35 protein-coding genes and 2 pseudogenes are annotated in these 42,069 nt (G+C 75.1%); 20 read left to right on the top strand and 17 right to left on the bottom strand.

The window, feature by feature from the left end:
• Positions 1-62 (top strand): annotated as a pseudogene (locus ACFWEG_RS12960) (3'-5' exonuclease); the annotation flags it as partial.
• A 17-nt stretch (positions 63-79) separates the two neighbouring features.
• Here the strand turns inward: ACFWEG_RS12960 and ACFWEG_RS12965 are convergent.
• Together ACFWEG_RS12965 and ACFWEG_RS12970 are read right to left on the bottom strand one after the other, a co-directional pair.
• Positions 80-907: an ABC transporter permease gene (locus ACFWEG_RS12965; protein ID WP_387213300.1), complete on the bottom strand. Its 828-nt coding sequence runs from the start codon at positions 905-907 to the stop codon at positions 80-82.
• A gap of 50 nt (positions 908-957) precedes the next feature.
• Complete coding sequence (locus ACFWEG_RS12970; RefSeq protein ID WP_387213202.1) at positions 958-2,025, bottom strand: ATP-binding cassette domain-containing protein; 1,068 nt, start codon at positions 2,023-2,025, stop codon at positions 958-960.
• A 93-nt stretch (positions 2,026-2,118) separates the two neighbouring features.
• On the opposite strand from ACFWEG_RS12970, the gene ACFWEG_RS12975 reads away from it, so the two are divergent.
• Entirely contained in the window at positions 2,119-2,874 is a 756-nt protein-coding gene (locus ACFWEG_RS12975) for a TetR/AcrR family transcriptional regulator (RefSeq protein ID WP_387213205.1), read from the top strand.
• 424 nt (positions 2,875-3,298) lie between these two features.
• Here the strand turns inward: ACFWEG_RS12975 and ACFWEG_RS12980 are convergent, their stop codons facing one another.
• The 6 genes from ACFWEG_RS12980 to ACFWEG_RS13005 form a co-directional block, all read right to left on the bottom strand.
• Positions 3,299-4,522, bottom strand: a complete 1,224-nt coding sequence (locus ACFWEG_RS12980) for a cytochrome P450 (RefSeq protein ID WP_387213208.1) — start codon at positions 4,520-4,522, stop codon at positions 3,299-3,301.
• A 169-nt stretch (positions 4,523-4,691) separates the two neighbouring features.
• Positions 4,692-5,933 carry a cytochrome P450 gene (locus ACFWEG_RS12985; RefSeq protein ID WP_387213211.1) on the bottom strand — a complete coding sequence of 414 codons (1,242 nt, stop codon included), beginning with the start codon at positions 5,931-5,933 and terminating at the stop codon, positions 4,692-4,694.
• Complete coding sequence (locus ACFWEG_RS12990) at positions 5,930-6,574, bottom strand: ATP/GTP-binding protein (RefSeq protein WP_387213214.1); 645 nt, start codon at positions 6,572-6,574, stop codon at positions 5,930-5,932. The genes ACFWEG_RS12985 and ACFWEG_RS12990 overlap by 4 nt, the downstream gene beginning before the upstream one ends.
• Positions 6,555-6,923: a DUF742 domain-containing protein gene (locus tag ACFWEG_RS12995; RefSeq protein WP_387213217.1), complete on the bottom strand. Its 369-nt coding sequence runs from the start codon at positions 6,921-6,923 to the stop codon at positions 6,555-6,557. Before ACFWEG_RS12995 ends, ACFWEG_RS12990 begins: the two co-directional genes overlap by 20 nt.
• Entirely contained in the window at positions 6,920-7,318 is a 399-nt protein-coding gene (locus ACFWEG_RS13000; protein WP_387213220.1) for a roadblock/LC7 domain-containing protein, read from the bottom strand. The genes ACFWEG_RS12995 and ACFWEG_RS13000 overlap by 4 nt, the downstream gene beginning before the upstream one ends.
• Positions 7,315-8,823, bottom strand: coding sequence for a sensor histidine kinase (locus tag ACFWEG_RS13005; RefSeq protein ID WP_387213223.1), 1,509 nt, complete (start codon positions 8,821-8,823; stop codon positions 7,315-7,317). The genes ACFWEG_RS13000 and ACFWEG_RS13005 overlap by 4 nt, the downstream gene beginning before the upstream one ends.
• Positions 8,824-9,101: 278 nt before the next feature.
• Here ACFWEG_RS13005 and ACFWEG_RS13010 point away from each other — a divergent pair, with 278 nt between their 5' ends.
• Together ACFWEG_RS13010 and ACFWEG_RS13015 are read left to right on the top strand one after the other, a co-directional pair.
• Entirely contained in the window at positions 9,102-12,092 is a 2,991-nt protein-coding gene (locus tag ACFWEG_RS13010; protein WP_387213226.1) for an FAD-binding and (Fe-S)-binding domain-containing protein, read from the top strand.
• A gap of 74 nt (positions 12,093-12,166) precedes the next feature.
• Positions 12,167-13,213, top strand: a complete 1,047-nt coding sequence (locus ACFWEG_RS13015; protein WP_387213229.1) for a DMT family transporter — start codon at positions 12,167-12,169, stop codon at positions 13,211-13,213.
• 1 nt (position 13,214) lies between these two features.
• Here the strand turns inward: ACFWEG_RS13015 and ACFWEG_RS13020 are convergent, their stop codons facing one another.
• Positions 13,215-13,730: a hypothetical protein gene (locus tag ACFWEG_RS13020; RefSeq protein WP_387213232.1), complete on the bottom strand. Its 516-nt coding sequence runs from the start codon at positions 13,728-13,730 to the stop codon at positions 13,215-13,217.
• A 122-nt stretch (positions 13,731-13,852) separates the two neighbouring features.
• On the opposite strand from ACFWEG_RS13020, the gene ACFWEG_RS13025 reads away from it, so the two are divergent.
• Together ACFWEG_RS13025 and ACFWEG_RS13030 are read left to right on the top strand one after the other, a co-directional pair.
• Positions 13,853-14,461, top strand: a complete 609-nt coding sequence (locus ACFWEG_RS13025; RefSeq protein ID WP_387213235.1) for a hypothetical protein — start codon at positions 13,853-13,855, stop codon at positions 14,459-14,461.
• On the top strand, positions 14,458-15,411 hold the full coding sequence (locus tag ACFWEG_RS13030) for a nucleotidyl transferase AbiEii/AbiGii toxin family protein (protein ID WP_387213238.1): 954 nt from the start codon (positions 14,458-14,460) through the stop codon (positions 15,409-15,411). The genes ACFWEG_RS13025 and ACFWEG_RS13030 overlap by 4 nt, the downstream gene beginning before the upstream one ends.
• A 226-nt stretch (positions 15,412-15,637) precedes the next feature.
• Here ACFWEG_RS13030 and ACFWEG_RS13035 read toward each other — a convergent pair whose 3' ends face one another.
• Positions 15,638-16,183, bottom strand: coding sequence for an AAA family ATPase (locus ACFWEG_RS13035; RefSeq protein ID WP_387213241.1), 546 nt, complete (start codon positions 16,181-16,183; stop codon positions 15,638-15,640).
• Between the two features lie 504 nt (positions 16,184-16,687).
• On the opposite strand from ACFWEG_RS13035, the gene ACFWEG_RS13040 reads away from it, so the two are divergent.
• The 8 genes from ACFWEG_RS13040 (at position 16,688) to ACFWEG_RS13075 (ending at position 26,420) form a co-directional block, all read left to right on the top strand.
• Positions 16,688-17,083, top strand: a complete 396-nt coding sequence (locus ACFWEG_RS13040; protein WP_387213243.1) for a hypothetical protein — start codon at positions 16,688-16,690, stop codon at positions 17,081-17,083.
• A 236-nt stretch (positions 17,084-17,319) separates the two neighbouring features.
• Positions 17,320-18,117, top strand: coding sequence for a TIGR03084 family metal-binding protein (locus ACFWEG_RS13045; protein ID WP_387213246.1), 798 nt, complete (start codon positions 17,320-17,322; stop codon positions 18,115-18,117).
• Positions 18,114-19,796, top strand: coding sequence for an acyclic terpene utilization AtuA family protein (locus ACFWEG_RS13050; protein WP_387213249.1), 1,683 nt, complete (start codon positions 18,114-18,116; stop codon positions 19,794-19,796). Before ACFWEG_RS13045 ends, ACFWEG_RS13050 begins: the two co-directional genes overlap by 4 nt.
• A gap of 266 nt (positions 19,797-20,062) precedes the next feature.
• Entirely contained in the window at positions 20,063-21,673 is a 1,611-nt protein-coding gene (locus ACFWEG_RS13055) for an acyl-CoA carboxylase subunit beta (RefSeq protein WP_387213252.1), read from the top strand.
• Between the two features lie 6 nt (positions 21,674-21,679).
• A complete protein-coding gene (locus ACFWEG_RS13060) occupies positions 21,680-23,776 on the top strand; it encodes an acetyl/propionyl/methylcrotonyl-CoA carboxylase subunit alpha (protein WP_387213255.1) in 2,097 nt (698 codons plus the stop codon).
• Entirely contained in the window at positions 23,773-24,915 is a 1,143-nt protein-coding gene (locus tag ACFWEG_RS13065) for an acyl-CoA dehydrogenase family protein (RefSeq protein WP_387213258.1), read from the top strand. The genes ACFWEG_RS13060 and ACFWEG_RS13065 overlap by 4 nt, the downstream gene beginning before the upstream one ends.
• Positions 24,916-24,948: 33 nt before the next feature.
• Positions 24,949-25,692 (top strand): enoyl-CoA hydratase family protein, encoded by a 744-nt coding sequence (locus ACFWEG_RS13070; protein ID WP_387213262.1) that lies wholly within the window; start codon positions 24,949-24,951, stop codon positions 25,690-25,692.
• Positions 25,693-25,790: 98 nt separating this feature from the next.
• Entirely contained in the window at positions 25,791-26,420 is a 630-nt protein-coding gene (locus ACFWEG_RS13075) for a TetR/AcrR family transcriptional regulator (protein ID WP_387213264.1), read from the top strand.
• Between the two features lie 126 nt (positions 26,421-26,546).
• On the opposite strand, the gene ACFWEG_RS13080 is transcribed toward ACFWEG_RS13075, so the two are convergent.
• Entirely contained in the window at positions 26,547-27,650 is a 1,104-nt protein-coding gene (locus ACFWEG_RS13080; RefSeq protein ID WP_387213267.1) for a citrate synthase 2, read from the bottom strand.
• A 300-nt stretch (positions 27,651-27,950) separates the two neighbouring features.
• On the opposite strand from ACFWEG_RS13080, the gene pdxH reads away from it, so the two are divergent.
• Together pdxH and ACFWEG_RS13090 are read left to right on the top strand one after the other, a co-directional pair.
• Positions 27,951-28,622, top strand: a complete 672-nt coding sequence (pdxH, locus tag ACFWEG_RS13085; protein ID WP_387213303.1) for a pyridoxamine 5'-phosphate oxidase — start codon at positions 27,951-27,953, stop codon at positions 28,620-28,622.
• Between the two features lie 43 nt (positions 28,623-28,665).
• Positions 28,666-29,586 (top strand): phosphotransferase family protein, encoded by a 921-nt coding sequence (locus ACFWEG_RS13090; RefSeq protein WP_387213270.1) that lies wholly within the window; start codon positions 28,666-28,668, stop codon positions 29,584-29,586.
• A gap of 538 nt (positions 29,587-30,124) precedes the next feature.
• Here the strand turns inward: ACFWEG_RS13090 and ACFWEG_RS13095 are convergent.
• Positions 30,125-30,961 carry an endonuclease/exonuclease/phosphatase family protein gene (locus ACFWEG_RS13095; RefSeq protein ID WP_387213273.1) on the bottom strand — a complete coding sequence of 279 codons (837 nt, stop codon included), beginning with the start codon at positions 30,959-30,961 and terminating at the stop codon, positions 30,125-30,127.
• A gap of 133 nt (positions 30,962-31,094) precedes the next feature.
• Between ACFWEG_RS13095 and ACFWEG_RS13100 the strand changes: the two genes are divergently transcribed.
• Positions 31,095-32,402 (top strand): PAS domain-containing protein, encoded by a 1,308-nt coding sequence (locus ACFWEG_RS13100; protein ID WP_387213276.1) that lies wholly within the window; start codon positions 31,095-31,097, stop codon positions 32,400-32,402.
• A 48-nt stretch (positions 32,403-32,450) separates the two neighbouring features.
• Here ACFWEG_RS13100 and ACFWEG_RS13105 read toward each other — a convergent pair whose 3' ends face one another.
• Both ACFWEG_RS13105 and ACFWEG_RS13110 read right to left on the bottom strand, forming a co-directional pair.
• Entirely contained in the window at positions 32,451-33,314 is an 864-nt protein-coding gene (locus ACFWEG_RS13105; RefSeq protein WP_387213279.1) for an alpha/beta fold hydrolase, read from the bottom strand.
• Positions 33,315-33,868: 554 nt separating this feature from the next.
• A complete protein-coding gene (locus tag ACFWEG_RS13110; RefSeq protein ID WP_387213282.1) occupies positions 33,869-34,561 on the bottom strand; it encodes a metal-dependent transcriptional regulator in 693 nt (230 codons plus the stop codon).
• A gap of 201 nt (positions 34,562-34,762) precedes the next feature.
• Between ACFWEG_RS13110 and ACFWEG_RS13115 the strand changes: the two genes are divergently transcribed.
• Entirely contained in the window at positions 34,763-35,518 is a 756-nt protein-coding gene (locus tag ACFWEG_RS13115) for an SIS domain-containing protein (protein ID WP_387213285.1), read from the top strand.
• A 73-nt stretch (positions 35,519-35,591) separates the two neighbouring features.
• Here the strand turns inward: ACFWEG_RS13115 and ACFWEG_RS13120 are convergent, their stop codons facing one another.
• The 3 genes from ACFWEG_RS13120 to ACFWEG_RS13130 all read right to left on the bottom strand — a co-directional run bounded on the left by ACFWEG_RS13120 (position 35,592) and on the right by ACFWEG_RS13130 (position 38,983).
• Entirely contained in the window at positions 35,592-37,235 is a 1,644-nt protein-coding gene (locus ACFWEG_RS13120) for a transporter (protein WP_387213288.1), read from the bottom strand.
• Positions 37,232-38,017: an ABC transporter ATP-binding protein gene (locus tag ACFWEG_RS13125; protein WP_387213291.1), complete on the bottom strand. Its 786-nt coding sequence runs from the start codon at positions 38,015-38,017 to the stop codon at positions 37,232-37,234. Before ACFWEG_RS13125 ends, ACFWEG_RS13120 begins: the two co-directional genes overlap by 4 nt.
• Positions 38,018-38,305: 288 nt before the next feature.
• Positions 38,306-38,983, bottom strand: coding sequence for a bifunctional DNA primase/polymerase (locus ACFWEG_RS13130; RefSeq protein ID WP_387213294.1), 678 nt, complete (start codon positions 38,981-38,983; stop codon positions 38,306-38,308).
• 706 nt (positions 38,984-39,689) lie between these two features.
• Here ACFWEG_RS13130 and ACFWEG_RS13135 point away from each other — a divergent pair.
• Both ACFWEG_RS13135 and ACFWEG_RS13140 read left to right on the top strand, forming a co-directional pair.
• Positions 39,690-41,078, top strand: coding sequence for a transcriptional regulator (locus ACFWEG_RS13135; RefSeq protein WP_387213297.1), 1,389 nt, complete (start codon positions 39,690-39,692; stop codon positions 41,076-41,078).
• Between the two features lie 235 nt (positions 41,079-41,313).
• Positions 41,314-42,069: pseudogene (locus ACFWEG_RS13140) on the top strand (hypothetical protein); the annotation flags it as partial.

The raw sequence follows: 42,069 nt of genomic DNA on the forward strand, positions 1-42,069 counted from the left end.
GCCCCGGCGCGCTGCTCGCCGAGGAGCGCCGGCTGTTCTACGTGGCCGCCACCCGGGCCCGTGCCGCGTCCACCGGTCGTCACCGGCTGAGCTTCTGGAACCGGCGGACCGCCAGCGGCAGGAAGACGGCCGTGAGGACGACGGGCCAGACGAACGCCATGAGCAGGGCGTGGGACTCGATCCAGCCGGTGCCGCCGGGGACCGGGCTGCCGAAGAGTTCGCGGGCCGCGGTGCCGGTGGAGGAGATCGGGTTCCACGCGGCGATCGCGCCCAGCCAGTCCGGCATCAGGGACGGCGCGACGAAGATGCTGGAGATCATCGTCAGCGGGAAGGCGACGGCGAAGAGGTTCCCGGCCGCCTCCTGGTTCGGGACGAGCAGCCCGAGCCAGGTGCCGAGCCAGATCAGCGCGAACCGGAGCCACAGGAGCAGGCCGAACGCGGCTGCCCCGTCAAGGACGCCGCCGCTGGGCCGCCAGCCCATCGCGAGCGCGGTCAGCGCGAGGATCGTCAGCTCGGCGACGGCGACCACGAGGTCGGTGACGCCGCGCCCGGCGACCACCGCCGAGGGGGCCATGGGCATCGAGCGGAAGCGGTCGGTGACGCCCTTGGTGCTGTCGATGACGACCATCATCGCGGTGTTGATGAACCCGAAGGCCATCGTCATCACGAACATGCCCGGCATCAGGAACTGCTGGTAGTCCCCGCCGCCCGGCACCTTCATCGCGCTGCCGAAGACGTACCCGTAGAGCAGCACGGAGAGGATCGGGAAGCCGAGCTGCCACAGGATGTTGACGGGCTGGCGCCGGTAGTGGGTCAGGCCGCGCCGGACGACGTTCCAGGTGTCGACGACCGCCCAGTACAGCCGGCCGCGATCGTCCTCGATGCCCAGGTCGACGGCGCTGGTCATCGCGCTCGTGCCCGCCGCGCCCGTCTTTGCCGTGCTCACGCCGATCGTGCTCATGCCGCGACCTCCTGTTCGCTCTTCGCCTTCCCGGCGGTCTTCCCGGACGGTTCCTCCCCGGCCGCGCGCTGGCCGGTCAGCTGCATGAATACGTCGTCCAGGCTCGGGCGGCGCAGGCCGATGTCCTCGACGCGGACGCCCTGGTCCTGGAGGGTGCGGGCGACACCGGTCAGGACGGCGACCCGGTCGACGACCGGGGCGTGCACCCGGCGTTCCTCCTCGTCGACGGTCGGCTCGGCGTCCGCCAGCCGGCCGACGGTCTTCACCGCCTCGGCGAGGTCGGCCGGGTCGGTGACGACGACCTCGATGCGGTCGCCGCCGACGGTGTCCTTCAGTCCGTCGGGGGAGTCGTCGGCGATGGCGCGGCCCTGGTCGATGACGGTGATCCGGGAGGCGAGCTGGTCGGCCTCCTCCAGGTACTGGGTGGTGAGCAGGACGGTCGTCCCGCCGCTGACCAGGGCGCGGACCGCCTCCCAGACCTCGCCGCGGCCGCGCGGGTCGAGGCCGGTGGTCGGCTCGTCGAGGAAGAGGACCTGCGGGGCGAGGATCATCGACGCGGCGAGGTCCAGGCGGCGCCGCATGCCGCCGCTGTAGCCGCCGACGCCCTGGTCGGCCGCGTCCACCAGGTCGAAGCGCTCCAGGAGTTCGGCCGCGCGCAGGGCGGCGCGGCGGCCGCCGAGGTGGAAGAGGCGGCCGAACATCTCCAGGTTCTGGCGGCCGGTCAGGACCTCGTCCACCGCGGCGTACTGGCCGGTCAGGCCGATGCGGGTGCGGACGAGGCGGGGCTGCTCGCGGACGTCGGCGCCGGCGACGGTCGCGGTGCCGCCGTCGAGCCTGAGCAGGGTGGCCAGGGCGCGGACGGCCGTCGTCTTGCCCGCGCCGTTCGGGCCGAGCAGGCCGTGGACCGTGCCGCGGCGGACGGTGAGGTCGAAGCCGTCGAGGGCGCGTTTCTCGCCGTAGCGCTTGTGCAGTCCCCTTGCGTGGACGGCGTACGTGTCCGGGTGGTCGTTCGCGTGGTGGTCCGTGTGCTGGTTCGTGTGCTCCCCCTGCGGGATGTCGTGCATGGTCCATCGCCTCCCCGACGAAAACCGAGTACGGTGTACTGAGAAGAGAGTACACCGTACTCAGTTCGGGGCCAAGCCCTTAAGGTGGGAGACATGGCGAGCACGGAGACGAGTGGGACCGGCGACATCGAACGCAGCCTGGAGTTGCTGTGGGGTACGGGCGAGCGGCCCACGCGGGGACCGAAGCCGGGGCTCTCGCTGGAGCGGATCGTCGGCGCGGCGGTCGGGATAGCCGATGCGGAGGGGCTCGACGCGGTGTCCATGCGGCGGCTCTCGCAGGAGCTGGGCGCGGGGACGATGACGCTGTACCGGTACGTCCCCGGCAAGGCCGAGCTGCTCGACCTCATGCTGGACCGGGTGCAGGGGCCGACGTCCACGGAGTACCCCGCCCATGACTGGCGCGCCTCGGTCTCGGCGATCGCCCACGACACGCTCGCGGGGTTGCGGCGGCACCCGTGGCTGCTGCACGTGAACCAGGCGCGGCCGGTGCTCGGGCCCAATGTGCTGGCCAACATGGAGAAGATGGTCGGAGCGCTGCGGGGGACGGGGCTGACGGATCAGGAGGTGGTCTCCGTGATCGTCGCCGTCGACGGCTACGTGAGCGGGGTGGCGCGGACGCAGGTGAACGCGCTGGAGGCGGCGCAGAGGTCGGGGACGACGGAGGAGGAGTTCTGGCGGGCGCAGGAGCCGGTGCTCGTGCGGATCATGTCGACGGGGGAGTTTCCGCTGATGGCGTCGCTCGACGACAACGCGTTCGACTTCACGTACGACCACTTCGGGTTCGGGCTGGCTCGGCTGATCGACGGGCTCGATGCGTTCATCTCGCGGCGCGGGGTGGGGGAGGCCTGAGGCCGGGGGCTCCGCCCCCGACCCCCCTCCGCGGCTCCGCCGCGGGTGCACGGCCTCCGGCCGCGCGGCCTCAAGCGCCGGCCGGGCTGAGATTTTTCGCCGGCTCGCGCCGGCATCGGCCCCCCGGCCCCGCAGGGATGTTTCGCGGCTCCGCCGCGGGTACCGGGCTCCGGCCGCGCGGCCTCAAGCGCCGGCCGGGCTGAGAGTTTTGCCGGCTCGCGGCAGCATCGACCCCCCCGGCCCCGCAGGGCTGTTTCGCAGCTCCGCCGCGGGTACCGGGCTCCGCCCGGCGGCCTCAAGCGCCGGCCGGGCTGAGATTTTTCGCCGGCTCGCGCCGAGTTCGTGCCGGCTCGCGCCGAGTTCGTGCCGGCACGTACCAGGCTCCGCCCGGCAGCCTCAAGTGGCGGCCGGGCTGATACCTACGTCAGCTCAGCCGCACCGGCAGTTCGAACAGGTCGTTCTGGGTCACCACCGGCTTGTTCTTGAGTTCGGTCGCGGGGACGGCGAGGGTGAGGGCGGGGAAGCGGGAGTAGAGGGCGGGGAGGGCGACGGTGGCTTCGAGGCGGGAGAGGGCCGCGCCGGGGCAGACGTGGGGGCCGTGGCCGAAGGCGATGTGGCGGATGGGGGAGGGGCGGGTGATGTCGAAGGCGCCGGCGGAGTCGCCGTGCTGGCGGGGGTCGCGGCCGATCGCGTTGTAGGAGACGATCAGGGCTTCGCCCTTGGCGATGACCTTGTCCCCGACGGGCACGTCCTCCGTGGCGAAGCGGATGAGGACGTGGGAGGTGGGGGTGGAGTAGCGGAGGGTCTCCTCGACGACGGCCTCCCAGGACGCGTCGCCCGCCTGGACGAGGGCGAGCTGGTCGGGGTGGTTGGAGAGGTTGACGACCGCGTTGACGATGAGCGAGATGGTGGTCTCGTGCCCGGCCGCGATCATCAGCTGCAGGGTGTTGACGATCTCCTCGTCGGTGAGGTGGTCCCCGCCGTCCGAGGCGCGGATGAGCGCGCTGGTGAGGTCGTCGCCCGGTTCGGCCCGCTTCGCCTCGACCGTCTTCGCCATCAGCCCGCCCAGCTCGATGAGCGTCGCGAGGACCTCCTGCGGCGGGGTCTGCGTCGAGAAGAACTTCTCGAAGAGGACCTTCAGCCGGGGCAGGTGCGCCTCGTCGATCCCCATCAGCTCGCTGACGACGTACATCGGCAGCGGGTACGCGAACTCCGCCTTGAGGTCGACGACCTCGCCCTCCGGCGTGTCCGCCAGCTTCGTCAGCAGCTCGTCCGTCAGCGCGGCGATCCGCGTCCGCATCTGCTCCACCCGCTTGGGCGTCAGCGCCTGCGCGACCAGGGTGCGCAGCCGGCGGTGGTCCGGCCCGTCCACCGTCAGCATCGAACGGCCCGGGTTCGCCAGGCCGATCAGCGCCCAGTCCGGCGCGATCTCCCCGCGCTGCCAGGCGCCCCACTGCTCGATGTCCTTCACAAGCCGCGGATTCGTCAGCAGCGCACGCGCCTCCGCGTGGTGGGTCACCGACCACACCGTCACGCCGCCCGGCAGCTCCACCTCGACGAGCGGACCGGCGTCGAGCAGCGCGTTGGTCTCGCCTTCGAGGTCGTTGACGAACGGGTCGAGGGCGAACGGGCAGGTGGGTGCGGTCATGGGAGCGCTCCAGAGTGAGAGGGACGGCAATCGGCGTGGGGGGCGGAAGACTTCAGCGGCGAGCGGGCACGGGAATCGGCCCGGCCGGCGGGCAGCGGCCCGATGGATTCAGCCCGGCCGGCCTTCGAGGCCGTCGACCGGAGGCCGGTACCGCGCCGGCAGGCGCGAATCAGCGGGCTGCGCCCACCGCCGGCGTCGGGGTGAACCGGACCGGCAGGTCGGTGAGCCCCCGCAGCCAGGGGGAGGGACGGCGGGTCAGCGCGGACGCGGGCACGTCGAGGTCCAGGTCCGGCAGCCGGTCCAGCAGCACCTCGATCCCGGTCCGGGCGATGACTTCGGCGACCTCCTGCGCCGGGAAGGGGCAGCGGTGCTCCCCGTGCCCGAAGGAGAAGAACGCGTTGTTGCCGCCGGTGAGCGCCGACCCGTCCACCCGGATCTGCGGGTCCGCGTTCGCCGCGGCGAGACCGAGCAGCAGCAGGTCGCCGGCCCTGATGTGCCGCCCCCCGAGGTGCGCGTCGCGGCTGGCCCACCGGCCGGCGACGTTCTGCGTGGGCGTGTCCTCCCACAGCACCTCGTTCATCGCCTCGCCGACGCTGTGCCGCCCGCCGGACAGCGACGCGGCGAACCGGTCGTCGGTGAGCATCAGGCGCAGGCTGTTGCCGATCCAGTCCGCGGTCGGCTGGTGGCCCGCGGCCATCATCACCATCATGTCCTGGGCGAGCTCCTCGTCGGAGAAGTCCCCCCGCGCCCCCGCGATCATCCAGGAGGCGACGTCCTGCTCCGGCTGCGCGTGCCGCGCGGCGAGCAGGCCGAACACCGAGACGGCGAGGTGCTGTTGGCCGGCGAGCGCGCGTTCGCCGCCGTCGATCATGTCGTTGAGCGCGGTGACGAGCCCCGGCCCCTCCTCGTCGCTGAAGCCGTAGAGCTTGACCAGCACCCGTACGGGCAGCAGGGAGGCGTACGCGGCGATGATGTCGGTGCGCCCGACGCCGCTGAACGCGTCGATCAGCTGGTCGGCGTACTGCTCGGCGAAGGAACGGAGTTGGAAGGGGTCGACCGACTCCAGCGCCTCCGCGATGACGCCCGCCCGCCGCCGGTGGCGCTCACCGACGGTGTAGAGGATGGACGGCTGCCTGCGCCCGACCATCGGCAGGAGCGGCCAGTCGTCGGGTATCCGGTCCCACTGGTTCCACAGCTCGGAGTCGCGGCTGAACAGCTCCGGGTCGCTGGTGACCTGGTGCAGCTCGCGGTAGCCGAGGACGAGCCACGCCGGCACGTCGCCGGGCAGCACCACCGGGGCGATCGGACCGTGCTCGCGGCGCAGGTCGCGGTAGAGCCCGCCGGGGTCGGTCTGGAAGCGTGGACCGCCGAGCGGGACCGCCCCGGCGGCGTGCGGGCAGGTGGAGGTCACGCCGTCTCCTGGAGGGGTGAGGGGGACGAGTGCAGGGTGCGCAGGTGCTCGACGAGCGCGATGAGCACGTCCCGGCTGCTGGTCCGCTCGCGGGCGTCGCAGAAGACGAGCGGGACGCCCTCGGGCAGGTCGAGCGCGTCGCGCAGCGCCTCGGGGGTGTGCGAGGTGGCGTCGCCGAAGTCGTTGACGGCGACGACGAACGGCGTCCCGTGGTGCTCCAGGCGGTCGATCGCGTACCAGGAGTCGGCGAGCCGGCGGGTGTCGACGAGGACGACCGCGCCGAGCGTGCCGGCGAACAGCCGGTCCCAGAGGAACCAGAACCGCTCCTGCCCGGGCGCGCCGAAGAGGTACAGCACGCTGCGGTCGTCGATGGAGATCCGGCCGAAGTCGAAGGCGACCGTGGTGGCGGTCTTGCCGTCGACGCCGGTGGTGTCGTCGACGCCCTGGCCGGCACTCGTCATCGTCTCCTCGGTGTTCAGCGGGCGGATCTCGCTGACCGAGCGGACCAGGGTGGTCTTGCCGACGCCGAAACCGCCCACGACGACGATCTTGAGACCGTTGTCTGCGGTCCGCGCCAGCGGGGTGGCGCCCTGGTCCGGGAGGGACGGGCGCGGGGCCGGGTCAGAGATTGCGGAGTCCAACGAGCACCTGTTCCAGGACGGCGGGGTCGGGGATGTTGCGGGCTGTGCGGGGGTGGCGGGCGGAGATGCGGCCGGTGCCGATCAGGTCGGCGAGCAGGATGCGGGTGATCGACACCGGCAGCCGCAGCTCGGCGGCGATCTCGACGACGGCGGTGGGCGTGGCGCACATCCGCAGGATCGTGGCGTGCTCCGACTGCATGCCGGGGGTCGGCCCGGACTCGGTGACGATCAGCGTGACCAGGTCGAACGTGGTCGATCCGGCGCGGGCGCGGCCCCCGGTGAGGGTGTAGAGGCGGTCGGGGGAGTCGTCCCGGCCGGGACGGCCGCCCGGCGGCCCCGCGGCGGTCATCCGCGGGGCTCCGCCCGCAGATGTTCGCCCAACTGCTCGACGAGCTCGCTCATGTTGTGCCCGATCAGGCCGGCGTCGGCGGTCTCGGTGGCGACGACGGCCAGGTGCGCGCCCTCGCCGGCCTCGACGATGAAGAGCACGCCGCCGTAGAACTCGGTCATCGCCGAGCGGATGCCGCCGGTGCCGTCGCCGAACTCGATGGACGCGCCGTAGGACAGGCTCTGGATGCCGGCGGCGATGGCGGAGAGCTGGTCGGCCTGGTCCACGGTCAGCTCGGGCGTGCGGCACAGCTTGAGGCCGTCGCGGGAGAGCACGAGCGCGTGGCGGGCGCCGGGAGTGCGCTCGATGAGGCGCTCCAGGAGCCAGTTGAGCTTCTCGTCGGTGGTGGACGTCATCGGGCGGGGCCTTCCGGGTGCGGGGCGGGGGGAGCTGCACCGGCGGGGGAGCCGGCGACGGGGGAGGAGGTACGGGGGCCCGCCTCGGTGGACGCGCGGACCGCCTCGCGGAACGTCCGGAACCGCGCGGCCCGCGACTCCGGGGTCGCCGCGGGGGCGGCGGACGCGGTCGACAGGGGGGCGGGGGACATCGCGGCGGTCCGCGCGTGCGCGGCGGCGAGCGTCTGGCCGCGGCGGCGGCGGGGCAGGGCGTCGGCGGCGGGCGCGGGGTCGGCGGGGGAGGGCTCGTCCGCGGGGGCGGGGTGCGGGGCGGGGGCGTCCGCGGCGGGAGCGGTGCGCGGGGCGGGGGCGTCCGCGGGGGCGTCCGGGGCCGCCGTCGCGACGGCCGGTCGAGCCGGTTCCGGCGCGGGGGACGCGGCCGGCCCGGCGGACCGCACCGGCTCCGCAGCCGCGGCCGACGTCGGACCCGTCCCCGTCGCCTCTGCCACCGGCTCCGGCTGCTGCGGCTCGATCCGGACCCGGCTGATCAGCTCGTGCGGGATGAGGACGACGGTGCCGGTGCCGCCGCGCGCGGACGGGCGGAAGGACACCTTCAGGCCGTGCTTGCGCGACAGGCGGCCCACGACCGCGAGGCCGAGCCGGGTGCCGGACAGCGCGGCCAGGTCCGAGTCCTGCGACGCGACCGCCGCCTCGGCGCGGCGCAGCTGCACCTCGCTCATCACGAGCCCGCTGTCCTCGACGGTGACGACGACGCCGGCCGGGACCTCCTCCACGTACACGTGGACCTCGGCGGACGGCGGCGAGAAGTTCGCCGCGTTGTCGAGGATCTCCGCCAGCGCGTGCATGACGCCCTCGGCGGCGTGCCCGGCGACCGCCACGTCCGTCGCGGCGTGGACGCGTACGCGCTGGTAGCCGGCGATGCGGCCCATCGCGCCGCGCAGCACCGACTCCATGACGATCGGCCGCGCCCAGCGGCGCCCGGAGCGCGCCCCGGACAGGACGGCGACGGAGTCGGCGAGGCGGCCCGCCTGGGCGGTGCGGTGGTCGAGGTGCAGCAGGTCGACGAGGACGTCCTCGTCGGTGTGCCGGTGCTCCATCTCGCGCAGGTCGGCGAGCATCCCGGTGGCCAGCGCCTGCATACGGCCGGCCGCGTTCGCGCACGCGGCCATCGCGGCGGCCCGCCCGGCCTCGGTGCGGCGCAGCTCGGCGCTGAGCCGGGTGGTGTCGGCGGCGTGCCGCGCCAGCTCCACGGAGTGGCGTTCCGCCAGCGCGTCCCGGTCGTCGATGAGTTGCAGCGCCCGCTCCCGGTTGAGCCGGGCCGCGGTGAGCGCGTGCACGGCCGTCGCGACGGCGGCGGTCAGGAGCACGGCGGCCGAGCCGGCGCCCCAGGCGGCGGCCGTCCGGAAGTCGTCGGGCGCGGCGGCGACGGCCCAGAGGGTGAGCAGCGCGCCGGTCGCGGCCGATATCAGCAGGGCCAGGACGGTCGGCCGGTGGGACGCAGTCATCAGCGTGGTTCCTCGGGGTCCTCGACAGGTGGGGCAGCTGTGCGGGGAACGGCAGTTGGGATTCCTGTGCGATTCGGGGCCACTATAGGAGAACTCCTGATCGGTTTGGTTGCCGCGCCGTGACGTTCGTTGCTCGATTTGCGGGGCGAGAGGTGCAACGGCCGCGTCCCCGGCGGACCCGGACCTTCCGTCGATGACGCCGCGTCAGCCCTCCCTGACGCTCCGTCGGCGCCGGTGCGCGCGTGCGGGTGCCGCCGCGGCGGGTGCATGCTGGAGGCGTGGGCGATCACCGGGACATCGCGGGACTCGAACGCGCGCTGCGGGCCTCCGTCGGCGGCGACGTCGACTTCACGGCGGCCGCGCGGGCGCTGACGACCATGGACGCGTCCAACTACCGGCGGGTCCCGGTCGGCGTGGTCGCCCCGCGCGACGCCGACGACGTGGCCGCCGCGCTCGCCGTCTGCCGCGCCCACGCGGTGCCGGTCGTGCCGCGCGGGGGCGGTACGTCGATCGCCGGGCAGGCGACCGGCGTGGGGGTGGTGCTCGACCTGACCCGTTCCATGGGCGGCGTCGTCGCGGTCGACCCCGACGCGCGGACCGCCGTCGTCGGGCCCGGGCTCGTCCTGGACCGGCTGCAGGAGGCCGTGCGGCCGTACGGGCTCGCGTTCGGCCCCGATCCGTCGACCCACGGCCGCTGCACGCTCGGCGGGATGATCGGCAACAACTCCTGCGGCGCGCACTCGGTGCGGTGGGGGACGACGGCCGACAACGTCGAGCGGCTGAAGGTGACGACCTACCGGGGCGGGCGGCACACGCTCGGGCGGGGCTGGGACGGCGCCCCGGACGGCCTGTGGGACCTGGCGGCAGCGGAGTCGGCGCTGCTGCGGACCGGTTACCCGCAGCGGATGCCCCGCCGGATCTCCGGCTACGCGCTCGACGCGCTGCTCCCCGAGGCGGGGGTGGACCTGGCGCGCGCCTTCTGCGGCAGCGAGGGCACGCTCGGGGTGGTCACCGAGGCGACCGTCCGCCTGGTCGAGCCGCCGCGCGTCCGCGCGCTCGCCGTGCTCGGGTACCCCGACGAGAGCGCCGCGGCCGAGGCCGCGCCCGGCCTGCTCGCGTACGCCCCGCTGACCGTCGAGGGGATGGCCGCCGACCTCGTCCCCGACCCCGCCGGGCTGCCGCGCGGCGGGGCGTGGCTGTTCGTCGAGACCGGCGGGGCGACGGCGGCGGAGGCGTCGGCGCGCGCGGCGGAGGTCGTCCGGGCGTCGGACGCGCTCGACGCGTCCGTCGTCACCGATCCGGCCGGGATGCGGCTGCTGTGGCGGATCCGCGAGGACGCGGCGGGGACGGCGACGCGGACGCCCGACGGCGGCGAGGCGTGGCCCGGCTGGGAGGACTGCGCGGTGCCGCCGGCCCGCCTCGGCGCCTACCTGCGCGACTTCCGCGCGCTGCTCGCCGGGCACGGCCTGCGGGGGACGCCGTACGGGCACTTCGGGGACGGCTGCGTTCACGTTCGCATCGACTTCGATCTGCTGACGCATCGTGGGACCGCCCGCTTCCGTGCCTTCTCCGAGGCCCTCGCCGACCTGGTCACCGCGTACGGCGGCTCGCTCTCCGGGGAGCACGGCGACGGGGTCGCGCGCGCCGAACTCCTGCCGCGGATGTACGGGCGGGAACTCGTCGGCCTGTTCGGGCGTTTCAAGGACGTCTGGGACCCGGACGGCGGCATGAATCCCGGCATGCTGGCCCGCCCGGACCGCCTGGACGAGCACCTGCGCTTCGCCGTCCTGCCGACGGGGCCCTCGCGGTGGAACGGGGGCGACCCGGGCCGCCCCGTGGACGTGGAGTTCGCCTACCCGCACGACGGGCCCGGCGGCGGGGACTTCACGGCGGCGGTCCGGCGGTGCGTCGGGGTGGCCAAGTGCCGTACGGCGGCCGGCGGGGCGGGCGGGATGTGCCCCTCGTTCCGGGCGACGGGAGAGGAGCGGCACTCCACCCGCGGGCGCGCCCGGCTGCTGCACGAGATGCTCGCCGGCGAGGTCGTCCGCGACGGCTGGCGCGCGGCGGAGGTGCGGGACGCGCTCGACCTGTGCCTCTCCTGCAAGGCGTGCCGCACCGAGTGCCCGGTCGGGGTGGACATGGCCACGTACAAGGCGGAGTTCCTCCACCAGCACTACCGGGGGCGGCTGCGGCCGGCCGCGCACTACGCGCTGGGCTGGTTGCCGCGGTGGCTGCGGCTCGCAGCGCCGTTCGCCCGGCCGCTGAACGCGGCCGCCCGGGTGCGGGTGCTCGCCGCGGTCGCGAAGCGCGCGGCGGGGATCGCACCGGAACGGGAGCTGCCGGCGCTCGCCACGCGGACGTTCCGGCGGTGGGCGCGGAGGCGGGCGCGGGAGCGCGGGGGTGCGATCGGGGCGGCCGCCGCCGGAGGGCCGACCGCCGTCGCGGGCGGGGCGGCGCCCGGCCACGCCGGGGGAGACGCGGCGGTCCGGGCCGCCGCTCGGGCGGCCGGTTCCGGCAGCCGGCCCGGCGGCGGCCCCGTCGCCGTGCTGTGGCCGGACACGTTCACCGACCACCTGTCGCCGTCGGTCGGGCGGGCCGCCGTGCGGGTCTTCGAGGCGGCGGGGGTCGAGCTGCGGCTGCCCGAGCGGCGGGTCTGCTGCGGGCTGACGTACGTCTCGACCGGGCAGCTCGACCGCGCGCGGGCGGTGATGCGGCGCTCGCTCGACGCCCTGGCGCCACATTTCGACGCGGGGCGCCCCGTCGTCGTCCTCGAACCGTCCTGCGCGGCGACGCTCCGCACCGACCTGCCCGAGCTGCTGCCCGGCGACCCGCGCGCGGCCGCGCTGGCCGGGCGGGTGCGGACGTTCGCGCAGGCGCTGGAGGAGTGCGCGCCCGACTGGTCGCCGCCGCGTCTCGACCGGCCGGTCGTCGGGCAGACCCACTGCCACCAGCAGGCCGTCCTCGGCGAGGAGGCCGAGCGGCGGCTGCGGGCGCGGGCCGGTCTGACCGGTGAGCTGAGCGGCGGGTGCTGCGGCCTCGCCGGGAACTTCGGATTCGAGCGCGGCCACCAGGAGGTGTCCGCGGCGTGCGCGTCGGAGCGTCTGCTGCCCGCCGTCCGGGACGCGCCCCCGGGCGCGGCGGTCCTCGCCGACGGCTACTCCTGCCGCACGCAGCTCGACCAGCTGGCCGGGGTGCGCGGCCGGCACCTGGCGGAGCTGCTCGCGGACGGGCTCCCGGCGGGTGCGCTTACGGTGGAGGGGACCGTTTAGCGGGCCGAACGGGTGCCGTTCAGTGCAGCTAAATGAACTTGTAGTCCATCGCATTGAACTGAGAGAGTAGCCGGGTGACTGAGCCGACGACCCCCGCCGTGTCCGCCGCCGCGCATCCCTCCGGGGCGGGCCCGGCGCCGGCGGACGGATCCCGTGCCGGCGGCGCGCGCGGCACGTCGGCCGGCTCGACCGCCTCCGGTGCCGCCGCCGACCGTTCCGGGGCGTCCGCCCCGAAGGGCGGCGGCCCCGCCCGGGGGCTCGCGCGGATGGGGCCCGTCGCGATGGTGGTCGCGGGCGGTCTCTCTGTGCAGTTCGGCTCCGGGTTCGCCGTGAAGATCATGCCGGAGGCGGGCGCGCTCGGCGTCGTCACGCTGCGGCTCGTGATCGCCGCGAGCATCCTCATGCTCGTCTGCCGCCCGAAGCTGCGCGGGCACACCCGGCAGGACTGGGGCACGGTCCTCGCCTTCGGCCTCGCCCTCGGCGGCATGAACACGCTGTTCTACCAGGCCGCGGCCCGGATCGACCTCGGGGCCGCGGTGACCCTGGAGGTGCTCGGACCGCTCGCCCTGTCCGTCCTCACCTCGCGCCGCCTGGTGAACGTCGTCTGGGCCGGGCTCGCGCTCGCCGGCGTCGCCCTGCTGGGCGCGGGCGGCTTCGACCACCTCGACCCGCTCGGCGCGGCGTACGCGCTGGCCGCGGGCGGCTGCTGGGCCGCGTACATCGTCTTCAGCGCCCGCACCGGCCGGCGCTTCCCGCAGGCCGACGGGCTCGCCCTCGCGATGGCCGTCGCGGCCCTGCTCGTCCTGCCGCTCGGCGTGTGGGAGTCCGGCGCGAAGCTGGTCGTCCCCTCCACGCTCGCCGTCGCGGCCGGCGTCGCCGTGCTCTCCTCCGTCCTGCCCTACACCCTCGAACTCATCGCGCTGCGGCGGCTGCCCAACGCCACCTTCGCGATCCTGATGAGCCTCGAACCCGCCATCGCCGCGCTCTCCGGCTTCCTCGTCCTCAGCCAGCGCCTCACCTTGACCGAGGGCCTCGCCATCGTCCTCGTCATCGCGGCCAGCATGGGCGCGGTCCGCTCGACCGCCCGCGCGAGCGCCCCGAAGGCGGCCCCCGAGGCGTGAGTCAGCGCGCGACCGCCTCCAGGTGGTAGGTCGTGTCGACGCAGAAGCCGCTCGTGCTGCGGCCCCTGATCTCCAGGACGTACGACCCCGGCGACAGCGGCGCCACCGTGCCCCAGCGGCCGGTGGCGAAGCGGGAGGTCAGCAGCGGGTAGCGGAACGTCCCGACGTAGTCCTCCAGCGGCAGCGCGACCCCGTTGAGGTGCGCGCTCGCCTGCGCGATCCGCATCGACTGCGGCGTCGGGGCGTACTCCCGGGTGTGCTGCGTGTTCAGGACGGGGAAGAACAGCGGCCGCCCCGCCGGTATCGTGCACCGGCGCTCCACCCGGCCCCCGTACGTCCCCGCCAGGAACCACACGTCCGCCGGCTGCCGCCACCCCGCGTGCTCCCCGGTCTCGTCCCGCACCGGGCTCCGCTCCTCCGGCGCGGACAGCGCCCACTTCCACCACCGCCCCGCCATCTCCCCACCGGCCCGCGCATCCAGCACCCACCCGGCCCCACCGTGCATCGTCCCGTCCACGACCCACCCCTGTCCCGTCGCTCCGTAGCGCTCGGACCCTACGCGATGCGGCCCCCCACCAAGCAGGCGCGGCCCCCGAAACCCCGTTGCGGGTCGCCCGGAGGCCCCTGCATCCTTGCGCGGTGTACGAGAGCCATCTGACCGCCCCCTGCGCCCCCGCCGAGCTGGGACGCCTCGAACGGTGGGCCGCGCGCCACGGGGTGAAGTTCACGCACATCGAACTGGCCCGGGGTCGCACGCCCTCCCAGCCGATGCTGACCTCGGCCGGATCACGTCCGACGTACGACGCCGAGCGCGGACACGTCACCGCGCTGGCCGCGCTGCTCGCCGCGGACGGGTTCGCCGTGGCGCGGACCAAGGTGGAGTGCGTGCCGTGGGCGCCCGAGGTGCCGCGCGACGACGCCGAGGCGGTCGCGGACGTGCGCGGGCGCCACTTCGAGCACCACGTGAAGCTCCTCCTCGACCCGTCCCACGACACCTCCGCCCTGCTCGCGGCGGCCGTGCGGCACGGCGCCCACGTCCCCCGCAACGCCCGGCGCAGGCGGCCGGACGGCCAGGAGGAGCGCTTCGTCACCCAGCGCTGCCACGGCGTGGGCGACGACCGGGCGGCCGGCGCGCTGCAGCGCCTGCTCGCGGAGCTCGCTGCGTACGAGGTGCTGGACGTCGAGCGGGAGTACGTCCTGCTCGACAGCGGACCGGAACTCGACCACGGATGGCTGGAGGCGGCATGACCGGTGTGGACGGAGAGCGGGGCCCCACCGAGGACGGCTACCCGCGCACGATGCTGCGGCTGCCCCACCCCGCGGCCGTCCAGTACGCGATGTTCGACCCCGCGCTCAAGCAGTTCCCGAACGCGTACCGCGCCGGGGACCCGGCCTTCCCCGACGGCGAGGCCACCCGCGCCTGGCAGTCGGCCCGGGCGGAGGCGCTCGCCGCGGTCCTGGACGGCGTGGCGGACTCCTCCTGGGCACAGTCGCTGGTGCTGCGCGGCAGCGCGCTGATGGCGCTGGGGTTCGGGGCGGACGCGCGGGAACCCGGCGACCTGGACTTCGTGGTCGTCCCCACGGACTGGGAACTGGCCGACGCGCGCACGGACGCCCTGTTCGCCGGGGTCGCGGCCGCCGCCGAGGCGCGATCCGCCGTGCGCGACGACGGCCCGCGGATCGACGCGGCCGGCGCCGTCGTCGAGGACATCTGGACGTACGAGCGGGTGCCCGGCCGGCGCATGATGCTGCCCTGGACCGCACCGCACACGTCCGGCGGCTGGGTGCAACTGGACCTCGTCTTCGGCGAGACCCTCTCCGAGCCGCCGGGGGCGGTCTGCCTCCCCTCGGGCGGCCGGCTCCTCGCGGCGAGCCCCGCGTTGTCGCTGGCCTGGAAGATCCTGTGGCTGCTCGTCGACGCCCACGCCCAGGGCAAGGACCTCTACGACGCGGTTCTGCTCGCCGAACGCCACCCATTGCCGTACGCCCTGCTCCTCGACGTTCTCACCCTCAGCGAGGACTGGACGCCACTCCATGAGGACGAGACGCTCGCCGAGCGCCTGCACACGGAACTCCAGTACGTGGAGTGGCACCATTTCGAGGACGAGTACCCCCGCTTCCACGGCCGCCTTCCCGAGTTCATCCACCGCCTCCTCACCGCGCTCGCCCCCACGTTCGCCGAGGAGCCCCGGGGCTGACCGGCCGGCCCCACGTACTCGCGCCACTGCTCGACGGTGCGGGGCAGGCCGACGGCTCGGCTCATCGGAGTGAGGCCGGGCACGTCAGGGCGGGCCCCGGTGTCGGCCCGGTAGCCCGCACTCTCGGCGTGCTCTTGCACCGCTCCGCCGTCGGAGGCCGGGTCAAGGAGGAGCGCGACGCGGTCCTCGTCGCGGCATCACCCCATGCGCCACTGACAACGGGCCGTCAGCGGACCCGGGCCCGCCGGCGGCCCTCGTGGACGATGCGGTCGGCGGTCTGCCCGGGGGTCAGGGCGGAGGTGTCGAACCACCAGCCGACGTCGCCGTACTGGCTCCTCATGGACGCGTCGAGCATGTCGTAGCCGTCGAAGTCGAACCGTTCGGAGGGGGCGCGGACGGTGTTGCGGTACCGGCAGGTCGCGATGCCGGGGTCGAGGACGACCAACTGCACGTGATGAGACCGGAGTTCGGCGAGGAAGAAGTCCAGGTCGGCGCGCGAGGGGAGCACCGCGTCGACGAGCACCGTGAAGCCCGCGTCCCCGAAGTTGTTCGCCAGCGCGCACAGGTTGCGGTGCAGCAGCCTCACCTGCCGCGCGGCCTCGTCCCGCGGCTCCCCCAGCGCCCACACGAACCCGCTGACGATCATCCCGTTGACATCGTCACCCCCCAGCCGCGCGGCCCTCTCGAACCGCTCCCCGACCAGCCGCGTCACCGTCGACTTCCCGGCCCCCGGCATCCCCGTCACGAGCACGCACTCCGGCTCCCGCCTCATGCGCCCGAGCGTCCCAGCGGCTGCCGGGCGCGGCAACCGTGTTTCGCGCGCGGTCCCGGCGCGGCCGCCCCCGGGCTCGCTCCGTGAGATCCGCGGCGTCGCCCCCCGAGACTTCCGCTGGGAGCAGGACCGCGCCCGGTACCGGGTCCGCTTCTGGGACGTGCAGGCGGTCGCGGCCCACGCGTACGAGGTCCTGGGCGACAACGCCGTTGACGAAGTCCTGCCGTGGGCACCGGAGTTCGCGGCGAAGCGCGGCTGGTCCCGCACGGTCTACGCCGCGGTCACCGACGCGCGCGACCTGGGCGCCGCCGCAGGTCCCGTCGTCGCCGCGGGCAGGCTCGACGGCGGGGCCACCGGCCCCTGTGGACCGGTGGTCTCCTCGTCGCCGCCGCCGTCCGCATCGCCCTTGTCGCGAGGAAGAACGCCATCGCCCGTTCGTCGGGCGGGAGTTCGGGCAGTCGCACAGGCGACGGGTAACGAACGCACGTGAACCGAGGAGTGGTGATGGCGAAGACCGCGACGACCAAGACGACGCGTCCGAAGGCTGCCGCGGCGGCCGGGAAGGCGACGGGGGGCGGGAAGACGAAGGCCGGGAAGAAGGCCGCGGCGAGCGCGCTGTCGCAGGCGCCGGCGAAGGGGAGGAAGACGTCGTCGAAGGTGACGAGCCCGAAGGCGTCGTCGGCCGCGGGCAAGGCCGTGAAGAGCAAGAAGTCGACCGCGGCGGAGAAGTCCGCGGCGGGCAGCGCGCTGTCGCAGAAGGAGAAGAAGTCGACGGCGAAGCCGACGAAGAAGGCGCTCACGGAGGCGGCGAAGGTGCTGTCCGATCCGAAGGCGACGAAGAGCAAGAAGTCGGCTGCGGCGAGCACGCTCGCCCAGGCGGCGGCGGTCGCGCTCAAGTAGCCCCGGCGCGGTGGGGACAGAGGGCGGACCGGGCGCAGAACGGTCCGCCCTCGTGCGTGCCCGCCGCGGCGCCGCGGCGGGCGCGTGGGGAACGCGGGTGGCGGGGTCGGGCCGCAGCGCGAACGGTCCGGCCCCGCCGCACGCCCGCCGCAGATTTCCATGCAAGCACGCTTGCTTGTTTTTCGCGGCCCTGGCATGCTCCCCCGCACCAGCCGGTGTCCGGAGGGAGTGCGAAGGTGTCCGAAGCACGGCCCGTGATCGATGACCTGGTGGACGAGGGGCGCGAACTCGACGCCCTGGTCGCCGCGTTGGACGACAAGGAGTGGTCCACTCCGACCCCCGCGCCCGGCTGGACCGTCGCCCACCAGATCGCCCACCTCGCCTGGACCGACCGGACCGCGGTCGTCGCGCTGACCGATCCGGACGCGTTCGCCGTCGAGGTCGAGAAGGCGGCGGCCGCACCGGCGACGTTCGTCGACGAACAGGCCTCCAAGGGGGCGCAGTTGGCCCCGACGGAACTGCTGAACCGGTGGCGGTGCGGCAGGGTGCGCCTCGCGGCGGAGCTGCGCCTGCTGCCGGCCGGCCGGCGCTTCCCCTGGTACGGCCCGCCGATGAGCGGCCCCAGCATGGCGACCGCCCGGCTGATGGAGACCTGGGCCCACGGCCAGGACGTCGCCGACGCGCTCGGCGTGCGCCGCGCGCCCACGGCGAGGCTGCGGCACGTGGCCTGGATCGGCGTCCGCGCGCGAAACTACGCGTACTTCGTGCGCGGGCTCCAGCCGCCGCCCGGACCGTTCCGGGTCGAGCTGGAGGCGCCCGACGGCGGGGAGTTGTGGACGTACGGGCCGGACGACGCCGCCCAGCGGGTCACCGGCCCGGCGCTCGACTTCTGCCTGCTCGTCACCCAGCGCGTACACCGCGACGACGTCCCGGCCGTCCGCGCGGAGGGCCCCGACGCCGAGCCCTGGCTCGAGATCGCGCAGGCCTTCGCGGGCCCGGCGGGAGCGGGCCGGCCGCGGGGGGCGCGGCCGTGACCGCCCCGATCCGCATCGGCAACGCCTCCGGCTTCTACGGCGACCGCTTCGACGCGATGCGCGAGATGCTCTCCGACGGCCCGCTCGACGTCCTCACGGGCGACTACCTCGCCGAGCTGACGATGCTCATCCTCGGCCGCGACCGGCTCAAGGACCAGCGCACCGGGTACGCGAAGACCTTCCTGCGGCAGCTGGAGGAGTGCCTGGGGCTCGCGCGGGAGCGCGGGGTGCGGATCGTGGCGAACGCGGGCGGGCTCAACCCGGCCGGACTCGCTGACGCCGTACGGGAGTTGGCCGGACGGCTGGGCGTGGCGGTCCGCGTCGCGCACGTCGAGGGCGACGCGCTGCCGCCGCCCGAGGGCGCGCTCACCGCGAACGCCTACCTCGGCGGCGGAGGCATCGCCGCCTGCCTGCGGGCGGGTGCGGAGATCGTCGTGACGGGCCGGGTCGCCGACTCCGCGCTGGTCAGCGGGGTCGCCGCCGCGCACTTCGGGTGGGCCGCGGGGGACTGGGGCCGGCTCGCGGGGGCGGTCGTCGCCGGCCACGTCCTGGAGTGCGGGACGCAGGCGACCGGCGGCAACTACTCGTTCTTCCGCGGGCGGGACGTCCGGCGGCCCGGCTTCCCGATCGCCGAGGTGCACGAGGACGGGTCGTCCGTCGTCACCAAGCACCCGGGCACGGGCGGGTTCGTCGACGTCGGGACCGTCACCGCGCAACTCCTGTACGAGACCGGCCCGTTGCGGTACCCGGGCCCCGACGTCACCGCGCGGCTGGACACCGTACGGCTCGCGCGGGACGGGCCGGACCGGGTGCGGATCACGGGCGTGGAAGGGGAGCCGCCGCCGCCGACGCTCAAGGCGGGGGTCACGCGGCTCGGCGGGTGGCGGAACGAGGTCGTGTTCGTGCTCACGGGGCTCGACGTGGCCCAGAAGGCGGAGTTGGTGCGGGGGCAGGTGGAGGACGCGCTCGGGAAGTCCCGCCCCGAGGTGGTCAGGTGGGAGCTGCTCGAAGCGCGGGGCGTCGACTCCGACACCCAGGAGGCCGCGAGTGCGTTCCTGCGGCTCGTCGTGCGGGACCCGTCGCCCGACGCCGTCGGGCGGGCGGTCAGCGGGGCCGCGATCGAGCTCGCGCTCGGCAGCTACCCCGGCTTCCACGTCACCGCGCCGCCGGGGAAGGGGGCGCCGTACGGGGTCTTCACGTCGGAACCCGTCGCGCGGAGTGCGGTGGCGGAGACGGCGGTGCTGTGGGACGGGCAGCGGGTGGAGGTTCCGCAGCCGCCGGACGTACGGGAGTTGTCCGTCGTACCCGCGGGTCCGCTGCCCTCGCCGTTGCCGGCGGGCGGTCGGGTGCGGCGTGCGCCGTTGGGAGCGGTGGCGGGGGCGCGGAGCGGTGACAAGGGGGGTGACGTGAATGTCGGGTTGTGGGTGTCCACGGACCAGGCGTTCGCGTGGCTGGCCCACGAGCTGACCGTCGAGCGGTTCTGTTCGCTCCTGCCGGAGACGGTCGGGCTGCGGGTCACGCGGCACGTGCTGCCCGGTCTGCGGGCGGTCAACTTCGTCGTCGAGGGGTTCCTCGGCGAGGGTGTCGCCTCGCAGCACCGCTTCGATCCCCAGGGGAAGGGGGTCGGTGAATGGCTTCGCGGCCGGGAGCTGGACATCCCGGAGGTCCTCCTCGAATGAGCCCGGGGCCCACCGCTGGGGGTTCCACCCCCAGACCCCCGGCGGGGGCTTCGCCCCGGGAGTCGCCCCCCGACCACCCCTTCCCCAAGTCCCTGGGCGGGCGCCGTTGCGCCTGCCGGCGCGTACCGGGCTCCGCCCGGTGGCCTCAAACTTCCCCAAGCTCTCGGCTTCGCTCGAGCAGGGGAGACCCCATCGCCGGGCTGGGTTTCTTGTGCTACCCGGGCCCCCTTGCCCGCCCGCGCTGACGCTTCGACGGAAAGGCCCTCATGCCAACCCCCCTGTCGCCCACCGCCCAAGGTGCCCGCACCGCCATGCTCACCAAGCTCGACACCCTCCGCACCGCCCACGAGGAAGCCCTCGCCGGGGGCGGCGAGAAGTACACGACCCGCCACCACTCCCGCGGGAAACTGCTGCCGCGCGAACGCATCGAGCTGCTGCTCGACCCCGACACCCCGTTCCTGGAGCTCTCGCCGCTCGCAGCCTGGGGCACGGACGGCAACTACCGGACGGGTGCGTCGCTGGTGACGGGGATCGGGACGATCGAGGGCGTCGAGTGCCTGGTGACGGCGAACGACCCGACGGTGCGGGGCGGGGCGTCGAACCCGTGGACGTTGAAGAAGGCGCTGCGGGCGAACGAGATCGCACGGCAGAACCGGCTCCCGGTGGTGAGCCTGGTGGAGTCGGGTGGCGCGGACCTCCCCGCGCAGAAGGAGATCTTCATCCCGGGCGGCGCGCTGTTCCGGGACCTGACGCGGCTGTCCGCGGCGGGGATCCCGACGGTCGCGGTGGTGTTCGGGAACTCGACGGCCGGCGGGGCGTACGTGCCGGGGATGTCGGACCACACGGTGATGGTGAAGGACCGCGCGAAGGTGTTCCTGGGCGGCCCGCCGCTGGTGAAGATGGCGACGGGGGAGGAGAGCGACGACGAGAGCCTCGGCGGCGCGGACATGCACGCCCGCACCTCCGGCCTCGCGGACCACTACGCGGTGGACGAGCACGACGCGCTGCGCCAGGCGCGCCGGATCGTCGCGCGCCTCAACCACCGCAAGGCTTACCCGGATCCGCCCGCGCACACCGTCCGACCACCCGCCGAGGACGAGGACGGGCTCCTCGACATCGTCCCGGAGGACCTGCGGACCCCGTTCGACCCGCGCGAGGTGATCGCGCGGATCGTGGACGGCCCGGCGGGCCCGGAGGAGCCGGCCTTCGACGAGTTCAAGCCGCTGTACGGGCCGAGCCTGTGCACGGGGTGGGCGCGGCTGCACGGCTACCCGGTCGGCATCCTCGCCAACGCTCAGGGGGTGTTGTTCAGCGCGGAGTCGCAGAAGGCCGCGCAGTTCATCCAGTTGGCGAACCAGCGGGACATCCCGCTGGTCTTCCTGCACAACACCACCGGCTACATGGTCGGCAGGGAGTACGAGCAGGGCGGCATCATCAAGCACGGCGCGATGATGATCAACGCGGTGTCGAACTCGACCGTCCCGCACCTGTCCGTGCTGATCGGCGCGTCGTACGGGGCCGGGCACTACGGGATGTGCGGGCGGGCGTACGAGCCGCGGTTCCTGTTCGCGTGGCCGAGCGCGAAGTCCGCGGTCATGGGGCCGCAGCAGCTCGCCGGGGTCCTGTCCATCGTCGCCCGCGCGGCGGCGGAGGCGAAGGGGCAGCCGTACGACGAGGAGGGCGACGCGGCGCTGCGGGCGATCGTGGAGCAGCAGATCGACGCGGAGTCGCTGCCGATGTTCCTCTCCGGGCGGCTCTACGACGACGGCGTCATCGACCCCCGCGACACCCGCACCGTCCTCGGCATGTGCCTGTCCGCGATCCACACCGCCCCCATCGAAGGCGCCCGCGGCGGCTTCGGCGTCTTCCGGATGTGAGCCCCTGTGATCACCACGCTGCTCGTCGCCAACCGCGGCGAGATCGCCGTCCGCATCTTCCGCACCTGCCGTGAGCTGGGCGTCTCCACCGTCGCGGTGTACTCCGACCCCGACGCGGACGCGCTCCACGTCCGGACGGCCGACACCGCGGTCCGCCTGCCGGGCGCGGCCCCCGCCGACACCTACCTCCGCGCCGACCTCGTCGTGAAGGCGGCCCTCGCCGCGGGCGCGGACGCCGTCCACCCCGGCTACGGCTTCCTCTCCGAGAACGCGGCCTTCGCGCGGGCGGTGACGGACGCCGGGCTCACCTGGGTCGGCCCGCCGGCGGAGGCGATCGAGGCGATGGCGTCGAAGACGGGCGCGAAGGCGCTGATGGGCGCGGCGGGCGTGCCGCTGCTCGCACCGCTGGAGGAGGTGACCGCCGCGGACCTCCCCGTCATCGTCAAGGCCGTCGCCGGCGGCGGCGGGCGCGGCATGCGCGTCGTCCGCGACCTCGCCGCGCTGCCGGCCGAGCTGGAGTCGGCGGGTGACGAGGCCCTCGCCGCGTTCGGCGACGCGACCACCTTCGTCGAGCCGTACCTCGAAGGCGGCCGCCACGTCGAGGTCCAGGTCCTCGCCGACGACCACGGCACCGTCTGGGCGCTCGGCACCCGCGACTGCTCGCTCCAGCGCCGCCACCAGAAGGTCGTCGAGGAGGCCCCCGCCCCCGGCCTCTCCGACGCTCTCCGGGCCGAACTGGGCACGGCGGCGGGGGACGCGGCCCGCGCGATCGGCTACCGGGGGGCCGGCACCCTGGAGTTCATGGTCGCCGGCGGCCGCGCGTACTTCCTGGAGATGAACACCCGCCTCCAGGTCGAACACCCGGTGACGGAGGCGGTGTTCGGCGTCGACCTGGTCGCCGAGCAGCTCCGCGTCGCGGAGGGCGCGGCCCTGGCCCCGTCCCCACCGGAGCCCCGCGGCCACGCGGTCGAGGTCCGCCTCTACGCGGAGGACCCGGCGCGGGGCTGGGCGCCGCAGGCGGGGAAGCTGCACCGGTTCGAGGTAGGTGCCGACGGCTCGCCCGGCCGGGGAGCGAAGGACCAGAGGATTCCGGCCTGGCCGGCGTTCGAGGCCGCCGGGCGGAGCCCGGTCCCCGCGGCGGAGCCGCGAAGCCCCGCGTCGCGGCCGCCCGAGGCCCCTTCGGGGGTCCGCCTGGACACCGGGTTCGCCGGCGGCGACACCGTCGGCATCCACTACGACCCCCTGCTCGCGAAGCTGATCGCGTACGGGCCCGACCGCCCCCGCGCCCTGCGCCTGCTGATCACCGCGCTGGAGAACGCCCGTGTCCACGGCCCCGCCACCAACCGCGACCTGCTCCTGCGCTCCCTGCGGCACCCCGAGTTCGCCGAGGCGCGCATGGACACGGGGTTCTACGACCGCCACCTCGCCGCGCTCACCGAGCCCGCCCCGGCGGACCCGTACACCCCCCTGGCCGCCGCCCTCGCCGCAGCGCACCGCCCGGGTCCGGCGACCCGGTTCGGCCGGCCGGGCTGGCGCAACCTGCCCTCGCAGCCGGCGGTCCGCCGCTACCGCGACGGGACCGACGGCACCGAGCACGAGGTCCGCTACCGCCTGACCCGCGACGGCCTGGACGCCCCCGACCACCCCGGCGTCCGCCTGCTGCACGCGGACCCCGCACGGGTCGTGCTGGAGACCGACGACGGCATCCGGCGGACGTACGAGGTCGCGACGTACGCGGACGACCCCGCCCGCGTCCACGTGAACGGCACGACCCTCACCGTCCTGCCCCGTTTCCCCGACCCGACCGAGGGCGCCCGCCCCGGCACCCTCCTCGCCCCGATGCCCGGCACGGTGGTGCGGATCGCGGCGGAGGCGACCGTCGGGGCGCACGTCACCGCGGGCCGGCCGCTGCTGTGGCTGGAGGCGATGAAGATGGAGCACCGCATCGACGCCCCGGGCGACGGCACCCTGACCGCCCTGCACGTCACCACCGGCGACCAGGTCGACCCCGGCACCCTGCTCGCCGTCGTGACCCCGGCGGAGGACGACCCGCCCACCGACACGGAACCACCCGCGCCCACCGCCCAGGAGGACCGTTCATGACCACCGCACTGCTCGACACCGAGGAACTCACCGACCTGCGCCGCGCCGTCGCCGCCCTCGGGGCGCGCCACGGGCGCGACTTCGACCGCGCGGCCCTCTGGGCGGACGCGGGCAAGCTCGGCTTCCTCGGCGTGAACCTGCCGGAGGAGTACGGCGGCGGAGGCGGCGGCATCGTCGAACTCAGCCTCGTTCTCGAGGAGTTGGGGGCGGCGGGCTGTCCCGCGCTGATGATGGTCGTGTCCCCGGCCATCTGCGGCACGGTGATCGCCCGCTTCGGCACCGACGCCCAGAAGCGGGAGTGGCTCCCGGGCCTGTCCGACGGCACCCGCACGATGGCCTTCGGCATCACCGAACCCGACGCCGGCTCCAACTCCCACCGCATCACCACCACCGCCCGACGCGACCCGGACACCGGCGACTGGCTGCTCACCGGCCGCAAGGTCTACATCTCGGGCGTCGACATCGCCGACGCGACGCTGATCGTCGGCCGCACGGCGGACGCGCGGACCGGCCGGCTGAAGCCGTCCCTGTTCATCGTCCCGCGCGACACCCCCGGCTTCCTGCGCAGCCCGATCGACATGGAACTGTACGCGGCGGAGAAGCAGTTCGAGCTCACGCTCGACGACGTGCGGCTGCCGGCCGACGCGCTGGTCGGCGACGAGGACGCCGGCCTGCTGCAGCTGTTCGCCGGGCTCAACCCCGAGCGCGTGATGACCGCCGCGTTCGCGATCGGCATGGGCCGGTACGCGCTCGCCCAGGCCGTCGCGTACGCGAGGACGCGGACCGTGTGGAAGGACCCGATCGGCGCGCACCAGGCCATCGCGCACCCGCTCGCCGCCGCGCACGTCGAGCTGGAACTGGCGCGCCTGATGATGCGGAAAGCGGCAACGCTCTACGACATGGGTGACGACGTCCAGGCGGGCGAGGCGGCGAACATGGCGAAGTACGCCGCCGCGGAGGCGTGCGTGAAGGCCGTCGACCAGGCGGTGCACACGCTCGGCGGGAACGGGCTCACCCGGGAGTACGGGCTCGCCCGGCTCGTCACCGCCTCGCGGGTGGCGCGGATCGCGCCCGTGAGCCGGGAGATGATCCTGAACTACGTCTCCCACCAGACCCTCGGACTGCCCAAGTCCTACTGACCGGCAGCCCCCTCCCGGAAAGGCAACGGGCGTATGACGGACACGGCCCCCCTCACCCGCACCCACGAGCGCGGGATCACCGTGCTCACCCTCGACGCGCCCGACCGCCGCAACGCGCTCTCCGCGGGCCTGGTCGGCAAGCTGTCCGCCACGCTGGCGCGGTGCGCGAAGGACGCGGACGTGCGGGCGGTGGTGCTCACCCACACCGGCTCGACGTTCTGCGCGGGCGCGGACCTGAAGGAGCCGCCGAACCCGTACGTGTTCGTCGCACTCCTGCGGCAGATCGTCGAGTCGCCGAAGCCGGTCGTCGCGCGGGTCGACGGGCACGTGCGGGCGGGCGGGCTCGGGCTGCTCGGGGCGTGCGACGTGGTGGTGGCGTCGACGGGGTCGGACTTCGCGTTCACCGAGGTGCGGATCGGGGTCGCGCCCGCGGTGATCTCGCTGCCGCTGCTGCCCCGCCTGGAGCCGCGGCTCGCCGCGCGGTACTACCTCACCGGGGAGAAGTTCGCCGCGCCCGCCGCGCGCGGGCTCGGCCTCGTCACCGAGGTCGCCGACGACCCCGACGCCGCGCTCGCGGACCTCGTCGACGCCCTGCGCCGGGCCTCCCCGCAGGGGCTGGCCGCGACGAAGTCCCTGCTCACGGCTAAGGTGCTGCGAGCCTTCGACCACCACGCGGAGGACTACGTCCAGCTGTCAGCCTCCCTCTTCGCCTCCTCCGGCGCCCGCGAGGGGATGACGGCCTTCCTCGAACGACGGGACCCCGCATGGGTGCTGTGACCGACGGCCCGGCCCGCACACCGGAACCGGGCCGAGCCGGCCCGTCCGATCGCGCGCCCGCACCGGCGGACGCGGGCCGGTCGTCGGAGCGGGGGCGGGTGGGGGCGCCGGCCCGGTCGCCCGCGCCCGACCTCGCGCCCGGCCTCGCGCCCCGGTCCGACCGCGCCCCCAAGCAGGACCGCAGCCGGGCCACCCGGCAGCGGCTCCTCGAGGCCGCCGTGTCCTGCCTCGCCGAGCTCGGCTGGGCGGGCTCGACGGTCACGGTCGTCGCCGTGCGCGCCGGGGTCTCCCGGGGCGCGGCCCAGCACCACTTCCCGACCCGCGAGGACCTCTTCACCGCCGCCGTCGAGCACGTCGCCGAGCAGCGCTCCGCCGCCCTGCGCGCCCTGCCCCGCCAGCCGCGCCCGGCCGCCGTCGCCGCGATCGTCGACCTCTACACCGGCCCGCTCTTCCGGGCCGCGCTGCACCTCTGGGTCGCCGCCACCGACGAACCCCAACTCCACGCGCGCGTAACCGAGTTGGAGGCGCGCGTCGGCCGCGAGTCGCATCGGATCACCGTCGAGCTCCTCGCCGCCGACGAGTCCGTCCCCGGCGTCCGCGAGACCGTCCAGGGCTTCCTCGACATGGCCCGCGGCCTCGGCCTCGCCACCCTCCTCACCGACGACACCCCCCGCCGCACCCCCGTCGTCACCCACTGGGCCCGCATCCTGGACAGGGCCCTGGGCTGACGGCGGGGCGGCGCGGTCGGATCCGCATGTCCTTCGCGGAGCAGCACGGCAGCCCGTCCGTCTCGATCTTCCAGTCGCCGACGGAGACGGTGTCGCCGTATGCGTACCGCCCCGGCCCCCGGCCCTTCAGCGCGGGCCGATGCCCTCGAAGCCCTCGACCTCCTGCGGGCCCCGGCTGCCGGGGCCGGTGTAGCGGGCGGAGGGGCGCACCAGGCGGCCGGTGCGCTTCTGCTCCAGGATGTGGGCGGACCAGCCGGCGGTGCGGGCGCAGGTGAACATCGAGGTGAACATGTGCGCGGGGACCTCGGCGAAGTCCAGGACGATCGCCGCCCAGAACTCGACGTTGGTGGCGAGGACGCGGTCCGGGCGGCGGGCGTGCAGCTCGGCGAGGGCCGCCTTCTCCAGCGCCTCGGCGACCTCGAAGCGGGGCGCGCCCAGCTCGCGGGCGGTGCGGCGCAGGACGCGGGCGCGCGGGTCCTCCGCGCGGTAGACGCGGTGGCCGAAGCCCATCAGCCGCTCGCCCTGGTCGAGCGCCCTGCGGACGTAGGCCTCGGCGTCGCCGGTCCGCTCGATCTCCTCGATCATGCCGAGGACGCGGGACGGCGCGCCGCCGTGCAGCGGCCCGGACATCGCGCCGACCGCCCCGGACAGCGCGGCCGCGACGTCCGCGCCGGTCGAGGCGATGACCCGCGCGGTGAACGTGGACGCGTTCATGCCGTGCTCGGCCGCCGACGTCCAGTACGCGTCGACCGCCTTGACGTGCTTGGGGTCCGGCTCCCCGCGCCAGCGGATCATGAACCGCTCCACGACGGTCCGCGCCTTGTCGATCTCCCGCTGCGGCACCATCGGGTGCCCCTGTCCGCGCGCGGACTGGGCGACGTACGACAGCGCCATGACGGCCGCGCGCGCGAGGTCGTCGCGCGCCTGCTCCTCGTCGATGTCGAGCAGCGGTTTCAGGCCCCAGACCGGCGCGAGCATCGCCAGCGCGGACTGCACGTCGACGCGGATGTCACCGGAGTGCACCGGGATCGGGAACGGCTCCGCGGCCGGCAGCCCCGGGTCGAAGGCGCCGTCGACGAGCAGACCCCACACGTTCCCGAACGACACGTGGCCGACGAGGTCCTCGATGTCGACGCCGCGGTACCGCAGCGCCCCGCCCTCCTTGTCCGGTTCGGCGATCTCGGTCTCGAACGCGACGACTCCTTCGAGTCCGGGTACGAAGTCGGACATCTGGCGGCTCCTCGTGATGCGTGGTGCGAACGGCAGGCTGGGGTCCGGTCGGGTACCCCGCTGATGACGGCTCTGCGGTGTCGTGAATGCCCCCGGCCGCGGCAGCGGGCCCCAGGGGCCCGGGGAGCGGTCGTCCCGGCACGATAGCGGCTGGCGCCGGGCCGTCACAGCGCCCCGACACCCGGATTCTGGACGCCCCGGCGGGCCCGGGGAAGGGTGAGATCACGCACAGCGCTCCGTGGACCGCGGAAGGGTTGGCGGCACCGGGTGCCGGGCAGACTCGCCCCCGCGTACGGCAGGATGGCGTCCGTGACGACCGATCCGGACCCCGCCGCCATGCGCGAGCAGTACCGCACCCAGGGCCTCGACGCGGCCGACCTCGCGCCCACCCCGCTCCGGCAGTTCCGCCGCTGGTTCACGGAGGCGCACGCGTCCGGCCTGCTCCACGAGCCGAACGCGATGGTCGTCTCCACCGCCACCCCCGACGGCGTCCCCAGCTCCCGCACCGTGCTGCTGAAGGCGTACGACGAGACCAGCCTCGTCTTCTTCACCAACTACGGCTCCCGCAAGGCCCGCGAGCTCGACGCGAACCCGCACGTCGCACTGCTCTTCCCCTGGCACGCGCTCGCCCGCCAGGTCATCGTCACCGGCACCGCGTGCCACGTCTCCCGCGAGGAGACCGCCGCGTACTTCCACTCCCGCCCGCACGGCTCCCAGCTCGGCGCGCTCGCCAGCCCGCAGTCGTCCGTCATCCCCTCCCGCGCCGTCCTCGACGACCGCTACGCCGACCTCGCCGCCGCGTATCCCGAGGGCACCGAGGTCCCCGTCCCCGACGACTGGGGCGGCATCCGCGTCACCCCCACCGCCGTCGAGTTCTGGCAGGGCCGCACCAACCGACTCCACGACCGCCTGCGCTACGTCGCCGACGACGCGTCCGACGGCGGCTGGCGAATCGAACGCCTGGCGCCGTAAAGCCGGTTGTGGGGAAGGCGGCGCGCGGCCTACGGTCCCGATCATGCTGCCGCCCGTGGAGACCGACGAGGAGTGGGACGCCGTCGTCCCCGACGAGGCCGTCATGCGGCCCGGCGCGGAGGACCTCTGCGCCCGCCTCGGCCTCGCCGGCGCGCCCCTTCACCGCTTCCCCGACGGCTCCCAGCCGGTGTACGCCGTCGGCGACCACCACGTCCTCAAGCTGTTCCCCGGCGCCGCGGCGTCGGACGGCGTCACCGAGGCGCGCGTCCTCGCGCACGTCCACGGCCGCCTCCCCGTCCCCACGCCCGCGGTCCGCGCGCACGGGGCGTACGAGAACGGCTGGCGGTACGTCCTGATGTCCCGGCTCCGCGGCGAGAACCTCGCCCACGCCTGGGACCGCGTGCCGGGCGTCGACCGCGAGCGCGTCGCGGGCCGGATCGGCGAGACCCTCGCCGCGCTCCACGCCCTCGACCCCGCGCCGCTCGCCGGCGACCTCGGCCCCGGCGACTGGGGCGCGTTCCTCGACCGGCAGAGCGCGGGGGCGGTCGCCCGGCAGCGCGCCCACGGCCTGCCCGGGGCCTGGCTGGAGCAGATCCCGGACTTCCTCGCGTCCGTCCCCCTGCCCCGCGCCCCCGCCCCCGCCCTCCTCCACACCGAGCCCATGGCCACCCACTTCCTCACCGACCCCGACGGGTGGCCCCTCACCGGCCTCTTCGACTTCGAGCCCGCGATGATCGGCGACCCGGCCTACGACTTCGTCGCCGTCGGCCTCTTCGTCACCCGCGGCGACCCCGCCCTCCTCGCCCGCCTCTCCGCGTCCTACGGCGCCGCCTTCGCCCCCACGACGCTTCTCGCGTACACCCTCCTCCACACGTACAGCAACCTCCCCTGGTACCTCCGCGAACTCCCCACCTCGGCGGACACCCTCCCGGCGCTCGCGCACGCCTGGTTCGCCACGTCCTGACCGTGCGCACTCCCTTGCGCCGCTCCGCCGCGGGGGGCCGACCGGGGCGGCTGCGAACTACGCTGCGCTGGGCACTGTGGGCTGTGCCCACAGTGGGTGGCGGCCAACGTTGACGCCGAGCCGCACAAAAACTCAGCCTGGCCGCCGTTTGAGGCCGCGCGGGCGGAGCCCGTGCATACGCGGCGGAGCCGCGACGGGGGATTCGCGGGGCGGGGCCCCCGGGGGTGTGCCCGGTGGGGAAGGCGGCGCGGCGGCGCCGCGGGAGAAGTCCCCCACGCACAGGCGACCCGCAGACTCGGGATCCCCTCGGGAGGGGAGCCGGCCGGACGTACCGGCGAGTCTGCGGGTCGGGTGACTGCTCGGGATTGGGCCAGGCTGCGTGGCGATCACTCACGCGGGCCGGCTCCGCACTGGGTGCGACAACGGGCCACTTAGCCCGCAGCCACCTCACAAGTCCGCTTCGAAACCATCAGTTCGGACACCTCCCTTCCTGTGTGCTCGACACATTAGGAACCCCCCTCGCACCCGCACAACCGAATTAACGGAGACCCTCCGCCGGCCCCTCCGCGAGATCCGCCACCACCGCCGCGTGATCCGACGGCCAGACCCCGTCGACGTACCCGTGCCCCGTGCGCCGCACCGCGCGGACGTGCCCGAGCCCGCCCCGCGCCGGCAGCGAGACGTGGATGTAGTCGATCCGCGCGTTCGGCGGCGGCACGCTCGCCAAATACGGGTTGCCGTCCCCCCACGTCGCCCACGCCGCGCCCTCCTCGGCGAAGTCCCACGCGTCGACGAACGACTGCCGCGGCACGACCGGCGCGGTCCTGCTCCCCCCGAAGAGCCGCACCTCGTCGGAGTCCGGCCGCGCGTTGAAGTCACCGCTGACGACGGCCGGGTGGTCCCCGTCCGCCCGGTGCTCCGCGACGAACCGCGCCAGCTCGGCGACCTGCTCGACCCGGGTCCCGGACTCGTGGACCGCCGAGTTGAGGTGGACGGTGAAGAACGGCACCGGCGCGACGGGGCCGTCGAGCCGCGCGAACAGCGCCCGCCGGCCCTGGTCGCGGTCGGCGGGCGCCGGCAGCAGCCGCGACTCCGTCGACAGGATCGGGTAGCGGCTGAGGACCGCGTTGCCGATGGCGACGGGCTCGCCGCCGATCCGCCGCTGCCAGTAGTGCGGCCTGTCGTGCGCCGCGAACGCCCAGTGCAGGCCGAGTTCGTCGGCCAGCCAGCCGGCCAGGTTCTCGCCGTCGTGGTCCCACACCTCCTGGAGGCCGACGACGTCGGGCGCCTCCTCCCGCAGCACGGACAGCAGCGCCTTGCGTCGCTCCTGCCACGGTCCGAACCGCCACCACACATTCCAGGTCAGTACGCGCATGCGCCCAGTCCACCGCGTCCGGCCCGGCATGTCTGCGTCGATTTGCGGGAACGGGCTGTGGGCTGGGTCACGTTCGAGTTGAATGATCCCCGGTGGGGGACGCACGGACGTGTACACCGGCTGGGGGTGCTCGGTGATTTCCGGCAGAGTTACGGGCGCGGGCGGCGAGGGCTCCGACCTGCTCGCCGCGCTGCTCGACGGCATGGACGCGGGGCTCGTCGCGCTCGACGCGGCGGGGGTCGTCACGCACTGGAACGGCGAGGCCGCTCGCATCCTGGGCTGGACGGCGGCGGAGGCGGTAGGCCGGCGCGGGTTCGAGGGCTGGGCGGTCAGGACGGCCGACGCGGGCGACGTCGAGGCCCGGCTCCTCGCCGCGATGGACGCCCCCGGGCGGCAGGTCGACGAGTTCGCGCTGGTCACGAAGGACGGCGGGCGCGTCCTGGTCCGCACGCAGTCGGCGGCCGTGCGCGGCCCCGAGGGCAAGCCGACGGGGGTGTACTGCGCGTTCAGCGAGGTGCACACGCAGATCGACCTGGAGCGGTCGATCGCGCTCAGCGAGGCCCTGTTCGAGGACGCCTCCTGGGGCGTCGTCCTCGTCGACGCGGACCTGCGCCCGGCCGTCGTCAACGCGCACGCCGCACGCGCGCTCGGCGCGGGCCGCACGGCGCTGCTGGGACGGCCGCTCGGGGATCTCCTCGCCGCGGGCGCCGAGGAGTTGGAGGGCGCGCTGCAGCACGTGCTCGCCGAGGGCGCGCCGCCCGCCCCCGCCGACCTGTGGGTGACGCGGCGGACCGGCGAGGGCGACCGGCGGCGGTGCTGGCGCAGCGGATTCGTGCGGCTGGCCTCGCCGTTGACCGAGGAGCCGGTGCCGCTGGGCGTCGCGTGGCTGTTCCACGACGTCACCCAGGCTCGGTTCGCCGAGCAGGAGGCGTCCCAACTCCGCTTCCGCGCCAACCAGATGCACCGCGCGGGGCGGGCGGCGGCGGAGTGCGCGTCGGGCCTGGAGGCGGCGGCGACGTACCTGGACTTCGCGCTCGCCGGCTTCGCCGAGCACGCGCTCGTCGACATCGGCGACGCGCGCCTCGTCCGCGCCGTCGAGACGCCGGTCGGCGAGCCCGGCCCCTCGCACCCCGACCCGGCCGCCGGCATCCCCGTCCGCTACCCGGCCGGGCACCCCGTGCTCCAGTGCCTGGAGCGGGTGGGCACGGTCCGGGTCAGCGGACCGCCGGAGGGCGAGTGGGCGGCGGCCCGCTGGTGGCCGGGGACCGCCGCCCACGCGCTCTGCGTCGTCCTGCGCAGCCGCGGCCGCACGGTCGGCGTCGCGACCTTCCTGCGCGGCCCCGGCCGCGCCGCCTTCGAACGCGCCGACGCGTCCTACGCGGAGAGCGTGGCCGTCCGCGTCGCGGCCGCCCTCGACCTCGCAACCGCCGAACCCGGCTGACCCTGGGGGGGGGCCTCACGCGCGGCCGGAGGGGATGCCCGCGCCCTCCTACGTCCGGCTCAGGACCCGGTCGAGGAAGGGTTCGATCGCGGCGCGCCAGCCGTCGGGGGCGTCGTAGTGGACGAGGTGGCCGGCGTCGGGGACCTCGGCGTACTCGCCGTGGGGGAGGACGCGGACCATCTCCATGGCCTCGGCGCGGCCGAGTTCGCCGTCGATGCCGCGGACGACGAGGGCGGGGCAGCGGACGGCGGCGAGCTCCTCCCAGTGCGCGTCGCGGGCCCAGGTGGCGCGGGTGGCGAGCATCTGGTCGTGGGAGAAGACGGGCCGCCACCCGTCGGACGTCTCGGCCATGACCTCGGCGTAGAACTCGCCGCGCGCGGGGTTGGGCCGCTCGACCCAGGGGTCGTCCTCGCCGAACCACTTGCGGACGTCGGCGAGCGTCGCGAACGGCAGCGGCCAGGTGGCGTACCAGTCGGACCACTCGCGCTGGGAGGCCGCGCCGAGCGCGGAGGCCCGCATGTCGCAGATGACGACGCCGCGCACGAGGTCGGGGCGGCGCGCGGCGAGCTGCCAGGCGGTGAGCGCGCCCATCGAGTGCCCGATGAGGACGGCGGGGCCGAGGCGGAGCTGTTCGAGGACGGTCTCGGCGTCGTCGACGTACGCCTCGCGGTCGTACGGGCCGGCCGGCGGCTTCTCGCTGCGGCCGTGGCCGCGCTGGTCGAGGGCGACGGCCCGGTGCCGCTCGGCGAGCCAGCGGGCGGTGCCGGCCCAGTGGGAGGCGCGGCCCATGAGGCCGTGCAGTAACAGGACGCCGGGGCGCTCCTCGGGCCCCGGGGTCTTCGGCTCCGGGGCGAAGTCCCAGGCGGCGAGGCGTGCGCCGTCGGCTCCGGTCACATCGATCCGTCGAACCATCGGTATGGCACCCCCACTTCACCTTCGGACGTCGTGGCCTGAACAGAGGTTATCGAACCCGTGTTCTAAAAACTCGCTGCGCCGCGGAACCTCCCCCTTTCGAGTGACAGCCGTCCGGGGTTGGCCGCCGGTGGCGCGGGGAGATTCCTTCCGGGAGGCGGGCCGCTCGGGGAAACCGGTCCGCGGGAGCCGACCTCGGGAGCTCGGGGCTCCGGGTCGGCACAGGGGAGGACAGGCCCCGGCGCACGTCAGCGCCGGGGCCCTCTGTCTCTCCGGACGCCTGCCGCGCGGCCGGCGGACCCCACAGGGCCGCTGCGAGGGGCGGGCAGGCACTTCCCGTGCGGTGCCACCGCATACGTCCCGCTCCCTCCGGCCGGTTTGCGCCAACACCTTTCCACGCCTGCCGCCGCCCCCGCTGCCCTTTCCGCACACTGAATCTTCACCAATGACCCCCACGGTGAAGAAAGCCCAGGCCAGGCCTGCCAACGTTGTCAGACCCGGCGGGCCGACCCGGCGGGTGCCCGGACCCCCCGCCCCCGGCCCCGCCGCCGGACCTACCGCTTGGCGACGAAGACGTGGGACGCGACCTCCGCCGACAGCTCCGCGACCTCGCCGCTGGAGCCGACGAGGACGCCGCCCGCGGACTCCGTCACGCTGACGACCGCGCCGGGCTGCACGCCCGCGCGCCGCAGGGTGTACATCAGCTGCGCGTCGGTCTGGATCGGCTCCCCGATGCGGCGGACGATGACGTTCTTGCCCTCGCCGCTCGCCTCCAGCTCGGCGAGCGAGACCATGCTGTCGTCGAGGAACGCCTCCGCGCTCTCCGCCTCGCCCAGCTCCTCCAGGCCCGGGATCGGGTTGCCGTAGGGGGACTCGGTGGGGTGGCGCAGCAGCTCCAGGACGCGGCGCTCGACGGCCTCGCTCATCACGTGCTCCCAGCGGCACGCCTCCGCGTGCACCTGCTCCCACTCCAGGCCGATGACGTCGACGAGGAGGCACTCGGCGAGCCGGTGCTTGCGCATCACGCGGGTGGCGAGCTTGCGGCCCTCCTCCGTCAGCTCCAGGTGCCGGTCGCTGGCGACGGCGACCAGCCCGTCGCGCTCCATGCGGGCGACCGTCTGGCTGACCGTCGGACCGCTCTGGTCGAGCCGCTCGGCGATGCGGGCCCGCATGGGCACCACACCCTCCTCCTCCAGCTCGAGGATGGTGCGGAGGTACATCTCGGTCGTGTCGATCAACCCGCTCATGCGTGCCCCTCAGTCTTCTTCGTGCAGATCCGCGCCGGCCTCAATTCTGACGCATCCCGCCGACAACCGGCCCGCCCCGGCCCCCCGGGGCCGCCCGGCGTTGTTGACACACCACTGGTCCAGACCGCACGGTGATCCGCGACACAGGCGCGCCCGGGGCGGCGCGCCGCATCCAACGCGTTCCCCGCGAAAGGGTTCCCCGTGAGCGAGAGCAAGCTGGCCGGGCAGTTCTTCGACGCCGCGATCGGGCTGCTGCGGCAGGTCCGCGACGAGGAGGCGGAGAGCATCGCCGCGGCGGGGACGCTGTTCGCGGACACCGTGGAGGCGGGCGGGCGGCTGTTCGTCTTCGGGGCGGGCCACTCCTCGCTGCCCGCCCAGGACGTCGTCTACCGCGCGGGCGGCCTCGCGCTGATGAACCTGCTGGTCGTCCCCGGTGTCGTCGGCGTCGACGTGATGCCCGCGACGCTCGGCTCCGCCCTGGAGCGCGTCGACGGCCTCGCGGCGGCCGTCCTGGACACCAGTCCGGCGACGGCGGGCGACGTCCTGGTGATCATCTCGCTGTCGGGGCGCAACGCGCTGCCCGTCGAGATGGCGCTGAACGCCCGCGCGCTCGGCCTGAAGGTCGTCGGGCTGACGTCGGTGGCGTACGCGCAGGAGACGAAGTCGCGGCACGTCTCGGGGACGTTCCTGAAGGACCACTGCGACGTGGTCATCGACAGCCACATCGCCGTCGGCGACGCCGAGTTGGCCGCGGACGGCGTCGAGGCGCCGTTCGGGCCCGCGTCCACCGTCGTGACCAGCGCGGTCATGCAGGCGGTCGTCGCCACCGCCGCGGGCGAGCTGGCCGTGCGCGGGGTCCAGCCGCCGATGCTCCGCTCCGGGAACGTCGACGGCGGCCACGACTGGAACGGCCGGGTGATGACCGAGTACGCGGACCGGATCTTCTACCGGCACTGAGCAGGGCCCCAAGAAGGCGGTTCGCGGAGACCGCCCTGCTAGGAGGCCCGGTAAGGACCGCTGCTCCTGGGCGTCACCCCTTACTGACCGCCGCCAGGATCTCCGGCAGCCGCGCCACCGTCGTCGGCGCGGCGACGGCGAGCCCCGCCCGCACCAGCAGCGCCCCGTAGAGCGCGCCGGCCGGCAGCAGCACCCAGAGCCACGCGTTCAGGCCGGCGACGTGCAGCCAGACGCTCAGGCCGAGGACCGGCAGGCAGAGCAGCGCGCCGACCAGCACGCCGCCCAGGATGCTCATCCAGGCCAGACCGACCTGCCCCGGGGCGACGTTCTTGTTGCCCTCCTGCGGGATGGAGTACGGGAACCGCGCCGACGCCCACGCGCCCGTCGCGACCATCGCCCCGACCAGCGCGATCCCGAGCCCGACGGCCTCGGGCAGCATGTCCCAGTCGCCGAGGACGGCCGCGGTCGCGACGGTCACCAGGACGGTGTACGGGACGGCCACCAGGAGCAGCGCGAGCGCCCGGGCGCGCAGTTCGGCGTACGCGTCGGCGCGGGTGGAGATCGTCTGCAGCACCATCCAGAACGCGGAGGTGTCCTGGCCGAACTGGTTGTACATCTGCACCCCCAGCATGCCCGCCGCGAAGCAGGCGAAGTACACCGAGCCGGTGCCCTGCCAGGCGTTGAACAGCGGCACGATCAGGCCGATGACCAGCGACGTCACCCATGCGGCCTTCGTCTTCGGGTCGCGCCGGACGTAGCGCAGGGTGCGTTCCATGGTGGCGCCCGTCCTGCCCTGCGGGAGCAGCCCGCGGAGGCGGGAGGCGCCGCCCTCGCGGGCCTTGGCGGCCGGTTCGGCGGCGGCGAGGGTGGAGGCGTCGGGGGCGGTCATCAGGGTGGTCAGGGTGGTCCGCCACCACAGCAGCAGCCCGGCCAGGGCGAGCGCGGCGAGCAGGAGCTGGGCGACGGCGACCGCGAAGTGGCCCTGGCTCGCCAGGTCCACCGCGCTGATCGCGGACGCGGGCGGCACCCAGCGCAGGACGGCCAGCGCGGGCCCGAGCGCGTCCAGGCCGCCGGCCTGACCCAGGCGCTGCGCCCCGAAGTTGACGACCTGCGCGCCGACCGCGATCAGCAGCCCGCTGAGCACGGCGAGGTCGCGGCCCTTGCGCGAGGTGAGCAGCCGGGTGTTGGCCGTCGCGACGGCCCGCGCCAGCGCCACGCACACGACGACCGTCAGCGGCAGCGCGAGCGCGGCGAACAGCCAGCCCACCGCGCCGCGGGCGAGCGCGACGACCGAGCCGACGACGAGGCAGAGCGTGAAGACCGGCCCGATGCCGACCAGGGAGGCGACCAGCAGGCCGCGCACCAGCGGGGCCGGGCGCAGCGGCAGCATCGCGAGCCGGGTCGGGTCGAGCGTCTCGTCGCCGCTCGCGAAGAACAGCGGCATCACCGCCCAGCCGAGCGCGAGGACGGCGGTCAGAAGGACGGTGACGGTGTCGGCGTACGCGTTCCCGCGCAGCAGGACCAGGCCGAGGAGCTGGAGCGCGGCGAACAGCGCGGTGAACACCACCGAAGCGATCCAGGCGGCGCGGCGGCCGCCGGACCGGCGCAGGCCGTTGCGGAGCAGGGAGAGCTTGAGCCGGACGAGGACGGAGGTCAGCGGCTCGCCGTGGGCGGGGTCGCGGACGGGTTCGCGGACGGGGGCGGGTGCGGCGGTCATCGCGTGCCGACTCCGAGCCAGTCCAGGCCGGGCCCGGAGTCGCGGCCGGTCGCGCCGACGAGCTCCAGGAACGCGGTCTGGAGGGTGGGGGCGTCGCCGCGGACCTCGGCGAGGGTGCCCTGGGCGCGGATGCGGCCGGCCGCCATCACGGCGACCCAGTCGCAGAGGGACTCGACGAGCTCCATCACGTGGCTGGAGAAGACGACGGTCGCGCCGGAGGCGGTGTAGCGCTCCAGGACGCCGCGGATGGTCTGGGCGGAGACGGGGTCGACGCCCTCGAACGGCTCGTCCAGGAATAGGACTTCGGGGTTGTGGAGGAGGGCGGCGGCCAGACCGATCTTCTTGCGCATGCCGGTGGAGTAGTCGACGACGAGTTTGTGCTGGGCGCCCGAGAGGTCGAGGACCTCCAGGAGCTGCGTCGCGCGGTCGTCCGTCTCCGGGCCGGGAAGGCCGCGCAACCGGCCGTTGTAGGCGAGGAGTTCGCGGCCGGAGAGGCGCTCGAAGAGGCGCAGGCCCTCCGGGAGGACGCCGATGCGGCCCTTCACCGCGGCGGGGTCGCGCCACACGTCGTGACCGGCGACCTCCACCGTCCCGGAGTCGGGGCGGAGCAGGCCGGTGACCATTGACAGCGTCGTCGTCTTCCCGGCCCCGTTCGGGCCGACCAGCCCGACGAACTTGCCCGCCGGCAGGGCCAGATCGATGCCGTGCACCGCGATCTGCTCGCCGAACCGCTTCCACAGCCCCTGCACCCGTACGGCGGGTGCCCCGCCCGATTCCGTCATGCGGCCACCCTATGCAGGCGGTTGCGCCTGCGGCGCGTGCACGGCCTGCGGCCGCGGCCTCCATCGCCGGCCGGGCTGAGGGTTTTGCGCTGACGTCGCCCACCCGGCTGTGGGCAGTCGTGCCGCAGGGCGAGTGGGGTCTCCCCTGCTCGAGCGAAGCCGAGAGCTCGGGGAAGGGTGGGCACAGCCCAACGTGCCCAGCGCAAGCGACCGTTCGCAGCACCACGGTCGGCCTCGCCCCGCAGGGGCCCCGCGGCGCAGCCGCGAACACCCCTCGGGGGCGGGGGCTCATGCCCCCGTCGGACCGCCGCCGCGCGCCTCCTGCCCGCACGCGTAAGCCAGCGGGCTCACCAGTTCCTCCGCGTCGGGGAGCCACCGGTTCTCGGGCGTGGGCCGCCGCGCCCACTGCACCGCGCCCGCGCCGAGACGGGTCGGCGGGGCGGGGACGTACGCGCCCTCGCCCAGCGCGTGGAGGTCGAGCGCGGCGGGGGACCACCCGAGGTTGCGGACGAGCGCAGGGATCTTCGCCCCCGCCCCCGGCAGGACGAAGAACTGCATGCGCCGGTCGGGCGTGCGGGTGACGGGCCCGAGCGGCAGGCCCATCCGCTCCATGCGCGCGAGCGCGAGGAACCCGGCCGTCTCGGGGACGTCGACCGCGTCGAAGGTGCGGCCGGTCGGCAGGAGGACGGACGCGGTGGGACGCGCGGTCCACAGGCGTCGCGCCTGCACCGCGCTGCCGGTCGCCTCGGAGGCCCAGTCGTCGCCGACGGGGTGCGCGCCGGGCGCGGGGCAGTCGCCGGGCCGGGGGCAGGAGCAGTGCTCGTACCCGTCCCGGACCTCCAGCCACGCGCCGGGGAACACGTCCCAGTGCCGCTCCTCGGTGTAGCGGACGGCCGTTTCGAGCAGCGAATCGCCGCGCTGCGCGGGGATCTGCGCGGTCCCTGTCACTCCGATGGTGTCTTCCACGCCCAACACAACTCCCCCCGCACCCTCCGGTTACGGCCCCCCGGACGCGGGGCGCACCCCGCACCGGACGCATCGATCCTGCACGCCCGACGGCCCCGCCACCGCCCGCCGCCTCCGCCCCGCCCGCAGGGCGCGCGCCGCCCTCCGCCACCGCCCGACGCGCCTGATCCGCCCGCCCACGCCCCCCGCCATCCCTCACCGCCCGCCGACGCCCCCCGCCATCCCTCACCGCCCGCCGACGCCCCCCGCCATCCCTCACCGCCCTGCCGCACCCCCGGCCGCCTCGATCCCTCGCCCGCGCCCGTCCTCCCGCCGCCGCCCCCGCCCCCGCCCTCTCGCCCCCATCCCCCCCACCGCCCGACGCGCCTGACCCGCCCCGGCCGCCCTCGCGCCCGTCCGCCCGCCGCCGGTCGCGCCCCCGCCCTCTCGCCCCCATCCCCCCCACCGCCCGACGCGCCTGACCCGCCCCAACCGCCCTCGCGCCCGTCCGCCCGCCGCCGGTCGCGCCCCCTCGCCTCCCCCGCCCCCCTTCCCCCCACCACTCCCGTCCCCCCACCCGCGCGCCCCCCCGCGCACGGCTTGGCCGGGGGTGGGCGCACGGGGGCACGGGTGGGGGCGCGTGGGGGCCGGGGGCGGTGGGGGCGGGTACGGGGCGGGGGAGGGGCGGGGACCGCCCGGGAGCAGGGACGGCAGGGGGCAGGACACGATGGCAGCGCGACCGCTCGTCGCCCGGCAGCCCAACGAACGGCTGCAGGCGCTGATCCAGGAGGCGGGGTGCTCCAACGCGGGGCTCGCCCGCAGGGTGAACCTGTGCGGGACGGAGCACGGGTTGGACCTCCGCTACGACAAGACGTCCGTCGCCCGCTGGCTCCGCGGCCAGCAGCCCCGCGGCCGGGCGCCCGCGATCATCGCGGAGGCCCTGGGCCGCAAGCTGAACCGCGCGGTGACGATCGACGAGATCGGGATGGCGAACGGCAAGAACCTGGCCTCGGGGGTGGGCCTGCAGTTCTCCGCGACGGTGCTCGGCGCGATCGAGCAGGTCTGCGAGCTGTGGCGCAGCGACGTCGGCCGGCGCGACTTCCTCTCCGGGTCCACCGTCGCCGCGTCCGCGCTGGTCGAGCCCAGCCGGGACTGGCTGATCGGCGCGCCCGACCCGGCCGTCTCCCGCACCGCGGGCCCGCGGGTGGGCCGCGCGGACGTCGAGGCGGTCCGGGCGATGACGGCCGCGCTCGTCGAGCTCGACCACACCTACGGCAGCGGGCACGTGCGGCCGGTGCTCGTGCACTACCTGGACGGCGTCGTCGCGGGCCTGCTCGCGGGCTCCTACCGCGAGCAGGTCGGGCGCGAACTCTTCGCCGCGGTAGCCCGGTTGACCGAACTGGCCGGGTACATGGCGATCGACACCGGCCAGCCGGGCCTCGCCCAGCGCTACTACATCCAGGCGCTGCGCCTCGCGCAGGCCGCCGGCGACCGGGCGTACGGCGGGTACGTGCTCGCCGCGTCGATGAGCCACCTCGCGGCGCAGCTGGGGAACCCGCGCGAGATCGCCCAGTTGGCGCGGGCGGCGCAGGAGGGGGCGCGCGGCCGGGTCACCCCGCGCGCGGAGGCGATGTTCCTCGCCGCGGAGGCGCGCGGGCACGCGCTGATGGGCGACGCCCGGACCACGCAGAGCGTCGCCGGCCGCGCGGCCGACGCGCTGGAGCGGGCGGAGTCCGCGCCGGACTCGGGTGACGACCCGTCGTGGATCGGCCACTTCGACGAGGCGTACCTCGCCGACGAACTCGCCCACTGCCACCGGGACCTCGGCCAGGCGGACGCCGCCGCCGCGCAGGCGGAGCGGGCGCTCGCCGGGCTGCCGGAGACGAAGGCGCGGCGGCGGGCGATCGGCCTGGTGCTCCTGGCGAGCGCCCGGGTGCAGCAGGGCGAGGTCGAGGAGGCGTGCCGCACGGGGGCCCGCGCGGTCGAACTCCTCGGCACCCTGCGCTCCGAGCGCGGCGCGGAGTACGTCGAGGACCTCCGCACCCGCCTGGAGCCCTACCGGCACGAGCCGGCGGTGCGGGAGTTCGGGGTGCGGACGGAGGCGCGGGCGGCGTAGCAGCCGCGGGCGCGGGGCGGCGCGGAGTGGGCCCCGCGGTGCGGGAGTTCGGGTGCGGGAGGGTCCGGTGGGCGCCGGGCGGCCCGCGGTGCGGGAGCGCCGTAGAAGTGTGCGAAGGTCACCCGGTAGCGTGAAGTGACCGTTCCGGTCGCCCCCTGGGGCGCATGCGGTCGCCCGGGCGGCGAGGGCCGCCGACGCAGACCAGCCCCACCCGTACGCACACGTAGGAGTTCCGGTGACGGAGAGCGGACAGGAAGACGCGCAGCTTCCCCCGGTCCGGCCCGCACGCGAAGGCATCGTCCTGCCCTCGGACGGCAGCGAGCCCTTCATACCGGGAGCGGACACCCCGACGGCCCCGCCGCGGAGCCCGCTCCCGGGTGCGATGCCGCCCGCCGCCGAGCAGTCCGCCCCCGCCGGCGGACAGCCCTGGGGCACCCCCTGGGGCCCGCAGGCCGCCGCCCCGCTCCCCGAGGCCGCCGAACAGGCCCCGCCGCCCCCGGGGCACTCCCCGGGCGCGCCCCACCCGTCCTTCCCGCCGCCCGTCTACGGGGCCGGCGCCGAGGCCCCGGCGACCCAGTACCTGCCGCCGGTCCAGGACGCGCCCCGGGCCGGGTACGACGGCTACGGCTACCCGGGCTCCGGCGACGCCACCCAGTACATGCCGCCGGTCCCCGCCGCGGACGGCGCCGCCGACCCCACCCAGCTGATCCCCCCGTACACCGACCCCGACCCGTACGCCCGGCCCCACGGCGCCGACGCCTCGTACGGCGGGCAGCAGGCGTACGGCGGGGGCGGGTACGGCGGGGGCCCCGGCGCGCTGCCCGACGAGCACGCCACGGAGTCCACCCAGCACCTGCCGACGGTCGAGGCCGGGGACGGCTACGGCCCGCTGTCCGGCGGCGGCCGGCAGGCGTCGGACGCCGCCCCGGGCGGGACCGGCGAGCGCCGGCCGCTCGCCGAGTTCGACAGCCTCTTCCGCGCCGAACCGGCC

Origin of the sequence: Streptomyces sp. NPDC060194 (assembly GCF_042728285.1) — a bacterium.
Classification (GTDB): domain Bacteria; phylum Actinomycetota; class Actinomycetes; order Streptomycetales; family Streptomycetaceae; genus Streptomyces.

Excerpts from the sequence above, each read along its gene's own strand:
- ACFWEG_RS12965 (WP_387213300.1), bottom strand. The coding sequence starts at position 907 with ATGACCAGCGCCGTCGACCTGGGCATCGAGGACGATCGCGGCCGGCTG.
- ACFWEG_RS12970 (WP_387213202.1), bottom strand. The coding sequence starts at position 2,025 with ATGCACGACATCCCGCAGGGGGAGCACACGAACCAGCACACGGACCAC.
- ACFWEG_RS12975 (WP_387213205.1), top strand. The coding sequence starts at position 2,119 with ATGGCGAGCACGGAGACGAGTGGGACCGGCGACATCGAACGCAGCCTG.
- ACFWEG_RS12980 (WP_387213208.1), bottom strand. The coding sequence starts at position 4,522 with ATGACCGCACCCACCTGCCCGTTCGCCCTCGACCCGTTCGTCAACGAC.
- ACFWEG_RS12995 (WP_387213217.1), bottom strand. The coding sequence starts at position 6,923 with ATGACCGCCGCGGGGCCGCCGGGCGGCCGTCCCGGCCGGGACGACTCC.
- ACFWEG_RS13000 (WP_387213220.1), bottom strand. The coding sequence starts at position 7,318 with ATGACGTCCACCACCGACGAGAAGCTCAACTGGCTCCTGGAGCGCCTC.
- ACFWEG_RS13005 (WP_387213223.1), bottom strand. The coding sequence starts at position 8,823 with ATGACTGCGTCCCACCGGCCGACCGTCCTGGCCCTGCTGATATCGGCC.
- ACFWEG_RS13030 (WP_387213238.1), top strand. The coding sequence starts at position 14,458 with ATGACCGGTGTGGACGGAGAGCGGGGCCCCACCGAGGACGGCTACCCG.
- ACFWEG_RS13035 (WP_387213241.1), bottom strand. The coding sequence starts at position 16,183 with ATGAGGCGGGAGCCGGAGTGCGTGCTCGTGACGGGGATGCCGGGGGCC.
- ACFWEG_RS13040 (WP_387213243.1), top strand. The coding sequence starts at position 16,688 with ATGGCGAAGACCGCGACGACCAAGACGACGCGTCCGAAGGCTGCCGCG.
- ACFWEG_RS13055 (WP_387213252.1), top strand. The coding sequence starts at position 20,063 with ATGCCAACCCCCCTGTCGCCCACCGCCCAAGGTGCCCGCACCGCCATG.
- ACFWEG_RS13065 (WP_387213258.1), top strand. The coding sequence starts at position 23,773 with ATGACCACCGCACTGCTCGACACCGAGGAACTCACCGACCTGCGCCGC.
- ACFWEG_RS13070 (WP_387213262.1), top strand. The coding sequence starts at position 24,949 with ATGACGGACACGGCCCCCCTCACCCGCACCCACGAGCGCGGGATCACC.
- ACFWEG_RS13080 (WP_387213267.1), bottom strand. The coding sequence starts at position 27,650 with ATGTCCGACTTCGTACCCGGACTCGAAGGAGTCGTCGCGTTCGAGACC.
- pdxH (WP_387213303.1), top strand. The coding sequence starts at position 27,951 with ATGGCGTCCGTGACGACCGATCCGGACCCCGCCGCCATGCGCGAGCAG.
- ACFWEG_RS13090 (WP_387213270.1), top strand. The coding sequence starts at position 28,666 with ATGCTGCCGCCCGTGGAGACCGACGAGGAGTGGGACGCCGTCGTCCCC.
- ACFWEG_RS13095 (WP_387213273.1), bottom strand. The coding sequence starts at position 30,961 with ATGCGCGTACTGACCTGGAATGTGTGGTGGCGGTTCGGACCGTGGCAG.
- ACFWEG_RS13105 (WP_387213279.1), bottom strand. The coding sequence starts at position 33,314 with ATGGTTCGACGGATCGATGTGACCGGAGCCGACGGCGCACGCCTCGCC.
- ACFWEG_RS13110 (WP_387213282.1), bottom strand. The coding sequence starts at position 34,561 with ATGAGCGGGTTGATCGACACGACCGAGATGTACCTCCGCACCATCCTC.
- ACFWEG_RS13120 (WP_387213288.1), bottom strand. The coding sequence starts at position 37,235 with ATGACCGCCGCACCCGCCCCCGTCCGCGAACCCGTCCGCGACCCCGCC.
- ACFWEG_RS13125 (WP_387213291.1), bottom strand. The coding sequence starts at position 38,017 with ATGACGGAATCGGGCGGGGCACCCGCCGTACGGGTGCAGGGGCTGTGG.
- ACFWEG_RS13135 (WP_387213297.1), top strand. The coding sequence starts at position 39,690 with ATGGCAGCGCGACCGCTCGTCGCCCGGCAGCCCAACGAACGGCTGCAG.